Source organism: Lysinibacillus sp. BPa_S21 (assembly GCF_023337795.1).
Lineage (GTDB): Bacteria > Bacillota > Bacilli > Bacillales_A > Planococcaceae > Lysinibacillus.
The window spans coordinates 1-57,671 of record NZ_JALIRS010000018.1; the positions used below are offsets into that span (position 1 = coordinate 1).

A 57,671-nucleotide genomic window follows, 5' to 3' on the forward strand; every position below is an offset into this window, starting at 1 on the left:
GAACACGGAAGTTAAGCTCTTTAGCGCCGATGGTAGTTGGGGGCTTCCCCCTGTGAGAGTAGGACGTCGCTAGGCACAAAGCAGCCACTGAGAAATCAGTGGTTTTTTTGTTGTTTTGCAATCTATACCCTAAAAAATGTTAGAATGTAAATTGATTCAAATTAACAATATAGGGGTGAATTGAAATGGCAACAGGGTTATATAGAGAAAATATTCAAATTGAAAAAGCAAAGCTACAGGAATTTATTCAAGATAAAGGGGAATGGGCTGTACTAATACCGGGTTATTTACATCATGAATTTCCAAATGAACAAAATATGATTTGGGTATTTCAAGGCGATTTCGGAATTATTCAAAAAGCCGTAAAGGTTGAGCTTAAATGCAAGGAGTCCAGTCCTCATCAGGTTATGTTTGATTTGGTAGGTTTATCCGATCCGATAAATGGTGATGGTTATTTTGAAATTACACAAAATCAGGACGGTACATGTCAGTTAGTAGGCAATTTAACGATGAAGGCAAGTGGCTTCTTAGCAGGAATGATGAATCCAATATTAGAAAAATTTGTACCGCAATTAGTAGAACAGCTAGTACAAAGGATGGCGGTAAAGGCTAGTATTTAGTATGTGTAGAGAAAATTGCAGTTAAGTACGCTTTAAAATAGTATCTACTAAGGAAAGTAAAAGGATCATTGCTATTAGGTGCAATGGTCTTTTTATGTTTCATCACCAAAAGTTCGATATGACAATTTACTAAAATGTTAACGTCGGAACTGAGACCAACCCACATTATCTTGTGATTTTTGGTATAACTTGACAGTTCTTTTTATGAGTCTTATATTTGAGTATATACTCAAACATTAAAAAAGGTGGTGGAAAGGTTTGGCGTCAAAGAAGGATAAAATCTTGGAGGCATCATTAGAGCTTTTTACTAAAAGGGGCTTTACCGCGACGACTACTAAAGAAATAGCATTAAAAAGCGGAGTAGCAGAGGGGCTTATATTTTATTATTTTAAAGATAAAAATGGGCTTCTTAATTATCTTATTCGTGAATTTTCATTTATTGGCTCGCTACAAAATGAGATAAAAGCTCTTTCTATGATGGAGCCATATCCAGCTTTAATTAAATTTGGCCAATTATATGCCAATTTTTTATCACATAATAAAAGCTTTTTAACTTTTATTTGGTCCCCGGAAATAGTACGGAACACGGATGTTAGTAAGGATATTGTAGATTTTATAAATACAATGAATGAACAAGTCAGTTCATTTTTGATAAGAGCTTCTTTATGTAGTGTAGAAAAAAAGACAGTAGAAACGGCAGCTTCGGTGTTTCTTTCAACAATATTAACGCATGTTTTAGTTGAAGAAAGAAAAGCAGAAAAAATGCCAATTGGAAATAATGATTATATTGAAGAGGTAGCGATGTTTCTTTTAAAAGGAATGCAAATTGTATAAGTAGATTGTAGTGGAGATCGAACGTCACCAAGAAAGTGCCCAATCGAAACGAAAGTTAACACACGTTATTTGCGAGGAACTATTTTTTTGAAAAACATTTGAGTGATTACTCAATAGAATTTAAAAAGGAGGTATCATTATGGAGCAATGGATAAATATTCAAACACTTATTTGGCTATTCCCTATTATGTTCATTTTGCATGATTTTGAAGAAATCATTATGGTTGAAAAGTGGTTAAATAAGAATTCTACGATTTTGTATGAAAGACTGCCGAAGAAAATTGCTGATCGAGTTATGAAACAGTTCTCGATGTCGACAGCACAGTTTGCCGTAGCAGTAATCGTTATATTCATGTTTGTAAGTAGTTCCACTTTTTTAGCAAATCAATATGTACATCAAGGGCCATTTGGAGATATCTATTTTTTCACTATTGTTACGCTAACCTACTTTTTACATGCATTCACTCACCTTGCACAATCTGTTTTTCTTCGTGCCATTACACCAGGTGCACTTACATCTTTGATAATCGTCATTCCATACAGTTTAATTTTGTATCGTTCGTTATTAATCAATAAAGTCATAACATGGGACATTATTTTCGTTAGCTTGCCATTTTGTCTTTTATTGATCCCTGTTGCATTACTAGCACATTGGATCGGTAAAAAGGTTATCTGAATTTCACTTTATTTATAGCGATTCAGCAAATGTTTTTGTAATGTAAGTGTTATAATTAAATAAGAATATAACGGAAATGGGTGTTTTGTTTTGCAAAAGAAAAAGCCGATTGTAGAAGGGTTAGAGCGCTTTCGACAACAACAAAATATTTCCTTTCATGTCCCAGGACATAAGCATGGCGAACTGTCCCATCTTCCTCAGCCCTTTAAAGATGTCATGCGATATGATGTGACTGAATTATCAGGTCTTGATGACTTACATCACCCAGAGGAAATAATATTAGAGGCAGAAAACTTATTGGCAGATACATATGGGGCGATGAAAAGCTTTTTTTTAGTAGGTGGATCTACAGTTGGAAATCTAGCGATGATTTATGCCACATGTAAAAAGGGTGATACGATTATTGTCCAACGTAATGCACACAAGTCAATATTTCACGCAATTGAGCTTGTTGGCGCAAAGCCTGTATTTGTTTCCCCACTATGGGATGAACGTACATTAACTGCCACACATGTTTCTTATAAAGATTTAAAAGAAGCAGTTGATTTTCATCCAGAGGCTCGGGCAGTAGTTTTAACGTATCCTACTTACTATGGTATGACATCTAAAGAAATACAGCAGCAGATTGCCTATTGTCATGAGAAAGGTATTCCTGTCTTAGTGGATGAAGCACATGGAGCGCATTTTAGTGCCTGTACTTTATTTCAACCATCAGTATTGTCATTTGGGGCAGATATAGTAGTACAGTCTGCACATAAAACTTTGCCTGCTATGACAATGGCATCCTTTATGCATGTTAATTCTAACTTCATCGATGTCGACAAAATAAATCACTATTTACGTATGCTGCAATCTAGCAGCCCATCCTATCTTTTATTGGCTTCTTTAGATGATGCACGCTATTATATACAGACATATATGGAGAGTGATGGTGCATATATAATAGAGAAAAGGAATCAATGGGTAGAGGCATTACGAGCTATTGGCTCTTTGGAAGTGATTGAGGTAGACGACCCTATAAAATTATTATTACGCGTTGATGGCTATAGCGGTTTTCAATTACAAGAAGCATTAGAAGCAAAGCACGTATATGCAGAACTAGCAGATGCGAATCAAGTATTACTTGTGCTACCTTTGTTGAAACAGGGGCATACCTATCCATTTGCAGAAATACGTGTCCGAATTAAGGATGCTGTAACATTGTTATTAAGTACACCAAGGTCCGAAATAGTAACTGCTTCGCAAGCAGCCTATAATTTTGTAGCTATTACGGAACCAGCCTATACATTTGATGACATTGAAAAGGCGGAGAAAGAATGGTTACCATATATGCGAACAATGGGCCGTATCTCTGCTAGTATGATTATTCCTTATCCACCAGGCATTCCATTGCTTGTTCCGGGCGAAAAAATAACAGTAGCAAAGCTGAGTCAGCTAGAAGAGTTACTGGCTACTGGTGCAACGTTCCAAGGAAATCACCGTTTAGAAGAAAAGATGATTGAGATCATTAAATAGTTGGAGGCAATAACAGCATGAATTGCAATTTATTTATTACATTTGAAGGTCCTGAGGGTGCTGGAAAAACAACAGTTATTCAAAAAATAGCTGAGCGACTTGCAGAAGAAAATATTGATGTTTTAGCAACGAGAGAGCCTGGTGGTATTGAGATTGCTGAGAAAATTAGGAGTATTATTTTGAATCCTGAACATACAGCCATGGATGAACGTACAGAAGCGTTATTATACGCAGCGGCGAGAAGTCAGCATTATTTTGAAAAAGTACGACCTGCATTGGATGCTGGTAAAATGGTTATTTGCGATCGATTTATCGATTCTTCATTAGCATACCAAGGATATGCACGCGGTATCGGCGTAGATGAAGTATTATCCATTAATGAGTTTGCAATCGGTAAGAAGTTACCCGATATGACTATATTATTTGACCTTGCTCCAGAGGTTGGCTTGGCACGAATTCATGCTCATGGAGAGCGAGAAGTAAATCGCTTAGATGTTGAAAGTTTAGCTTTTCATAAAAAGGTTCGGGAAGGATATTTACAGCTAGTAGAGCGTTACGCTGATCGTATACATGTCATCAATGCGGACCAAAATATTGAGCGTGTTGTTGAAGATGTATGGTCATTAATATATGAAGCAATACAGTAAATGCATGAAGTTGTCTAACACAATGTGATATAATGGTAACATCTATAATTTTATCTTCATTCAACGAATGTTTTCTGTGCGCAAGCGAAAAGATTTGATGGGTATGGATATTGTTCATTTTCAGTAGATACCTAAAAACCTACTGAAATAAAGGAACTTTGGTGGATGTCACGGAACCGGAAAGGTGTTCTTTGTGCAAGCATAAAGCCTGATCCGGACACCATTATGCTGAGGCATAATTGATAATGGTAACTAAAATTTATTTAGATGAATTTTATCAAAGGGGTGAGTGCGAATGAAGTTAGTCGTAGCTGTAGTGCAAGATCAAGATAGCAGCCGTTTATCGAATGCTTTAACGAAAAACCAGTTTCGCGCAACTAAATTAGCGAGCACAGGAGGATTTTTACGCTCTGGAAATACGACGTTTCTTATTGGGACGGAAGACTCTCTTATACCCAAAGTTTTAGATATTATTCGTGATAATTGTCGAGCACGTGAACAAATGGTTGCACCTGTTTCGCCTTTAGGAGGGAATACAGATTCCTATATACCTTATCCAGTGGAGGTAGAGGTAGGAGGAGCGACAGTTTTTGTATTACCAATCGAACAGTTTCATCATTTTTAGATCATTGCCACATTAAATAGAAGTAAAACACAATATATGTATTTGATATAGAAGGCAAGTGGGGGCGAAACAGCTTGAAGATCAATCAAGATATACGTGTCGGGTTAAATACTAATCGTAAAGAGCCAATGCATAACAATAATCAAAATAACCGATTTGGAGATATGGTCGTCAAGCAAGGAAGCAAATTGCAAACTGAACAGCTTACACGACTGCTAGGAGATATTTCTACAGCAGGTGACCGTGTTGCAAGATCACGTAATTTACGAGAACTTGCTCGTTTTAAAATGCTTGTTAAACGATTCCTACAAGAAACTGTAGAGCATGGTATGGATTTAAAGCAATCGCATACATGGAATCGTTTTGGTGAAGGAAGACGCTTAAAAATTATCGAAACTATTGATACGCGTCTTGTAGAGCTTGCGCAAGATATTTTAGATGAAGAAAAGGAAGCAATTGACCTACTTGATAAAATCGGTGAGATTAAAGGCTTATTAATTAATTTGTATATGTAAAACCCGTGTCTCGTTCTCTTGTAGGCGCGGGCTTTTTTCAAATCAATTCAGCAGCTAATTTATTTGCTGAATGACACGAAACTAATCTATCTGCTCTAAAAACGCAGATGTTTCTGTACTAAAATTGAGCAATGGAAAACAATTATGCTATGAGTGTAATTGAAAATAGGAAGGAATTTATATATATGGCCAAGAATGTTGAAGAGCTATTCACACTACAACCAGTCGTAATGAAGCAGCTTCAAACGATTTTTGACAAAAATAGATTAGCGCATGCATACATTTTTGATGGCGAAAAAGGGACAGGCAAAGTTGATATTATGCAGTTTTTTGTTAAATTAATGCTATGCGAGCAACCAAATCAAAATGTTCCATGTGAAACATGTCGAAATTGCAGACGTGTTGATTCGGGTAATCATCCAAATATTCATCAAATTTATCCAGAAGGCCAATTTATAAAAATTGATCAAATACGTGAATTAATTGCAGAGATGAAGATGATGGGGGTTGAAGAAGGACGTAAGATTTATGTGCTTCACCATGCAGACCGTCTCAATATTGCCTCTGCAAACATGATTCTTAAATTTTTAGAGGAACCTGATGGTGAGGTAACTGCGATTTTGTTAACAGAGCAAATGCAGTCAATTTTACCAACGATTCGTTCTCGCTGCCAGCATATTAAATTTCAAAAAATGCCTCGACACTTATTGTTGAAGCATTTGCAAGATCACAACATTTCTTACTCGATGGCTTCTACAGTGAGCATGATGACGAACGAGCTCGAAACAGCTATGATTTTAGCAAATGATGAGCAGTTTGCACATGCTCGAAAAACAGTGTTAAAATTAGTAGAGGCAATTCGTCAGAATGTACATGAAGCAATGCTTGTTGTACATGAAGAATGGTTGCCACTGTTTAAAGAAAAAGGCGAGATGGAGCAGGCATTAGATTTACTACTATTTGCTTACCGTGATATAGTGTCAATAAAAGCTAATCCCGAAGCAGCTTGTACTTACCCAGACATGTTACAAACATTTAAAGAAGCTGCGTTACATTCGACTTATGAACGTCTATCTAGTCAAATGGAGTCTATTTTACAGGCACGTTCATCTTTACAGCGTAACATGAATAGGACGTTAATGATGGAGCAGTTAATGCTAAATCTGCAGGAGGGATATACATTTGTATAATGTAGTGGGAGTCCGTTTTAAAAAAGCGGGTAAAATATATTATTTTGATCCAGCATCATATCTACTAGAGGACAGTCAGTATGTCATTGTAGAGACAGCTCGCGGAGTGGAATATGGTAAAGTAGTTGTCCCTCAAAAGGTTGTAGGGGATAATGATGTTGTATTACCACTTAAACAGGTTCTACGACCAGCGGATGAGCGTGATCGTATCCAAGTAGAGGAAAATGCAGCTGAATCAAAGCGAGCATTTGAACTAGCAAGTACAAAAATCATTGAGCATAATTTAGAAATGAAGCTCGTTGATGTTGAATATACATTTGATCGTAATAAAATCATCTTTTATTTTACGGCTGAAGGACGAGTTGATTTTAGAGATCTTGTAAAAGATTTAGCTTCGGTTTTTAGAACACGTATTGAGCTTCGCCAAATTGGTGTACGTGATGAGGCGAAGTTGTTAGGCGGCATTGGTCCATGTGGCCGGATGCTTTGCTGCTCAACTTTTTTAGGAGATTTTGAGCCGGTTTCTATTAAAATGGCTAAAGATCAAAACTTATCTTTAAATCCATCCAAAATTTCAGGTCTTTGCGGTCGTTTAATGTGCTGCTTAAAGTATGAAAATGATGAATATGAGGAAGCAAAAGAGGGCATGCCAGACATTGGTGAAATGGCGATGACACCAGATGGCCGTGGTAAAGTTGTAGGTTTAAATGTACTGGAAAGACTTATTCAAGTATATTTACAAGAGCAGGAGCGCACAGTCGAGTATACACTAGAAGAACTGCTAGCATGCGAAAAAAATCTTATTTAAGATAGAGAATTGGACGAGGTGGCTTGGGTGAAGGACCGTAATTTCTTAGATACCGTTATGGAGTTCGAACAACAGCTCGAAGCAATGCAGGAGCAATTTGGTGCATTGAAACAATTTGTAGCGTTAATGATGGAGGAGCATAAGGCACTCGAAACAGAAAATCATCACCTTCGTACACGGCTGGAAGAACTACTTTCGAATGAAAACTCCGTACAGGCTACTGATGAGAAGAAAGAGAATTCGTTAGATATTGGCGAAGGTTATGATAACCTAGCACGTTTATACCAAGAAGGCTTCCATGTTTGTCATGTTCATTTCGGAGGTTCACGTAAAGGTGAAGACTGTCTGTTTTGTCTATCATTTTTAAATAAACAAAATGTGTAATAGAAGGCTGATTCCCACTATGGTGGTGTCAGTCTTTTGTTTTGTATAGTAGGAGGAAGAAACATGGAAAATTGGTTGAAGGGTGACGAACGGTTAGACTATTTATTGGCTGAGAATTTACGTATTATTCAAAGCCCTTCTGTCTTTTCGTTTTCATTGGATGCAGTACTACTTTCAAAATTTGTCAATGTCCCACATCATAAAGGGAAAATTGTTGATTTGTGCTCAGGAAATGGTGTAATTCCACTTTTTTTAAGCGCCAGAACAAAAGGGCATATAACAGGAGTAGAAATTCAACCACGTTTATTTGATATGGCTGAGCGAAGTATCCGTTACAATAAGTTAGAAGATCAAATTCATATGGTCCTCGGTGATGTGAAGGAAATTCCTAAGGAGCTTGGTATTGAAAAATATGATGTTGTAACGTGTAATCCGCCATATTTTTTAGCACATGAAGCAAGTGATAAAAACTTAAGTGAGCATTACGCTATAGCGCGTCATGAACTATATTTAACATTAGAGGAATCCATACAATCAGCAAGTAAATTGTTAAAACAAGGCGGAAAGGCTGCTTTTGTTCATCGTCCTGGTCGGTTATTAGATATTGTTACGGCAATGCGTGCAAATCGTTTAGAGCCTAAACGTATGCAACTTATTTACCCGAAAGAAGGTAAGGAGGCCAATACATTATTAATAGAAGGAATTAAAGATGGTAAGCCTGATCTAAAAATATTACCGCCCCTGTATGTTTATAACGCGAATAATGAATATACAGCAGAAGTGAGAGAAATCCTTTATGGAAAAGAACAATAGCCATTATTTTTATGTATTAGAATGTGCCGATCAATCCTTTTACGCAGGCTACACGAATAATGTAGACAAGCGTGTCGGTGTACATAATGCTGGTAAAGGTGCAAAATATACGAGAGCGCGAGGACCAGTAGAATGTATTTATGTAGAGGAGTTCGATACGAAACAAGAAGCGATGCGAGCAGAATATGCTTTTAAACAGTTAACACGAAAGCAAAAGATGAAATATATAGGGAGGGATGACGCATGAAATCTCAGAAAAGTACAATGCACGGTCATACAGGTTGTTTATATTTAGTGGCAACGCCTATTGGTAACCTAGAGGATATGAGTGTACGTGCGCTACGTATTTTAAAGGAAGCAGATATTATTGCAGCAGAGGATACACGTAATACAAAGAAACTATGCAATTACTTTGATATAGAAACACCACTGATAAGCTATCATGAACATAATTTAGAGGTGGGTGGGGAGAAGCTATTAGCCTTCTTACATGAGGGAAAAACAGTTGCATTAGTTAGTGATGCAGGTCTGCCTTGTATTTCCGACCCTGGTGCAGATATAGTCGAAAAAGCAATCGAACAAGACTTTCCCGTTGTACCGGTGCCAGGCCCTAATGCTGCAATATCAGCATTAATTGCTTCTGGACTAACGCCACAGCCATTTTTCTTTTATGGATTTTTAAATCGAGGGAAAAAGGAGCGACGACAGCAATTAGAGCAACTAAAAAAACGTCAGGAAACTATCCTGTTTTATGAGGCACCTCATCGTATCAAGGACACTTTGAAAGATATGGAAACTATTCTCGGTAATCGACGGATTGTGTTAGCTCGCGAGTTGACTAAAAAATTCGAAGAGTTTTTACGTGGTACGTTGGTTGAAGCAGTGGAATGGTCACAAACAGAGGAAATTCGAGGAGAATTTTGTATTGTCCTTGAAGGAAACGACAATGCTGAGGAAGAAAGTAATGAAGAAGCCTATTGGGTTACAATGTCTATCATTGAACATGTCGATTATATTATTAATCATACAGGTGTAACATCAAAGGAAGCTATAAAGGAAGTTGCAAAACTACGTCAAGTAGCGAAGCGAGAAATCTATAATGAATACCATAGTTAATGTAAAGAAAGAGGTAGCCTTAATAGGGCACCTCTTTTTTGTATAGCTAATCAATTAGGTTGTTGATCCCAAGGAAAGCACCCTGTCGGAACGGAAATCAACCCCACGTTATGGTAAGGAGCATAAACTATTTAATATGATAAAAAATACAACCTTAATCTTGAAAGGTCTGACATGGACATTATAAGGCACTTAAGAATTGGTTATATTATATTTATCTTTGATTGATAAAAACAAAACACCCAAATCACTGTGTTTGATTTAGGTGTGTAGATCAAATTATTTTTTTAAGTTAGATTGAATTTCTTTCACTAACATTTCTGCGCCTTCTGGGCTTAAAATTAATTTGCCTCCAACTAAACGGAAGTTATCATCAGATACTTCACCAGTTACAGCACATGTCATGTTAGGCATATATTTTTTTAAGATGATTTTGTCATCATCCACATAGATTTCTAAAGCATCTTTTTCTGCAATACCTAATGTACGGCGAAGTTCGATTGGAATTACTACACGTCCTAATTCATCGACTTTACGAACGATTCCTGTTGATTTCATAATTATTTTTCCTCCTAATGTTAAAAGTTATATCGGTATTTCGTCAAATTTCGACATAAATTCTTTGTCTGATAGTTATCATACCAAGTAATGCCATAAACGTCAATTAATTAATACACTAATATTATTGTTTCAAAAAAATTTTTTGAGGAGAAAACAGATATTTTGGTTTTTTTAAAAGGTTTTTATTATATATTTTGATTTATAGTAAAAAAGATTCTCGTTTAATACATTAAATGGATTGATTATATCATTCGACATTTTTCGCGCGGGATATATTATCAATCAACTATGCCGAGGCATCATGGCGTCCAAAAACGGCTTTAAACTTAGCCTGCGTGAGGGTCGACATGATGTCGGTCATTTCGGTAATGTCACAGGACGTAGCGTTTTTACCGATGCAGGTTAGTTAGCCAAATCATCGCATGGATGCGATGATTTGGCTAACTTCCTATATAAGAGTTCCTTTTCCGATTCCATGACACCGCTGAAAGAAGTTGAAACGAATTTCGTACTTAGTTAGAATAGATAGTATACTGTGAAACAATGGAGGCAGTTCTTGTGAGCGAACAAAACAAAACATTCTATATAACAACCCCTATTTATTACCCAAGTGGGAAATTCCATATTGGTACAGCGTATACAACTGTAGCATCAGATACAATGGCACGTTATAAACGTTTACGTGGTTATGATGTACGTTTTTTAACTGGAATGGATGAGCATGGACAAAAAATTCAAGAAAAAGCTGCAGAAGCGGGCAAACATCCTCAAGAATACGTGAATGAAATTGCAGATGCTGCAAAAAAACTTTGGGCATTAATGGACATTTCATACGATGACTTTATTCAAACAACGCAAGAGCGTCATACGAAAACTGTCGAAAAGATTTTCCAAAAGTTTTTAGATAATGGTGATATTTATAAAGGTGAGTATGAAGGTTGGTACTGTACACCATGTGAATCATTTTTTACGGAGACACAATTAGTAGATGGTAATTGTCCAGACTGTGGTCGTCCAGTACACAAAGTGAAAGAGGAATCTTACTTCTTTAATATGAAGAAATACGCAGATCGTCTTTTAGCTTATTATGAAGAAAACCTTGGATTCATTGAGCCTGAATCTCGGAAAAATGAAATGATTAATAACTTCATTAAACCAGGGTTAGAAGATTTATCTGTTTCAAGAACATCATTTGATTGGGGCATTAAAGTTCCGGGAGACCCTAAACATGTTATTTATGTATGGGTAGATGCCTTAACTAACTATATTACATCACTAGGTTATCTGTCTGAGGATGAAACATTATTCAATAAATATTGGCCGGCAGATGTACATGTAGTTGGTAAAGATATCGTTCGATTCCATACTATTTATTGGCCAATTTTCTTAATGGCATTAGATTTACCACTTCCGAAGAAAATATTTGCTCATGGTTTTATCATGATGAAAGACGGTAAGATGTCTAAATCAAAGGGCAATGTTATTTATCCGGAAATGTTAATAGAACGTTATGGCTTAGATGCGACACGATATTTCCTATTGCGTGAGTTACCATTCGGGTCTGATGGTGTATTTTCACCAGAATCTTTTGTTGAACGGACAAACTTCGACTTAGCAAACGATTTAGGTAATTTATTGAATCGTACTATTTCAATGATTAATAAATATTTCGACGGCATTATTCCAACTGAAAATCTTCAATCGACAGAATTTGATGCGGCTTTACAAGACCAGGCTGAATCGGTACGTATTAAATATGAAGAAAGTATGGAAAAAATGCAGTTTAGTGTCGTTTTAGCAGACGTATGGACGCTTGTTTCGAGAACGAATAAATATATAGATGAAACGCAACCGTGGGTGCTAGCAAAAGAAGAATCAGACAAGCCAAAATTAGGCGCCGTAATGCGAAATTTGGCAGAGAGCTTACACCAAATTGCTGTCATGTTACAACCATTTATGACATCTACTCCCAAACGAATCATCGAACAATTAGGCTTGGATGACAAATTCTTAGCATGGGAAACAATTGAAACATTCGGCAATACTATTCCGGCAAACATTAAAGTGGTAGAAAAAGGTATTCCAATTTTCCCTCGTTTAGAGAGTGAAGTTGAAATTGAGTATATCCGTGAAGAAATGCGTGGTTCAGTGAAAACGCCGCAAGTGGAAGAATCAAAAGTTGAGCAAAAACCTGCGGATATTCCAGAAATTCCTGAAATTACTATTGATGATTTTATGAAAGTTGATTTACGCGTAGCTACAGTAATAGCATGTGAAACTATTCCGAAAGCAGACAAATTATTAAAGCTTCAAGTGGATCTTGGATATGAGCAACGCCAAGTGGTTTCAGGTATTGCAAAGTTTTATTCGCCAGATGAATTGATTGGTCAAAAAGTGATTGTGGTCACTAACCTAAAGCCAGTTAAATTACGCGGTGAATTATCTCAAGGAATGATTTTAGCCGGTGAGAAAGATGGAATTTTAAAATTAGCATCGGTTGATCAAAAACTAGAAAACGGTGCAAAAGTAAAGTAAAAAATTTTTGGAAGGCCTGCTGAATGGAAAAAGTTCAGCAGGCTTTTAAAATCCGCTTTGAAAATAAGTAGTTTGTTATCTTAAAATAATTTATACACATTATTCATTCGGGTTTTTTAGGTATATAGTAATAAGCGTGATGTCTGTGGAATGCGAAATGTTATAATACTAAATCGTTTGTAACAAATTTGTAACACTGACGAAAAATATGAAATAATAATTTTTAATAAAATCTATGTTAGGAGAATGACGATGTTTATTGATACACATGTACACTTAAATGCTGATCAGTATGAAGAAGACTTACAAGAGGTTATAGATCGAGCTCTCGAAGCTAAAGTAGAAACGATGGTTGTTGTTGGTTTTGATCGCAAAACCATTGAAAAAACAATGCAACTGATTGAACAATATGATTTTGTTTACGGCGTCATTGGTTGGCACCCAGTTGATGCTATTGATTGCACACAAGAAGATTTAAATTGGATTGAGGGATTAGCAGCACATCCGAAAGTAGTGGGTATTGGTGAAACTGGATTGGACTACTATTGGGATAAATCCCCGAAAGATGTTCAACAAGCACTTTTCCGCAAGCAAATTCATTTAGCGCAAAAGCTAAATTTACCAATCATTATTCATAACAGGGATGCTACTGGAGATGTTGTCCAAATTTTACGTGAAGAAAACGCTGCTTCCGTGGGAGGTGTCATGCATTGTTATAGTGGCAGTGTGGAAACCGCGCATGAATGTATTGCTATGAATTTTATGATTAGTCTTGGTGGACCGGTGACATTTAAAAATGCACGAATGCCGAAGGAAGTGGCGACAGAAATAGCATTAGAGCATTTGATGATCGAAACAGATGCTCCGTATTTAGCGCCTCATCCATATCGAGGAAAACGTAATGAGCCAGCTTTAGTGCCTTTAGTTGCAGAAGAAATTGCTCGTTTAAAAGGATTAACGATTGAGGAAATTGCACAGGCAACGACAGCCAATGCGAAAAAATTTTTTAGGATTGACAATTAATTAGCTGAGATGCCTCCAATACTGAGTTTGTAGTTGGCTAAAAAGATATTGTCAATTTTCTTTGAAGTACATTCGGGTTGACAGTGCCAAATCTAGTACGTATAATCCAACTTTGTATTAAGGAGGCGTTTTTTCATGTCAAATAATTCCATGAAAAACTTGTTCTTAGGATCATTGAGGAGTAAGCAAACAGTGATAAGCATTATTTCACTTGTCCTGTTTGTATCTGTAATTTCATTTGTACTTTATCAAGGTACTAAAAAAACCGTAACGCTTGAGGCGAACGGAGAAACAGTCGAAGTAACAACACATGCCAAAACCGTAGAACAATTATTACAAGATCAAAATATAGACGTAGCAGAGCATGACAAAATATCACCCTCTCTGAACACCAAAATTGCTAATGGGTTAGCAATTTCATGGGAACAGGCAAAAGAAGTAACAATTTCAGTTGATGGAAATCAGTCAAAAGTTTGGACAACTGAAACACAAGTGAAAGACATTTTGAAAGAAGCGAATATTGACGTATCAGAGCATGACTCATTAGCACAAGGTCTAGATACAGAAATAGGAGCAGACAACAAGATCGATATTCAAAAAGCGTTTCAAGTATCGCTTGTCGATGGCGTAAACGAGAGACAAGTATGGTCCACTTCGACTACGGTCGCTAACTTTTTAAAACAACAAGGAATTCAACTAAATGAATTCGATCGTGTCGAGAATAACCTGAAGGACGTAATATCTCCGCAGAGTAAAATCACAGTAGTTCGCGTAGAAAAGGTTATCGATGTAGTGGAAGAATCTTTAGATTTCGCAATTGAAAAGAAGCAGGATGCTTCATTGGAAAAGGGAAAACAAAAAGTTGTAGCAGCAGGCCATAAAGGATTAATGACTAAAACTTATGAAGTTGTTAAAGAGAATGGTCAAGTTGTAGCTAAAAATCAACAATCTAAAAAAGTTGTAAAAGAACCGCAAACGCAAGTGGTTGCAGTAGGTACTAAAACTGTAGTAGCGAGTGCAGCGACTGTATCACGTGGTTCATCAGAGCCAGCTAGTGGTAAAGAATTTTATGTAACGGCAACGGCTTATACACCTAATTGTAATGGCTGCTCGGGGATATCTGCGACTGGCATTAATTTGAAATCAGGCTCTGGTTTGAAAGTAATTGCTGTAGACCCTTCTGTTATTAAGCTTGGCTCAAAAGTTTGGGTTGAAGGTTATGGAACAGCTATTGCAGGGGATACTGGCGGTGCAATTAAGGGTAATCGGATCGACATACTTGTACAATCTGAATCCCAGGCTAGTAATTGGGGAGTAAGGAAAGTGCGTATTAAAGTATTAAATTAAAAAAATTGTAAAATTAAAACAATAAATAAATTAAAACAAAATGTTTTTCACTATTAGTAGCTTTCCTGTTTTGACTGGCGGGAAAGCTTTTTTATCTTTTTTTAATAAATAGTTCTAAAGGATAAAGCATAGTAATATCTACATAAAGTAGGCTGTAACGATCACTATACAGTCTGCTAGAAGGCGAATAGCCGTGTATTTCTGTACAAATCATAGAGTGCAGTTGTAAAATGGTCTGAAGATAAGGTAGAAAAGAGGAGCCTTTTTGCAAATAAAAGAAATCATTGTTGTAGAAGGAAAAGATGATACAACAGCTATTAAGCGAGCTGTACAAGCAGATACTATAGAAACAAATGGATCGGCTATTTCAGAGGAAACACTGAAGCGAATTCAACATGCACAGGATAAAAGGGGCGTTATTATTTTCACTGATCCAGATTATCCAGGACGTCGAATTCGTGCCATTATCGAGGAACGTGTAAAAGGTGTAAAACATGCTTTTTTACCGAAGGCTAAAACAATTGCGAAAAACGGTAAAGGATTAGGCATTGAGCATGCAGCAGATGAAGATATACGTGAGGCGTTGCAACATGTCTATACTCCTATAGAGTTTGAGCCAACTACAGATGATATTACTCTCGAAGATTTAATGACGGCCCATTTAATTGGCCATCCACAGGCGAAAATTCGCCGTGATCGTCTTGGGGAGATTTTGAATATCGGTGCGACAAACGGTAAACAACTTCATAAAAGATTAAAAATGTTTCAAATCACAGAAAAGCAATTTGGTGCGGCAATCGCACAGTTAGATCAGGAGGAAAACGATGCATAAGGATATTGCAACACCAATTAGAACGCAGGAAATTTTAAAGAAATATGGATTTTCATTCAAAAAAAGCTTAGGTCAAAATTTCTTAATAGATCCGAACATTTTACGAAATATTGTTAGTCATGCAAATTTAACTGAAAATAGTGGTGCAATTGAGGTTGGTCCTGGCATTGGAGCATTAACAGAGCATCTAGCAAGAAGTGCAAAAAAAGTGGTATCTTTTGAAATTGATCAGCGGCTATTACCGGTATTAGAAGACACACTTAGCCCATATAATAATGTATCTATTGTACATTCAGATATTTTAAAGGCAGATGTCGCTAAGGTAATTCAGGAAGAGATGCCAGGTATTGACGATATCATGGTTGTAGCGAATTTACCTTATTATGTGACGACGCCGATTTTAATGAAATTACTCAATGATCGTTTGCCAATTCGCGGTTTTGTAGTCATGATGCAAAAGGAGGTTGCAGATCGTATTTCGGCTAAACCTGGTACGAAGGAGTACGGTTCTTTATCAATTGCGATTCAATATTATGTTAAGGCTGATATTGCCATGACGGTTCCGAAAACTGTATTTATGCCGCAGCCAAATGTAGATTCTGCAGTGCTCCGTCTTATTAAACATGATGAACCCCCTGTAAAAGTCATTGATGAGGACTTTTTATTTGTCGTGACTCGTGCGTCGTTTGTACAACGACGAAAAACAATCTTCAATAATTTACAATCAGGTTTACCAAATGGTAAGGTTCACAAAGAAAAAATTATGGATGCTTTGAAAGCAGTAAATATTGAACCAACACGTCGAGGAGAGACCCTTACGATTCAAGAGTTTGGAAAATTAGCCGATGCACTATACCCTACATTTGTAAAGTAAAAAATTTTTGTTAACTTTTTTGAGTATACGTAAAAAAACATGTTTTTTTTATGAAAAATAAGTTGACAATATTTATTAGAGGCTGATAAAATATTATATTTTGTTGACATTTTTGGGCGAATCGCTTATACTGTTTATTAGTGAGGTGTAAGCGAAAATGCCAAAAACTTTAGCGGACATTAAAAAGTCGTTGGATTGTCATTTGGGTAAACGTTTGCAGTTAAGAGCAAACGGAGGTCGCAAGAAAACGGTCGAGTGTGCAGGGGTATTGCGTGAGACATATCGCGCTATCTTTGTAGTTGAACTTGATCAAGAAGACAATACGTGCAAGCGCGTATCGTATAGTTACACAGATATTTTAACTGAAGCAGTAGAGATTACATTTTTAGACGAAGCAAAAGCTGCTATCGCAAAATAGTTTCTAGTACTTATTTCTATATTTCGAAACACTCATGTATGTTAAAAACTACATGAGTGTTTTGCGTTTTCTGGGACATACTAAAATCGTCAGTTGTTAAAGGAGGAGTTTATATGCCTAGAAAAGGTATCATGTCACCTCGTTTAAAAGAAGAGATCGCTAAAGAGCTTGGATTTTATGATGTTGTGCAACGAGAAGGCTGGGGCGGCATTAAAGCTCGAGACGCCGGTAATATGGTCAAACGTGCCATTGAAATGGCAGAAAGAGCAAATAGTGAGCAAGAGCATAATAAGTAGCCTCTTTGTGAAAAAAGACCACTTATTATTTTGAATCTTTATCTGCAGGGATGAAAACTTCCTGTAAACACAACAAGGCAACTGACGAGAGAGAACCGTTACACCAAATGGGGTATACGGTTCTTTTTTTCCATTTTCGCTTTCCCATTATGGTAAAATAAAATGAATAATCTTGTGAAAGATAAACGACAGGTTTATCTTCATTCAGAAAATGTTTTATATAGCGAAGTGAACGCCAGCTACTGATGTTTTGTAACAGTTACAGAAGACTCTTACATTAGAGATTCAGTGATTAAAGTGTCAGCCAACATGCAAACCTAAATTGAAATGGGAGCATTGTATATCTGTGCGAAGGCGAAGCATCAGCCAATTGCGTGAATGCGTAATGGATAAGTGTAGCTATAAGGAGGAAGAAAGATGCTTTATGTAAAGGCGCCTGCAAAAATAAATTTAACATTAGATGTACTTTATAAAAGACCAGATAATTATCATGAAGTAGAGATGGTCATGACAACAGTGGATTTAGCTGATCGTATTTGTTTAGAATCTAGAGAAGATGGCGTAATTGAAATAATTTCGACTGATAATTTCGTACCAAATGATCACCGAAATTTTGCTTATCAGGCAGCGCGTCTAGTTAAAGATACATACGGCATTGGACAAGGTGTATCCATTACTATAGAAAAGGAAATACCAATCGCAGCAGGATTAGCGGGTGGTAGTAGCGATGCGGCTGCTACACTGAAGGGTTTAAACGAGCTGTGGAATTTAGGGTTATCTATAGATGAGTTAGCTGAATTAGGTGCGAAAATTGGCTCAGATGTTTCATTTTGTGTCTATGGTGGCACAGCATTAGCAACTGGACGTGGAGAAAAAATTCAGGAATTGCCTGCACCTCCAAACTGTTGGGTAGTATTAGCTAAGCCTAAAATAGGTGTATCTACTGCTGAAGTATATGGAGGATTAAAGGTTGACGGGTTAGAGCATCCAAATACGAAGCAAATGATTCATGCTATTGAAAAGGAAAATTATGAACTACTGTGTGCATCATTAGGAAATGTTTTAGAAACTGTAACATTTAAGCTACATCCAGAAGTAGTAATGTTAAAAGAACAGATGAAGCGCTTTGGAGCAGATGCAACATTAATGAGTGGAAGCGGTCCGACCGTGTTTGGTTTGGTGGATAGTGAAGCTCGAGTAAGTCGCATATATAACGGTTTACGTGGTTTTTGTGAAGAAGTATATGCTGTTCGGATTTTAGGTGAGCGAAATACGCTTGCTTAAAACCGCAAGTTTATGTTAATTTTACCTATAAATATTCGTGTTTAGGAGAGGGTCGCATGAAATGGAAGCGTAGTGAACGACTAGTTGATATGACGTACTATTTACTAGAACATCCACATCAGCTGATCCCGCTAACTTATTTTTCTGAACTATATCAATCTGCAAAGTCTTCCATAAGTGAAGATTTGACGATTGTAAAAGAAACTTTCGAAGAAAAAGGAATCGGGTTATTGATGACAGTACCGGGCGCTGCAGGGGGAGTTAAGTATATTCCTAAAATGTCCGAGGCTGAGGTCCGTTTAGTTATTGATGATTTAAAGGCGGAGCTTGAGCATTCAGATCGTTTGTTACCAGGCGGTTATTTATTTATGACGGACTTACTCGGCAATCCAGATTTAATTAATCGAGTTGGAAAGGTATTTGCATCCGCATTTGCCGATCAACAAATTGACGTCATAATGACTGTCGCAACAAAAGGGATTTCTATTGCCCACGCCATAGCAAGACATTTAAATGTACCAGTTGTTGTTGTCCGAAGAGATAGTAAGGTAACTGAAGGCTCTACAGTCAGCATCAACTATGTATCTGGCTCTTCCAGAAGAATTCAGACAATGGTATTATCAAAAAGAAGCATGAAGAGTGGACAACGCGTGCTTATTACCGACGACTTTATGAAGGTCGGTGGTACAATGAATGGCATGAAAAATCTATTAGAGGAATTTGACTGTCAGCTTGCTGGGATTGCAGTACTTGTAGAGGCTGAACATGCAGATGAAACTTTAGTAGATGATTATTACTCATTAGTGAAGCTTCATGAGGTCAATGAAAAGGACCGTACAATTGCATTAAGTGAAGGTAACTATTTTTCTAAAAGGGGAAATGACAAATGAAAGTAGTAGCAACAACAAATGCACCAGCAGCAATTGGACCGTATTCACAAGGAATTATTGTAAATGGCATGTTTTATAGCTCAGGTCAGATTCCATTAACAGCAACAGGCGAATTAGTGGAAGGTGATATCACTGTTCAAACAAATCAAGTGTTTGCTAATTTAAAAGCAGTTTTAGCAGCTGCGGGCTCTTCTTTGGACAATGTTATTAAAACAACTGTTTTTATGAAGGATATGAACGACTTTGTTGCAATGAATGAAGTATATGCTAGCCACTTTGGCGATCATAAACCAGCTCGTTCAGCAGTAGAGGTTGCGCGTCTCCCAAAAGATGTAAAAGTAGAAATTGAAGTTATTGCCATCGTTAAATAATTTTTTAAGCTCACTAGAAGAGAAGGTTAGCTCTTTTAGTGGGTTTTTTTATCTTTATTTAAGAAATTCTTTTTTGTGCAAAAAGCGAAGCGGCAGCAAAAAAGGTTTTCAGATCAAGGCAACAAAACTGTCTAAATATGTTGTCATACCATCTGAAAGGGTAACATTGTAAGGGCAACAGACAAACAATTGTCAAAATTTACGTAAATTAAAGGAAATATTATACTGATGAGTATTCAAATTTTTTAGAAAATTTGATAGACTATAAAAAGGAAAATATTCGGTAATTAGAATATTATTTTTCATTAAGGCATCTAAGAAGAGAGGTGGTGAGAAAATGGAAGTCACTGATGTAAGGTTACGTCGTGTACAGACTGATGGTCGCATGCGTGCGATTGCTTCCATTACACTCGACAATGAATTCGTAGTTCACGATATTCGCGTGATCGATGGCAATACAGGTTTGTTTGTTGCTATGCCAAGTAAACGAACTCCAGACGGTGAATTTAGAGATATTGCGCATCCTATTAATTCTACTACTCGTAATAAAATTCAGGAGATTATTTTAAACGAGTATCATAATTCAAGCGAAGCGGAAGTAACGGAAAAGGCAGAAGAATTAGAAGGAATTGGCGTATAGTTATTAAGAGCTCTTCTTAATTGAAGAGTTCTTTTTATTTTGAGAATAAGAGAAAATGAGCAGTTTTAGGACATACATATTAACATTCGAGCATAAGGTGCATTTGATTTGGAAATTCATCTTTTTGTCAAGTCGACATGCCTTGAAAATCGATGGATTTTGCTATATAGTCATAAGAGAAAATGAGCGTATTGGAGGACTTACAGATGAGCAACATTTTTGCTGTCATTTTGGCTGCAGGTCAAGGTACACGTATGAAGTCCAAATTATATAAAGTGCTCCATCCAGTATGTGGGAAGCCAATGGTACAACATGTGGTGGATCATATTCAAACGTTAGATGTGAATCGCATCGTAACGATTGTAGGACATGGTGCTGAAAAGGTGAAACAACAGCTTGGCAATAAAAGCGAGTATGTTTTACAGGCTGAACAGTTAGGGACAGCTCATGCTGTACAACAGGCTGAAGCAATTTTAGGTAGCGAAGAAGGGACAACATTAGTTGTCTGTGGTGATACACCACTTATCCGCCCTGAAACGATGCAAGCTTTGTTCGAACATCATCAAGCAAAGAAAGCTAAGGCAACTATTTTAACAGCTATTGCTGAAAATCCAACAGGCTATGGTCGTATTTTACGTGGCGACAATGGACAAGTGGAGCAAATTGTTGAGCAAAAGGATGCTTCAGCAGAGCAGCAACTAGTGAAAGAGATTAATACTGGCACATACTGCTTCGATAATAAAGCGTTATTTGAGACATTAAAACTTGTGAAAAATGACAATGCACAGGGTGAGTATTATTTACCTGATGTCATTGAAATTTTACAAAAACAAGGCGATGTCGTTGAAGCATATGTAACGGAAGATTTTGAAGAAACATTAGGTGTTAATGATCGTGTCGCTCTGTCACAAGCAGAGGCGCTAATGCGTACAAGAATTAATGAAAAGCATATGCGTAACGGTGTCACAATTATTAACCCAGAAGCAACTTATATCAGCGCAGATGCAATAATTGGTCCTGATACTGTCATCCAGCCAGGTTCTATGATTGAAGGTGCAACTGTTATTGGTGAAGAATGTATAGTTGGGCCTAACACACAAATCATAGATAGCCGTATCGGTGATCGAACTACTGTGCATTCTTCTGTTGTCCGTGAAAGCGTTATAGCAGAAGAAACAGCAATTGGACCTTTTGCAAATATTCGACCACTTTCTGATATTGGTAGCCATGTGAAGATTGGTAACTTTGTAGAAGTGAAGAAAAGTAAGCTAGATAATGGCACGAAAGTATCGCACTTAAGCTATATTGGTGATGCTGAGATCGGAAGTAATGTCAATATTGGCTGTGGTTCCATTACAGTAAACTATGATGGGAAAAACAAGTTCCAAACAATTATTGAAGATGATGTATTTGTAGGATGTAATACTAACTTAGTAGCGCCAGTGAAGGTTGGAAAAGGTTCATTTATTGCAGCAGGATCTACAATTACAAAAGAAGTTCCTGAAGATGCACTTGCAATTGCTCGTGCAAGACAAGAAAACAAGCCGAATTATGTAAGCAAATTAAATTCAAAATAATTATCAACTAAACAGGAGGCCATCATGCCGTATCATTATGCAAACTCACAATTAAAAATATTTTCGCTTAACTCTAACAATCCTCTTGCTCAAGAAATTGCGCAAGAAATGGGTGTTGAATTAGGTAAATCTTCTGTTAAGCACTTCAGCGATGGAGAGGTTCAAATTAGCATTGAAGAAAGTATTCGTGGTTGTGATGTGTTTATCGTGCAATCTACTTCTGCACCTGTAAACGAACATTTAATGGAGCTTTTAATCATGGTAGATGCTGTAAAACGTGCATCTGCTCGTACAGTAAACGTTGTAATGCCTTATTATGGCTATGCTCGTCAAGACCGCAAAGCAAAAGCGCGTGAGCCAATTACAGCTAAATTAGTAGCAAACTTACTTGAAACAGCTGGTGCAACACGTGTAATCGTTTTAGATTTACATGCACCTCAAATTCAAGGTTTCTTCGATATTTTAATCGACCACTTGATGGCAGTGCCTTTATTATCTGATCACTTCAAATCAAAAGGTATCCCAGAAGATGAAATCGTTGTTGTTTCTCCAGACCATGGTGGTGTAACACGTGCTCGTAAAATGGCAGAACGTTTAAAAGCACCTATTGCAATTATTGACAAGCGCCGTCCAAAACCAAACGTTGCAGAAGTAATGAACATTGTTGGTAATGTTGACGGTAAAGTGGCCATCTTGATTGATGATATTATTGATACTGCAGGTACGATTACAATTGGCGCGGATGCATTACGTGCAGCTGGCGCGAAAGAAGTTTATGCTTGCTGTTCTCACCCTGTATTATCAGGTCCAGCGATCGAGCGTATCGAAAACTCTTCAATTAAAGAGTTAGTTGTAACAAATACAATCCAGCTTCCTGAAGAGAAAAAATCTCCAAAAATCACAGAGCTTTCAGTAGCTAAATTGATGGCAGATGCAATCTCTCGTGTATATGAAAACAAATCTGTAAGTACTCTATTTGATTAATATATAAATAAAGAAATTTCAATATGTGACTTATTAAGGACAAATCTACGTTTGTAAGTAGATTTGTCCTTTTTCTGGGTCCTTTTGTTTGAATTTTCTTTTAAAAGGTTATATGGTAATTGTGACTTAATAATATTTATACTATTTTATGAAAAATAGTTTAACACCTAAGGTTGGGATATATTTTGTTAAAACGTAAATCACCCCCACGTTTGGGTGATAAGCTAAAATGTAGGTAAATATTATTATAGCCTTAACAAATGTCATTGAAAGCAGTGACATTTAATAAGGCGTAAATAATTTTTCTTGGAAGGGGAATATAGATATGAGTACAGTATTAAGTGTTAATAAGCGTAAAACTGGGCATCGTTCGACATTAACCCAACTTAGAAAAGGGGGAGCCATTCCTGCAGTTATTTACGGCTATAATTTAGAATCGACCCCAATTTCTATTTCAGAGAAGGAATTCAGAAAATCTATTCAAAAGAATGGACAAAATGGTGTGTTTTCAATGGAGTTAGATGGGAGAAAAGTGAATGTTGTTGTCTCAGAGATTCAACAATGCTCTATGAAAGATGCAGTAAATCATATCGACTTTTTAGCAATTAATATGTCCGAAGCGATAGAAGCGGAAGTGCCTATTAAACTTGTTGGGGAGTCGGTTGGTATCGGTAAAGGCGGCATATTAATGCAACCTAATCTTGATATAAAAATTAAAGTAAAGCCAGCAGACATACCGGAAGCTATTGAAATTGACATTACTAAGCTTCAAATTGGTGAATCCATTACGGTAGCAGATATTCGAGATATGATTAATTTTGATATTATCAGTGAAAGTGATCATACATTGGTAACCATTATGGCTCCAACTGCAGTCGTTGAAGATACGGCAGATAGTACGCAGGAACAAGCGTAAAAAATATATGTGAAGGAAAGGCTACTAAGGAGGCAAACTTCTTTAGTAGCCTTTTGTATTTATAAAATTCAACAATGGAGGACATTTAATTAAACGTCCTCGTGCTTTAGCTTCTTTAATTAATGACACGTGTTATTTCACCGATATTAAGATCGAGCCGTTATGGAACTTTTACTTTCAAAAACTATACAAACTGCTTTCTTCGTGTATGATATGGTAAAATAATGACTATTAGATTTGAAAGAAGAGGGGTACTTATGAAAATTATCGTTGGTTTAGGAAATCCAGGTAAGCCTTATGAGCATACCAGACATAATATTGGCTTCGATGTTATTGATGCATTAGCTGAAAAATGGGGTACACCTTTAACTAATTCAAAGTTTAATGGTATGTATGCAACTGTACATCGTCCTGAAGGAAAGGTTCTACTTGTTAAACCTTTAACATATATGAATTTATCGGGGGAATGTGTTGGGCCCCTTATGAACTATTTTGATATTGATGTGGAAGATTTAATTGTTATTTATGACGATTTAGATTTAGAAACAGGGAAATTACGCCTGCGTCAAAAAGGTAGTGCAGGAGGACACAATGGTATTAAATCATTAATTCAGCATCTGGGCACACAAGAATTTAATCGCATACGTGTTGGGGTTAATCGCCCACCAGCTGGCATGAAGGTAGCAGATTACGTGTTATCGAAATTTTCAAAAGAAGATCAAGCTATCGTTGGCGAAGCTATTGAAAAGTGTGTGAATGCTGTAGAAGGATCTCTTTCAAAGCCATTTCTTGATGTGATGAATCACTTTAACGGATAACAATTTAAGTTAAAGTGTAATGTGGATATTAAAGTTGTCTAAGACGAACTTCTTTCAGCAAATGTTTTTGGTAGCGAAAGCGAAGCGCCAGCTGCAGATGTTTTGGTAGCGAAAGCAAAGCGCCAGCTATAGATGTTTTAGTAGCGAAAGCAAAGCGTCAGCTATAGCTAATTAAATATACAGTATAGTCTTAAACACAATGCGAAAATTATTCTCTATATTTAAGGACGCCAAGGCAAACTTGGAAGTGCATAATCTGTTTTAGAAATGTCTATACTTTAAGTAGTAAGTTGCTTAAAGGAGGATGATTTGGAGATGTCAGTACGCTATCGATGTCGGCATTGTGAAGTAGAAATAGGAACACTACCATTTGATGCAGATGATACAATTCGAAAACTTCATATTTTCGAATTGGGTGAAGCGGATGATTATGTTGAGAAAGATCAACATGGACAAACGACAGTTCACTGCATTTGTGAGCAATGTGAGGATTCGCTGAAACAATATCCAGATTATCACGCACTCAATAAATGGATTCAATAATTGGAGGGATGCTTTGGCGCACATCACGTGCGTTCAAAGCTTTTTCCATTTGACTTGTCACGGAATCGGGAAGGAGCTCTTATATAGGAGGTTAACCTAAAACCATCGCATCCATGCGATAATGGCTAACTGACTGCATCGGTAAAAACGCCACATCCTGTGGCATTACCGAAATGGCCGACATCATGTCGGCCCTCACGCAGGTCTATGCATAAAGCCGATTCCGGACGCAATTTTAAAATACTAATAAAGATGCGTATGTATAGTACTAGATTACTAGTAATGGCGAATAGAATTATGCGCTGAAAGGAGCTTTTGACAGTGGAAGTTTTACGACAGCTTGTGGGGCAGGACAAACATATCACATCATTTTTACAGGAGATTCAGAGTGGCCATTCTGCAACACAGCTTATTACAGGATTAACTGGAAGCGCGCGCCCTGTAATGGTCGATGCGTTATTCGAATATGTAAAAAAACCGATTTATATTGTATCTCCTAATCTATTGCAAGCACAAAAAATGGTTGACGAGCTGGCGGGACTTTTAGGTGAGGAGCATGTTCATTATTATCCTGCCGATGAGTTTATTGCTGCAGATTTGTCAGTTGCCTCTCCAGAGTTACGTGCTGAGCGAATCGCAACACTTGATTGCCTGGCTAGAGGTGAAAAAGCTGTTTATGTGATACCGGTTGCGGGCTTACGCAAAATGATGCAGCCTAAAGAACATTGGCTACAGTATTTTTTGCAAACAGCAGTAGGTGAAGATATTCAGATAGATGAATGGTTGCAAACATTAGTAGAGATGGGGTACGTACGCAATTCGATGGTGACAACACCTGGAGAGTTTGCATTGCGTGGAGGCATATTAGATATTTATCCACCATATTTAGAGTCGCCAATTCGCATAGAATTATTTGATACGGAAGTGGACTCGATTCGAACATTTTCTGCGGATGATCAACGTTCCATTGATAAATTACCGGAGGTTCGTATCCTGCCTGCGTCAGAAGTTATTTTGACAAAGGAAGAAAGAATGGCTTTGGCAGGTCGTTTAGAAGCGGCATTAGCAACAAGCTTAAAGAAAGTTAAAAAGCAGGAGACTAAGGAGTTACTGTATCAGCATATTCAATACGATATTGAATTGTTACAACAAGGTAATTTACCAGACTACGTCAATAAATATGGTTCGTTATTGTATGAGAAAACAGCCTGTTTAGGAGATTATTTTGTACATGATGGCATTGTGCTGTTTGATGAACTTGGGCGTATTCAGGAGGTTATGGATGCCTGGGAACGTGAAGAAGATGAATGGTTTTTATCATTAATCGAAGAAGGGAGAATGGTGCATGATGTAAAGCCAGCATTCTCTTTGAAAGAAATTCTAGCAATGCTGTCTCAGCAGAAACTATATTTCTCATTATTTTCACGAACATTTGCGGGTGTATCTTTTACTAAGACGACGAACTTTTCTTGCAAGCCAATGCAGCAATTCCATGGACAAATGTCATTATTACAAAGTGAGGTTGAACGCTGGCTACTTGGAAAGTTTACAGTACTGATTGTTGCGAGAGATAAAGATCGTGTTAAGCGTGTACAGCAAATGCTAGAGGAATATGATATTCATGCGACAATTGGTAACCCGACAGAAGCGGGTATTTATATTGTGGATGGCTCATTATCTAGCGGCTTTGAATTACCGCTACAACGCTTGGTAATTGTCACAGAGGATGAGCTATTTAAACAACAGGCAAAGAAAAAAGCACGTCCTCAAAAAATGACAAACGCAGAACGTATTAAAAGCTATACAGAAATTAAACCGGGTGACTATGTCGTTCATGTACATCACGGTATTGGGAAATATATAGGTTTAGAAACATTAGAGGTAAATGGTACACATAAGGATTATTTACACATTCGATACCGTGCAGACGATAAGTTATATGTTCCAGTAGAGCAAATCGATTTAATTCAAAAATATGTAGCATCTGAAGACCGAGAACCGAAGCTACATAAATTAGGTGGAGCAGAGTGGAAAAAAGCAAAAGCGAAAGTATCCTCTGCTGTACAAGATATTGCGGATGATTTAATTAAGCTGTATGCGAAACGTGAAGCAGAGAAAGGTCATGCATTCGCGATTGACAACGACGATCAGCGCAGTTTTGAGGCTTCATTCCCCTATGATGAAACCGAGGATCAGTTACGTTCAATTATCGAAGTGAAACGCGATATGGAGCGTGAGCGTCCGATGGATCGTCTTGTTTGCGGAGACGTAGGGTATGGTAAAACAGAGGTAGCGATTCGTGCGGCATTTAAAGCAATCCAAGACGGCAAGCAGGTAGCTTTTCTTGTGCCGACAACGATTTTAGCGCAGCAACATTATGAAACGATTCGTGAGAGATTCCAAGACTTTGCTATCAATGTCGGTCTCTTGTCTCGTTTCCGCTCAAAAAAAGAGCAAACGGCGACGTTAAAGGGTTTAAAAGAAGGTCAAGTTGATATTGTCGTGGGAACGCATCGAATTTTATCTAAAGATTTATCGTTTCAAGACCTTGGACTGTTGATTGTTGATGAGGAGCAACGTTTTGGTGTTACGCATAAAGAAAAAATTAAACAACTAAAGACGAATGTCGATGTATTAACGCTAACGGCAACGCCTATCCCAAGAACACTTCATATGTCGATGGTAGGTGTTCGTGATTTATCGGTAATTGAAACGCCACCAGCAAACCGTTTCCCTGTGCAAACCTATGTAATGGAGCATAGTGGTGCATTAGTACGGGAAGCAATTGAGAGAGAAATGGCGCGTGGTGGGCAAGTATTCTACCTATACAATCGCGTAGAAGATATGGCACGTAAGGTTGATGAAATTCAAATGCTTGTCCCAGAGGCGCGTATTGGGCATGCACATGGCAAAATGACGGAATCAGAATTAGAATCTGTCATATTAGCCTTTTTAGAAGGTGACTACGATGTGCTCGTAACGACAACTATTATTGAGACGGGTGTAGATATACCAAACGTTAACACATTGATTGTTCATGATGCTGATCGAATGGGCTTAGCGCAGCTTTATCAATTGCGTGGGCGTGTTGGACGTTCTAATAGGGTGGCGTATGCTTACTTTATGTATCAGCGTGATAAAGTTCTAACAGATGTAGCTGAACAAAGATTACAAGCGATTAAAGAATTCACAGAGTTAGGTTCCGGATTTAAAATTGCTATGCGTGACTTATCTATTCGTGGGGCTGGAAACTTACTTGGAGCGCAGCAACATGGCTTTATTGACTCCGTCGGTTTTGACTTGTATTCACAAATGCTGGAAGAGGCGATTGCTGAGCGTCAAACAGGTGTGAAGAAAGAAGAGAAGCCTGATATCGAAATTTTATTGAGTGTTGATGCGTATATCCCGGATGTATACATTCCTGATGGCTATCAAAAAATTCAAATGTATAAACGTATTAAAGCGATGGATCAAGTGGATGAGTATAGTGAAATCATGGAGGAATTACAGGATCGTTTCGGTGATCTTCCAATTGAAACAGAGCGTTTACTGCGAATTGCACGTATGAAGGTATGGGGCTTAAATACAGGTGTATTATCTGTAAAAGAAAAACAAAAAATCATCACAATATTGTTGTCTGAAGAAGGTACAGGACAAGTTGATGGCGGTAAAATTGTGGAAGAATCCATGAAATTTGAACGTGCTGTCGGTTTTGGTATGGATGGTATGCAATTGAAATTAACGATTGATGAACGAAAGTGTGGGAAATATCAACCCTTTGATATTTTAGAAGAAATGATGCATATTATCGCAAACGCAAAAAAACAATAATTGAAGAAAAGCTGATCTTATCTCAATATGGATAATGATCAGCTTTTATTGTCAACAAAATGCCAAGGAAATCTTTGAGAATGTTATGTAGCTTTATCTTCATTGATCGTTTTGAACTATAGACTTTGTGACACTTTAGAGGGTAACATTGCGAATTGAGACTCAAGAGCTAGATAGCAGGGAAAATAAGGGTAAAAGTATCACTTTGTATGAAATTTCATTTGTAATAAACATTCTTTTGGCATATTGACGATATGGTAAAGATTGAATTAATATTATTTCCTGGTAATTTTTTTTTATTATAATTTTATTTATAAAAATTTGTTTTTGTGGCTAATCTAAGGTAAGTTGATTGAAAAAATTCTACATGTTAAAGTATTTGCTTAGGTTTTTAAGGACTTTTTGAAAATATTGTTGGATGTGAAATCCTTTTTCTTCAGTTTTTGCATAGATTGCTTCATAAAAAACCATACTAAAATTGAAAAAAATTTCATTGTAGCGAAAGCGAGGATTAAGAATGAAGGCAACAGGAATTGTTCGTCGTATTGATGATTTAGGGCGTGTGGTTATTCCAAAAGAAATTCGTAGGACGCTACGTATTCGTGAGGGTGACCCGCTAGAAATTTATACAGACCGTGAAGGCGAAGTCATTTTAAAGAAATATTCTCCAATTAATGATTTGGGAGAATTTGCAAGAGAATATGTAGAAACATTATATGAAACGTTAGGTACTCCAGCATTTGTAACCGACCGAGATGAAGTAATTGCTGTCTCAGGAATCGGCAAGAAAGAGTATATTAATCGTCGCATTACATCTTTTGCGGAAAGTTTTATGGACGAGCGTTCAACAAAAATAGAAAAAATGGAAACAACTATCGAGATTGTTCCTGGGCAATATGAACAAGTAAAGTCTTATTGCGCAACACCTATTATGGTAAACGGCGATCCAATCGGCTGTATTATCGTGTTGTCTAAGGTACATTTTGTTGGTGAAGTTGAAGTGAAAGTTGTAGAAACAGCTGCTAACTTCTTAGCTAAACAAATGAATAGTTAATCAGAATTGAAAGTTATTGCGCTGACCTTTTAGGCTGAACAATAACTTTTTTTTGTACATAGTTTTATGGTAGTCCTATCAAGCGCGTCAAACTTTGGAGATATGCTATACTATTGGCATTGTTAAAGAAGGAAAGAGGGCAATTTATGTCGGAACGTTTTGGCATGAAAAGCTACATGAAAGGCGCGGCTTTACTTACAATTGCTGCTCTTATTGTGAAGGTTTTTAGCGCAATTTATCGTGTGCCTTTTCAAAATCTTGTTGGGGATGAAGGATTTTATATTTATCAGCAGGTGTATCCAGTTATATCTATTTTTGTTGTATGGACATCTAGTGGCTTTGCAGTAGCGATATCTAAAATGCTTGCAGATAATGATTGTATTTTAGATCCACTAGAGCGAAATCAAAAACGAAACGGTATAATGCGTATTGTTTTTCGCTTTTTAACAGTACTCTCGTTATTGTTTTTTGTTGTTTTATTTAGTGGTGCTGAAATAATTGCGCAGCTTATGGGCGATACTCAGCTTGCACCTTTAATACGGACGGGTTCATTTATAGTGCTTGTCATGCCGGCTCATGCTATTTTAAAAGGCGGCTTCCAATCGAGAGGCATTATGGAGCCAATTGCTTATGCGCAAGTCCTAGAACAGGCTGTGAGAGTATCTGTCATTTTAGCAGGAACATATATCATTATGAAGACGACAGAATCACTATATAGTGCTGGACAAATGGCCATAATAGGTACAGTTATTGGTGAAATTGTAGGCTTTTTATTACTGGCGTGGATCTTTAAAAAACGTTTTGGTCTAGTTAAAAATAAGAAACAACAGCCACGTATTGAGAGTTTTCCAATTATTAAAGAAGTTACATTGCTAAGTTTAAGTGTAAGTATGAGTGGCTTGTTGTTGCTTGGCTATCAGTTAGTTGATTCCTTTACAATTTATTCACTATTAATCGAAGGTGGAATGGATCAGACGGTAGCAAAGGCAACAAAAGGCGTTTATGATCGTGGGCAGCCGTTGGTACAGCTCGGAGTTGTTATTGCTTCTTCACTTTCACTCGCTATTGTGCCACTTGTCGCGCATATGTCAAAAAAACAGGAAGGCCGTAATGCCATTCCGTTTATACAATTAACGTATAAAGCGTCAGTGTTATTTGGGTGGGCAGCCTCTTTAGGTTTAGTACTTGTTATGCCTTACATTAATGCCATGCTCTTTAAAACAGATTCACTGTCAGGAGTCCTTATGGTATATGTATTACAAGTTGTGCCTTTGTCGATTATTTTGACATTTACAGCTATTTTGCAAGGCTATGGGAAATTAAAAAAGCCGGCCTTATTTTTGGTTGTTGGTTTTATACTAAAAATAATATTGAATGTGCTGACAATTAGTTTATTTGGTGTAGTAGGTGCGGCTATTGCTAATAATGTGGGTCTTTTGTTTACTGCCCTCATGCTTATTTTCTATTTAAAAAAAATTACTGCCATTCAATTAGCGCCAGTCAACTTTTATAAAAAAGTGGGGATCGCATCACTTAGTATGGCAGCTGTAGTGCTAATTTGGCTGCAGTTTATACCATCGTTGCTAAACCAATTTTTATCGCCTCGATCTGTCGCGGTGGTAGCAGGTTTTACAGCAGTATGTTTAGGTGCATTTGTAATGGTCACAATAATTGCTAAGTTACGAGTGCTTGCCGAAAAAGAGTGGTACTTACTACCGTTTGGGCGGAAAATGGCAGTTTATCAATTATGGTTAAATCAGAAGAAGTAGGTGGATTAATTGAATACTTTAACAGTTATTGGTCTAGGTGCGGGTGATTTTAATCAGCTGCAAATGGGTGTCTATAAAAAATTAAAAGCGGCTAAAAAATTATATGTTCGCACAGTAGATCATCCTGTATTAGAGGAATTATCGGCTGAGGGCTTACAATTTGAAAGTTTTGACGCAGTCTATGAAAAACATAATTCATTCCAGCCGGTATATGAAGAAATTGCAGAAAAACTTGTAGCTGCTGCAGCAATCGAAGATGTCATGTATGCTGTCCCAGGACATCCACTGGTTGCTGAGCAGACTGTACAATTGCTTATTGATGCTGCAGATGAGGGGAAAGTAAAGCTAGTTATAGAAGGTGGACAAAGCTTCTTAGATCCAATATTCGGCGCGTTAAAAATCGACCCGATTGAGGGCTTTCAACTGCTGGATGGCACTAGCTTTTCTATGCACGACATTAACATGCGTCAACATATTTTAATAGCTCAAGTATATGACACATTCAGCGCATCGGAAGTAAAGCTAACGTTAATGGAGAAATACGATGACGAATACCCTGTCACAGTCGTTACAGCAGCCGGCTCGTCACAGGAAAAATTAGTGACGGTACCACTTTATGAGCTTGACCAAAGTGTTGAGGTGAATAATTTAACAACCGTATACGTGCCACCTGTGAAATCACAAGAGGACGCTTTACGAGACTGGACAACCTTCCGTCAAATTATTGCTGTTTTACGAGGTCCGAATGGCTGTCCGTGGGATCAAAAGCAAACACATGAATCATTGAAAAAATATTTACTAGAAGAAGCACATGAATATTTAGCTGCAGTAGATGCGGAGGATGACTTTGCAATGATTGAGGAGCTTGGAGATGTACTATTACAAGTATTCCTTCATGCGCAAATCGGAGAAGATCAAGGTTACTTTACATTGGAAGATGTATTGGCTTCAATAAGTGAAAAAATGATTCGTCGACACCCACATGTATTTGGAGATGTATCGGTGGAAGATGCTGAGGCCGTTGTAGCAAATTGGGAAGTTATAAAAGCAGAAGAAAAAGGTATAAGTGAAAAACCGCTATTAAAAGAGGAGTACCGGGCGTCCTCTGCCCTACAAACAGCCTATAATTATCAAAAAAGAGCTGCGAAAGTAGGGTTTGATTGGCCTGATGTAGATGGCGCGTGGGACAAGTTTGCAGAGGAGTGGCAGGAATTTCGCCATGAGGTGACGAAAGGTACAAATGCGTCACGTCTAGATGAATTTGGAGATGTCTTGTTCACACTTGTGAATATAGCGCGTTTTTACAAGTTATCTCCGGAAGAGGCTATGTTACATGCGAATGAGAAGTTTGCGAGCCGCTTTGGTTACGTGGAAGCAAAGGTAAAGGAAAGTGGAAAGTCATTTTCTGAATATACATTAGAACAATTAGATGCTTTTTGGAATGAAGCAAAGCAGCTAGAAAAGGAGTAAAAGTATGCGATTGGATAAATTTCTAAAGGTATCACGTTTAATTAAACGTCGTACATTAGCGAAGGAAGTAGCAGATCAAGGCCGTATTACGATTAATGGTAAGATCGCGAAAGCTAGTAGTGCTGTTAAAGCTGGCGATGAGCTAGCTATTCGTTTTGGACAAAAGATTGTGACAGCACGTGTAGAGGAATTGCGTGATACTGTGAAAAAAGAAGACGCCGCAAAAATGTTTACGATTTTGAAGGAAGAGCGTCTTGAAAAAATTGAACCTGAATTTATTGATGATGAGGATTAATTAAATTTAACTGCATCTCGTTAACAATAGTGTTGGAGTCTTCTGAAGTTGTCGTTGGCTTTTCCATAGATAAAAGTGTAGCAACTTAAATAAAGTTGTCATGCTTTGAAGGTTGTCCGCATAAAGTGAACAGAAGCTAGGACGACTAAAGGAGGAAGAAAATGACGCTACATCAAGAAAGTAACCGTTACACAATTCCATCTGGAGAGCATATTTTAACGATTCGTAATCGTAAAAGAATGGACATGACTTCTGTAAAATCAATTGAACGCTTTGATCAGGAAGAGTTTTTTATTAAGACGTCCCAAGGGCATTTGTTAATCCGTGGAGAAGAACTGCATATCGTTCATCTAGATGTTGACAAAGGGTTATTGACACTCGAAGGAACTGTAAAAACCTTGCAGTACGACGAAGAGGAAAGTGGCTTCTCGAAAGGTTTCCTTCATAAGTTGTTTGGATGATTGTTAGTGAACAATTTGTTCAGCTGTTAGTCATGGTTTTGAGCGGTATAGCAGTCGGATTCATTATTGATAGTGTAAGGCTCATTGTTTTTTCAACTCCAAAAAGGTCAAGCCTTCGAAGATGGATGATGGTATTTGAATTACTTACCTGGATTCTGCTCGGAGGTCTGACATACTATTTATTATTTTGGCTTAAAGATGGCGCTTGGCGGGCTTATGACCCGCTAGCGCAAATAGCCGGAATTTTTTTGTATCAAACGTTTTTTCAAACTTTTTTACGTTTCGTAGCAAGGATTTTAGTGAATATAACATGGAGACCCCTATGGTTCATCATACGATTAATAAGTACTATCATTCGACAAATTTTTAATTTCTTAATAAATATTGTAGCATTTGTTATAAGACCTTTTGTCAAAATTTATTCGTATTTGTCCAACACTTTTTTTAAAAAAATTCGATTTATCAAGTATAATAAAAGACAACAATAATTTTCGGAGGTGCGGGCATGACTATCCGTCGTTCATCAAAAGATGGCCAACAAAACTATACTAAACTTGATAATGACTATGTCCGTAACACGGATAAAGCTATAAATCGTAAAATTCAAGTGCGGAAACGGAAAATGCGCCGTATTGCTTTTTTTGCGATTGTACCAGTCGTTATTATTGCCTTTCTCTTAAATGTACTTTTCAATCAAAATGAAACGTTAGCTGCAAAAGAGCAGAAAAAGATTGAAGCGAAGGAACATCTTTCTGAATTGAAAGATGAGCGAGATTCGCTAAATCTTAAAATTAAACAGCTAGAGAGTGATGAGTATATTGCAAAGCTATTACGCAAAGATTATTTTCTATCCGAAAAAGGTGAAATAATTTTCATTATACCGGACGAAAAAGATAAAAAAGGCAATATACCGGAGAAAAAAGATAAAAAGGACAGTGTATCAGAAAAGAAAGGTAAAAAAGAAGACTGAAAAGCTATGTATTGTTGACACACTTTTATTGTTATATATAATGAAAAGAGAAGCTTATTGCAGTAAAAAGTTTGATTAAATTGATTACATGACTCAAATGAGTCGCTTAATTTTTAAGGAGGAGCATTTTTTTTATGTCAATTGAAGTAGGCAGCAAGGTACAAGGTAAAGTAACAGGAATCACAAATTTTGGAGCATTCGTTGAGCTGCCAGACGGCAAAACAGGCTTAGTACACATCAGTGAAGTTGCTGACAATTATGTAAAAGATATCAATGAGCATCTAAAAGTTGGAGATGAAGTTGAAGTAAAAGTGATGAATGTTGAAGCGGACGGAAAGATCGGTCTTTCAATCCGTAAAGCAAAGCCTCAAGCAGAGAGACCAGAGCGTCCAGCACGTCCACGTCGCGATAATCGTTCTAATGATCGCAACGATCGTCATCAGCCAAAAGAGAATTTTGAGCAAAAAATGGCACGTTTCTTAAAAGATAGTGACGAACGTCTAGCAACGCTTAAACGTGCTACAGAATCAAAACGCGGTGGTCGTGGAGCTAGAAGAGGGTAGTTTGCTGACTGTTTTAATCGTAGAAAAAGTGTATTAAATAGAGTAGGGATTAGCTTGTTATAGAGCTAATCCCTTTTTCGATGCTTAAATTTAAGGTTTCAATAATTAAACACTCCGTGAAAAATAGACACTACATAAATCTATCTAGTAATAAGCTTTAAAACGCCTAGAACGTGGATGTCGGTCTTTTTTTCTTTTTAGGAGCTGATGGGGGTGCCTGTTCCGTAAGTTTGTCTGAAGACTTTTCGGCAGGATGGACAACCATTTTGACAAGTAAGAATACACCGTAAACACTAACAACTAATCCGGTGAGGAGTAAAACTATTTGAACAACAAATGGTAAATTAATAAGAATGGATACGAGAATAATCATAGAGCCGCTTCCGCAAATTAAAGCGGCTTTAGTTAATGGACCCAAAGGAAATAAACCTCCTAGTTAACACGTTCTTTTCATTATTAGTATGCCATATTTTTAAGTTCATCACCATAACTTGGATGGATTCCTATATACTTTGCGCTTTCCAAGGACCTGCTGGAAACAACAGTATTTTGTTTGTGCGAAAGCGACAACAAAAAATGGGGAATTGCTCACGAAACCACCAGTTTGCAAAAAAAATAGGCGTCTCAGAAATTATTCTGAGACGCCTATTTGAGATGACCCCTACGGGATTCGAACCCGTGTTACCGCCGTGAAAGGGCGGTGTCTTAACCACTTGACCAAGGGGCCTACTATGGTGGCGGCCGAGGGGATCGAACCCCCGACCTTACGGGTATGAACCGTACGCTCTAGCCAGCTGAGCTAGGCCGCCATTAAGATTATGGAGCGGAAGACGAGGTTCGAACTCGCGACCCCCACCTTGGCAAGGTGGTGTTCTACCACTGAACTACTTCCGCGTTTTGTTTTAAGCAACAAAATAAATAATACATGCCTTTGTTACTAACGTCAAGTAGTTTTTATAAAAAAATTAATAAAAATATGCTTTTATTATTTTTTAAAAGATTTGCTACTAAAAGTATTTTCTTTAAGTAGTTTCATATGCGCTTTCCTAGGGACGAGGGGAACAAATGCTTTCTGTGCGAAAGCGAAGGTTTAGCTAACGTCCTTTATGCTATTACCCTCGCGTGGGGTTTACTAAATGTCATCCGCAACTTTTAGTGATGAGCTCTTTTTGAGGAATTTATCAAACTTTTTGTTCTTAAGTAGAAAACTATTGGCGTAATTGCTGACTGTCGCATTTTTGACGAAAAAGGGAGCCCCAATCAATGAAAAAGTGAGGATAAACATGTAAAAGCCTTCACTTGACATAAATGTAGAAACGTATTTTATGAACGACAGTGGCGTTTAGTTGTGTGATTTTTCTTAATTTTAAAACAAATATCGTGGTGAAAGATGTTTCTAATTTTTTTAGCTTCTCGTTTTTGTAGAAATTGTTGCCATATCCCGTATTTATGCATATGTATTAGTCGAAATGTTTATATTTTTATCTGTCACCGTCAGACAATCTTTCCATTCATAATTTCTTATAATAGCTCCAAAAGTGCGGAAAGGGGATAGTAAATTGACGAGTATTGAATGGTATAACACGGCAAATGTAGACGAACAGAAGTTAGGAATTAAAAAAAGGCAAATAATAATAGGCTCTTTATTTTTTTTAACATCCTTCTTTTTAGCTCAGTCTGTTGTATTTGAAGCGGCAGTACCTTTCTCGGTTCCTTTTTGGGCAATTATTCGAACGAAGTATAGGGAGTATGCCAAATATGTTTTGCTTGGTAGTTTGACAGGATGTTTTTTCCTTGGTCTTGGACAAGTATTCATTTTAGCATTACAGATTGTCATGTATGAATGTATAATGCGCTTCCGTTATTGGCAGCTACCGCAAAGTATAGCAGTATCGTTAGCGGTACTCCTTGTGCAGATAATGTGGCAGGGAGTTATGTATCAAGGTTTACCTCCGGTGCTTGTGCAATTTTATGTAGGCTGCGAAGCCGCGCTAGCGCTTATTATGACGCTATTTATGCAAGTGTTGTTTATCAATTCACATGAATGGTTTACGAGTCACTGGACTTATGAAAAGCTGGGCTCTGGATTAGTTGTATTTGCTGCTATGCTTACAGGGATGCAAGCGGTTGTCATTAGTTATTTTTCACTCCCTATTTTTTTATTACAATTATTCATTTGTTTTGGTGCGTTGGTTGGAAGTGTACCATTAGCGACGGTTATCGGAGCCGTACTCGGCACTCTTATCGGTGTTGCGAAACTTTCATTTACGGGGATGCTGTCTGTAGCCACCTTAACAGGATTGTGTGCCGGGATGGGGGCCCGTGTTGGAAGGTTTGGTGTGGCAATTGGCAGTATTTTGCCAAGTGTGTTTTTTTTATTTTATGATGCAACATTGCCGTTAGATAGCGTTTATTTTACATCGATTGCTGCTGGGAGTATCGTTTTTCTAACTATCCCAAATAAATATTCTGAAAAGGTACGGGACAAGCTGTTTCCTCAGCGTGAGGAGGTCTTACTCGCCCGCCAAAATTGGTTAACAGAGCATGTTACATTTAAATTAGAGCATTTTCAGCATTTCGTACAGTTTATGAAGGAGCTTGTGTTTGAACGTTTTATGACGGCTCCGATAGAAGAAGCGAAGGAAGTATCACCGATGAATACATGCTTAAGTTGTTTCCGCTATGATCGCTGTTGGGGTGCGCAAACTAATGGAATGGACAAACTTATGACAGACTGGTTTCATATGAAAGGCCTTGGAAAGGATTCTGGTATTCATCGTGTCGAGGAACAAATACGCTATAAATGTGTGAAATCAACGAAAATTTTCGAGGAGTTGGAAACAGAGCTGTACAGAGAGCGCATTAATGGTCAGTATTTTCATGGTAAGAAAATGATTGCGCTTCAGCTACGTGATATGAGCAATCATCTAAATCAGTTAATAGCGGAGATGAAAGAAGAGACTATTTCATTCGTTAGTGTAGAAAAGGACATTACACAGCGATTAAAAGAAGCACATATTGAATGTTTTCAGCTTGATGTGCTTAGTAATAAGCCAGGAGCACGAAAAATTGTTTGTGCCTTAGCACCAGCACGAGTCAATTGGGAGGAAGACACAACTGTAGCTGAACGGATGATATTGCCGATTTTATATGATATTTTTGAAGAACCATTTGAAATTGAAAAAGTAGTAGCGAGTGATATACCATTTCGTCACATTCAAGTAAGCTTTAGATCAGCTATTAGCTTTGAAGTAGAGTATGATATATATAGCATGTCTAAAGATGCGACACTATATTCTGGTGATTCCCATGCATTATTTCAATTACATCCAGGGTTATTTGCAATTCTATTATCAGATGGTATGGGGCAGAGTAAAGAAGCACAACATGAGAGTAGAAAGTTAATACATTTAATGCGAGAATGTTTAAATTACAATATGAACCCAGAGACTGCGATGCATACGTTGCATTATGTCATGTCCTTAAAGCAGCAGGATGATATGTATGCAACGCTTGATTTTGCACTTGTCGATTTACAACACGGTGATTTGTGGTCTTGGAAAGCTGGAGGAATGTCCACGTACATTTTACGTGGGAAAGAGGTGCTGAAGGTTGAAAGCAATGCAGCGCCTGTAGGTTTTTTATCCATTTCAGCAGTCGAGGCTGAAAAAAGAAAGCTTAAAGCCGGCGATGTGATTTTGATGCACTCTGATGGATTATTTTCAAGTGTTGATGATTGGGACGAGCAAGAAGAGGTATTTTTAGCTTATGCACAGCAAGTAGCAGGCACTACTAAAACCATCCAGGAAAAACTAACAACAATTATGCAATCCTTCCAATCTTACTATGACATTGAAGACGATTGCACGGTATTGATGCTAGAGGTTACACATGTTGTACCTACATGGGCTGTGTTTAGGCCAGTTCAACACTCTATGAGCAATTCATCATAAAAGAGAACGAAAAGGGGAGGAGAAGCGTTTGTCATTTGAATTAAAGGTCAAAAAATTTATCGAAGAAGAGCAATTATTACAGCAAGACGACCATCTTCTCATCGCCGTTTCGGGTGGAGTGGATTCAATGGCTTTGCTCCATTATTTTGTGAAAACAAAAGAGCAATGGGGCATTACAGTGGAAGCTGTACATGTTGATCATATGCTAAGAGGTAAAGCATCTGCTGAGGACAGAGCTTTTGTCCAGAAATATTGTGATGAGTATGATGTCAACTTATATGCAAAGGCAATTCCGATACCAGAAATTATGGCTTTAGAAAATGGAAATACGCAGCTTATATGTCGTAGAGAGCGGTATCAATATTTTAAAGAGGTCATGAAAAAAAACGATGCTAGTAAGCTTGTAACTGCACATCATGCGGACGACCAACTGGAGTCAGTATTAATGGCCTTAACAAAAAATGCAACGATAAATAGTATGCAAGGTATACGTTCACAACGTATTTTTGAAGGAAAAACATTAATTCGTCCGTTTTTAACGGTTACAAAATCAGAAATAAGGGAATATTTACTTAAGCAAGGTTTAGATTATCGGGAAGATGCTAGCAATGCTAAGGACACATATGTACGCAATCGTTTTAGACATCATGTGGTGCCTTTGTTGGAGGCAGAAAACCCTAGAGTAACAGAGCAGATAGTCCATTTTACAAAACAATTGCAAGAAGACGATGCCTATTTAATGACGTTAGCAGAAGATGTATTTTCTAGAACAGTAAAAAGAATAGACGGAAATACATATAGCATGGAAATTAAGGCTCTTCAATTGGTACCACTTGCTTTACAAAGGAGGCTCATTTTAATACTATTAAACTATCTTTACAAAGATTCAAATACGATACAAAGTTATGCTTTATTGACTTCAATTTCAAAGCTTTGTGATACAACAGCAGGGTATGCTGAAGTTCACTTACCAGAAGATTTTATAGCAGTTCGCCGTTATGGAAAATTAACGATTCAGAAGAAAGAGCCATTAGAAGGTCAAGCTTCTCCTGAGAAAAAGATTATTTCGACTGCTAGTGGGTGGACGACGCTGACAAATGGTGAACGTTTATGCGTAGTCGAGGTGCCTGATTTATCGTCTGAAATGCTGACGGATACTGCACAACTTTTTTATTTTAACGCTAGCAAACTTAAACTTCCGCTTCATGTTAGAACACGTAAGGAAGGGGATAGAATGCTGTTAAAAGGAATGGATCAGCCAAAACGCTTATCTCGCCTTTTTATAGATGAAAAGATTCCTTTAAATGAGCGAAATAGCTGGCCGTTACTGATTTCTCAATCTGATGAGGTCGTAGCGGTAATTGGTGTGCGTATGGGAATGTTTTTTTCAACTTCTCCGCAACCAAACGATGATACAGTGCTCATCGTAGACTAAGGTCTTTGTAAGATCTCACCGCAAATGGTTGAACATTTTTTTAAACACTCGAGGAGGAATCAATATGTTACAAAATGACATCGAAAAAGTTATGATTACAGAAGAACAATTGCAAGAAAGAATCGCTGAGTTAGGAGCACAATTGACAGAGGAATACAAAGATGCATTCCCGCTAGCAGTTGGTGTTTTAAAAGGGGCAATGCCATTTATGACAGACTTGATGAAACGTTTCGATTCTTTCATTGAGCTTGATTTTATGGATGTTTCTAGCTATGGCAATGCTACAGTTTCATCAGGGGAAGTTAAAATTTTAAAGGATTTAAATACAAGCGTTGAGGGACGTGACGTATTAATCATTGAGGATATTATTGATAGCGGCTTAACATTAAGCTATTTAGTAGATTTATTTAAATACCGCAAAGCAAAATCCATCAAAATTGTTACATTGTTAGACAAACCATCAGGTCGTAAAGTAAACTTAGCTGCTGATTATGTTGGTTTTGAAGTACCAGACGGTTTTGTTGTAGGGTATGGTTTAGACTACGCTGAAAAATACCGTAATTTACCGTATATCGGTATTTTAAAGCCAGCAGTTTATTCTTTCTAACGAGTAAGAAGTTAACGTAAGAACAACAGCTATGAAAAGTAAGAGCCTCCAGCGAAGGTTATAGATTTTTAGTTTTTTTAACCATAAATCAACTACGCTGGAGCATACTTGATAAATAATATTTTTTGATTTCGACAAAAATCGTACGAATCTTTTTTTATGTAGGGCTTTTCGTTGTATGATGAAATCAGGATATGTTAAGATTTTACTTATAATTTTTCTGTTGTAATGAGGAGGCTGGAGATGAATCGAATATTTCGATATACCATATTCTATTTACTGATTTTCTTAGTGATTATCGGTATTTTTGGTACTTTCAATGGTGGGAAATCACCAACGAAAGAGTTATCTTATACTGAGTTTCAAGAAGCTCTAGATAAGAATGAAATAACAAGTGCTACAATTCAACCTGATAAATCAGTATACATCGTTGAAGGTTCAATGAAGGGGTATGAAAAAGGGGAAAGTTTTACTACAAACATCCCTCGTGAAAACCAATCTTTAATGGACCGTATCGATAAGGCTGCTAAGGATAAGAATAGTAATATTACATTTTTAACAGCGCCAGAAACAAGTGGATGGATTCAGTTCTTTACAGGGATTATTCCTTTCATCATTATCATTTTCTTATTCTTCTTCCTAATGAGTCAATCTCAAGGTGGCGGTAATAAAGTAATGAGCTTTGGTAAAAGTAAAGCCAAGCTTTATGACGACCAGAAGAAAAAAGTTCGTTTTACAGATGTAGCGGGTGCAGATGAAGAGAAAGCAGAGCTTGTAGAGGTTGTTGATTTCTTAAAAGATCACCGTAAATTTACTGAAATAGGTGCTCGAATTCCAAAGGGTATCTTACTTGTAGGTCCTCCTGGTACAGGTAAAACATTACTTGCACGAGCAGTAGCAGGTGAAGCAGGCGTACCATTCTTCTCGATTTCAGGTTCTGACTTCGTAGAAATGTTTGTCGGTGTCGGTGCATCACGTGTTCGTGACTTATTTGAAAATGCAAAGAAAAACGCACCATGTATCATCTTTATCGATGAAATTGATGCGGTAGGTCGTCAACGTGGCGCAGGTCTTGGTGGTGGCCATGACGAGCGTGAACAAACACTGAACCAATTGTTAGTTGAAATGGATGGTTTCGGGGCAAACGAAGGTATTATTATTATCGCTGCAACAAACCGCCCAGATATTTTAGATAAAGCGTTATTACGTCCTGGTCGATTTGACCGTCAAATTACAGTAGGACATCCTGATGTAAAAGGTCGTGAAGCAATTCTAAAAGTACATGCGCGCAACAAGCCTTTATCAGATACTGTGGATTTAGCAGCTGTTGCTCAACGTACACCAGGTTTCTCGGGTGCGGACTTAGAGAACTTGTTAAATGAAGCTGCACTTGTAGCTGCTCGTAAAAGCAAACGTACAATCAATATGGCTGATATCGATGAGGCATCAGACCGAGTAATTGCAGGTCCGGCAAAAGCTAGCCGCGTTTACTCAGCGAAAGAGAAGAAACTTGTATCGTTCCATGAAGCCGGCCACGTAGTTGTTGGTTTAGAGCTAGATGAAGCAGATACAGTACACAAAGTAACAATTGTTCCTCGTGGCCAAGCTGGAGGTTACGCAATTATGTTACCGAAGGAAGAACGTTTCTTCACAACAAAACAAGAACTACTAGACCGTATTGCTGGACTACTTGGTGGTCGTGTGGCAGAGGAAATCGTACTTGGTGAAGTATCTACTGGGGCACATAATGACTTCCAAAAGGTAACGAGTATTGCACGTGCCATGGTCACTGAATATGGTATGAGTGAAAATCTTGGTGCAATGCAGTTTGGTTCAAGTCAGGGTGGGAATGTATTCCTTGGTCGTGACTTTAATTCAGATCAAAACTATTCTGATTCAATCGCTTATGAAATTGATAAGGAAATGCAAAAAATTATCGATTCACAATATGAGCGTACTAAACGAATCCTAACTGAGAAACGTGCATTACTTGATTTAATTGCTAACACATTAATGCAAAAAGAAACATTGAATGCGCAAGAAATTGAGCATTTACGCGATCACGGTGTCTTACCTGAACCAGAGGTAGAAAAGGTTGTAGAAAAAGCTCCTGAAGCTGAGACTCAGCCAATATTAGATGTTGTTGGTGAACCAGTTGTTAAGAAAGAATTACTTAACAATGAACCAAATCCTACAACAGCTGATTTACCTAAAGAGGACAGAGGGCTGAATGATACATCAAAAGGTATCGATGAAAAGCGTGATTAATGTAGAGAAGACTGTTTACGATGTAAGCAGTCTTTTTCTTTGCCTTTTTTCGGTATTAGGTATTACGATAGAACCTACATTGCGCAACTGCGTAATATAGGTTCTTAAGTGTTTTGGGGCCAAAATAGATAGGAGTGTTGAAACGTGAGAAATGTAACATTGAATAATGGTTTAGAAATGCCGTTAATCGGCTATGGTGTTTTTCGAGTACCTGAAGGTGATGACTTGGCTGAGGCTGTAAAAACAGCTATTGCAAAAGGTTACCGTAGCATTGATACAGCTCAAGTATATCGTAATGAAGAAAGTGTTGGACGGGGAATTCGTGCAGCGATTGACGAGGGCTTAGTAACACGTGAAGAACTATTCGTAACATCAAAAGTTTGGAATGATGGACTCTCCTATGAAGAAACACTTGCAGCTTATGATCGTAGTTTGGAGAAATTAGGATTAAATTATTTAGATTTATATTTGGTTCACTGGCCAGGTATAAATACAAATTATGTTGATGTTTATAAAGCACTTGAAAAGATCTATCAGGATGGACGTGTACGCTCAATCGGTGTGAGTAATTTCCATGTCCACCATTTAGAAAATTTATTAAAGGAAACGTCGGTTGTTCCTGTTATAAATCAAATTGAATTTCATCCGCACTTAACGCAAGAGGAAGTACGTGCCTATTGTAAGGAAAAAGGAATACAGGTAGAAGCATGGTCACCACTTATGAATGGTTCTTTGTTAGAAGAATCAATGATTCAGCAGCTAGCTTCTAAATATGGCAAAACACCAGCACAAATCGTGTTACGCTATGATGTACAGCATGGTGTAGTCACTATTCCAAAAACAATGACTCCTGCACGAATGACTGAAAATCTAATGGTCTTTGACTTTGCATTAACAGAGGATGAAATGGCTCAGTTAGATGCACTAAACGATGGATTACGTTGCGGACCAGACCCAGAAAAATTTAATTTTAAATAATTTTCATACTAAAAAAGTAATTTGATTTCCGTTCCAGGCTACCCACTTTCCCACGGGAGTCGAGTAGCCTTCCACTCCAATTTGTGCAATTTAAGAATGAACGCTATAAATAAAGGGATTCACGCACAGTTTTGTGTGTGAATCCTTTTTGCTCTTCGGAAGGTGGATGTCGATAAAAATTAGAAGTTAGGTGATAAAACGTGAAAGTTGGTCGATAAAATTCAGAAGTTGGTAGATAAAACGTAAAAGTTGGTCGATAAAATTTAAAAGTTGGTCAATAACTCCTGAAAAGGTTCCGCTCAAACTAAAAAGTTGGATGTCATTTTGTTTAAAACGTATGTCATGCGGATAAGTTGATTGAAGTGGAGGCTGGGTGACTCCTTGGGGATCAGCAATAGAGGAACGAAGGCTAAAATCATCACATCCTGTGATAACGCCTTCGTGACCAACATCGGTGCTGTTGCTGTCGCTACGCTTTCGCACAAACAAAACCCTCTGCTGCCGCTACGTTGCACTACGCTTTCGCGCAAAAGACATCTGTTGGCCCGAGACCCTGGAGCGAGCAACGCGAGTGAAGCGGCTCATCGGACGCCCCCAGGAAGCTCTGCTCTGCGCGAAAGCGAAGCGTCAGCGGCAATGTTTTATCTGTGCGAAAGCGAAGCGACAGCAACAAAGCACCCAGCCGGAACGGAAATCAACCCCACGTTTTGGTGATAGGAAATAAATTATTGAAAGGAGATACCCATGATGAGGGTGACTCCATTTTGTAGTGAGATGAATGCTATTTCGTAGGAATAAAAGTGTGGTATCATTTTCTAAAGTGTTTTAACTTTACATTTTGTGCATGAGTATGCATTGTTTTAGTTGTATCAATTGCATAGTGACAGGTACAATTACGATGAGGGGCAATAAATAGGAGGCATCGACCATGATTTTAGTTTTAGATGCAGGAAATTCGAATATCGTATTAGGTGTCTATGATGACAACGATCAATTGGCTTTCCATTGGCGTATGGTGACAGACCTTCATAAAACAGAAGATGAATACGCAATGCAAGTATTATCTTTCTTTAATCATGCAGGCATTTCATTTGAACAGATTACAGGCATTATTATATCCTCTGTTGTACCACCGATAATGTTTTCGTTAGAAGCGATGTGTCAAAAGTATTTTCGCAAAAAACCACTCGTTGTAGGACCAGGTGTGAAAACAGGATTAAATATTAAATATGAAAACCCACGTGAAGTTGGGTCAGACCGCATAGTGAACGCTATTGCAGCGCTTGATGTTTATAAAGGACCACTGATTATCGTTGATTTTGGTACTGCTACAACATACTGTTATTTAAACGAAAAAGGCGATTATATGGGCGGTGCTATCGCTCCGGGTATTTCGATTTCAACAGAGGCGCTCTATACACAGGCAGCTAGATTGCCGCGTATTGAAATATTGCGTTCTACACATATTGTTGGAAAGACAACCGTATCTGCTATGCAGGCCGGAATTTTTTATGGCTTTGTTGGACAAGTTGAGGGAATTGTTAATCGCATGAAAGCACAAAGTAAGGAAGAACCTTTAGTAATTGCTACTGGAGGATTAGCGAATTTAATTGCTGGGGAGACACAAGTTATTGATGTAGTCGACCCGTTTTTAACATTAAAAGGCTTATATAAGCTATATAAACGTAATCAATAAGAAATGAGGGACTTTTCATTTATGAAAGACTATTTAGTACGAGGTTTAGGGTTTAACGGACAGGTTCGCGTTTTTGCAGCTTGTACAACAGCAACTGTAGGAGAAGCGCAACGTCGTCATAATACATGGCCTGTTGTATCGGCTGCCCTAGGCCGTTCTATGACTGCTACGGTGATGATGGGCGCTATGTTAAAGGGTGAGGAAAAAATCACCGTTAAAATTGAGGGGAACGGTCCAATCGGTCCAATGGTAATTGACAGTAACGCGCATGGTGAAGTTCGTGGCTTTGTAACAAATCCTCACGTTCATTTCGATTTAAATGAGCACGGCAAGCTTGATGTTCGAGCAGGTGTTGGAACTGAGGGTGCATTAACAATCGTAAAAGATCTAGGCTTAAGAGATATGTTCTCTGGACAAACACCGATTGTATCAGGTGAAATTGCTGAGGACTTTACTTACTATTTTGCTACGTCAGAGCAGGTACCTTCGTCAGTTGGATTAGGCGTTTTAGTAAACCCTGATAACACAATTCTGGCAGCTGGTGGCTTTATCCTTCAATTAATGCCAGGTTGTGAGGAAGAAACAATCAATGAAATTGAGCAGCATCTTTCTACAATAGAGCCTGTTTCAAAAATGATTGAAAAAGGTTTTACACCTGAACAAATTTTAGAAGCTGTATTAGGAAAAGGTCATCTACAAATTTTAGATTCCATGCCGGTAGAATTTAAATGTCAATGTTCAAAAGAGCGATTTGGTGCAGCGATTTTAGGGTTAGGGACACAGGAAATTAGAGAAATGATTGAAGAAGATGGTGAAGCAGAAGCAGAATGTCACTTCTGTTTAGAAAAATACTACTTCTCAAAAGAAGAGTTAGAAGGATTTATCGATGAGCTCAACGCGTAATCGACGACCTGTAACCACTACAACACCCAACCAAACGCCCTTATTGCAACGCCGTCTTAAGACAAAACCGGCTTTAACAGTTATTGCAATCTTATTATTAGGAAACATTTTATGGTTCATTACTTGGTTAATTCCTAATAAAGACCAGGAAATAGGTAGCGACGAGCAAGTCGCTACCGTTGACGGGGATAGTATTACACGTCAACAGTGGATGGTTGCCATGGAAGAACGCTATGGTAAAGAGACGTTACAAAATTTAGTGAATGAATCGGTAATGGAGAAGGCAGCTAAAAAGTTTAAAATACAAGTAACGGATAAGGAGATTGATTTAGAATTAGCCTTAATGCGTTCTGCTCAAGATAAATTTGATACTGCGATGCAAAACCTTTCTTCAGAGCAGCTGCGACAAAAAATCCGCTCACAGCTTATTTTGGATAAGGTACTGACAAAAGATGTGGTTATAAAAAAAGGTAGTATTAAAAAATATTATGAGGAAAATCAGGCACTGTACAATACGAAGACAAGCTATCGTACGAATCTTATAGAAGTGAATTCAAAAAAAGCTGCTGAGGAAGCATTAAGTGAAATAAAAGATCCCGCTGATTTTTCGGTGCTAGCACGTGAAATTTCAGTAGATAGTGCGTCAGCTAGCTTAGGTGGAGATATTGGTTTCCTTACAGAAAATCAAGAAAATGTCGATCCTGCCATTTTAAAAGCAGTAAAGGCTTTAAAAGCAAATGAGGTTAGTAAAGCATTTAAGCTTGCTAATGGTCATTACGGAATTGTACAAGTTCAAGAGATAACAGAAGGACAATCCTTTACATATGACGATGTGAAAGAACATATTGAACGTGAGCTCGCGTTAGAGCAATTGCCACAACATGTTACACCGGAAACGTTTTGGTCTGAATTTAATGCAACTTGGTATTATGGTGAATCGAAAAAAGGTAAATAACAGATTGCTCTGAAATGAGTATCAATTATGGCATAACATAATTGTAGCCTGCAGATCGAAGGCTTTAACTTCTTTCAGTTCACCATCTTTAGAGGTGGGAGGCTTCTGTATCTGTCACTAAGCTCTTTCGTTACAAAAAAACATCTACTGAAAGAAGTTAAAGAATCTGCAAGATATCTGCGGGGAAAGTGAGTCAGGGGAACCCCTGCAGACGTTTAGCGTCAATGGAGTAACGTCACCCCTAGGATATTGAGCAGATTTTTATTTCCCTTCATTCGCATATGTCGGTTAAAAATCTTATGAAGAATTTCGACAAGATGAAAAGGTTTATGGAACGATGTCAATAAATATTCTGAAAATATAAGTTATATTTATTGACAATCGAATGGAAAAATTGATAAAATCAAAATTAAGTAAAACCTATAAAAATAGTAGGGATTAGGAGTGGATTGATATATGAGTAGATTAGCAAACTCAGTAGCTGAATTAGTTGGTAAAACACCAATTGTTAAGTTAAATCATGCAACAGGTGAAAACGAAGGTACTGTTTATGTAAAATTAGAATATTTTAACCCGGGAAGCTCAGTGAAAGACCGTTTAGCTTTAGCGATGATTGAAGCGGCTGAAAAAGACGGTACATTAAAGCCAGGTGGTACAATTATCGAACCTACTTCTGGTAACACGGGTATTGGTCTTGCGATGATTGCTGCCGCTAAAGGTTATAAAGCGATTTTAGTAATGCCAGAAACAATGAGCTTAGAGCGTCGTAACTTATTACGTGCATATGGTGCAGAGCTTGTATTAACACCTGGGCCAGCAGGTATGAAAGGGGCAATTGCAAAAGCAGAAGAATTATCTGTTGAACAAGGCTACTTCTTACCACAGCAATTCACGAACCCAGCTAATGCTGTTGTTCACCGTTTAACAACTGGTCCGGAAATTGTAGAAGCATTTGATGGTTTAAAATTAGATGCATTTGTTGCTGGTGTCGGTACTGGTGGTACAATTACGGGTGCGGGGGCAGTGCTAAAAGAGAAATATCGGGATATTGAGATTATTGCGGTTGAGCCAAAAGATTCACCAGTGCTTTCAGGTGGGCAACCAGGGCCTCATAAAATTCAAGGTATTGGAGCTGGCTTCGTACCAGAAGTGTTAGATACAGATGTCTATTCTTCTGTAGCCCCGGTTGAAAATGAGATTGCTTTCGAGGTAGCTCGTAAAGTAGCGCGTGAAGAAGGCATTTTATGCGGTATTTCATCAGGTGCAGCTATTCATGTTGCGATTGAAGCGGCAAAACGTTTAGGGAAGGGCTCGAATGTTCTTGCAATCGTACCTTCTAACGGAGAACGTTATTTATCTACACCTTTATATCAATTTGAAGACTAATCTATTTGTTCGTAAGGCTCCTTTAAGAGGAGTCTTTTTTTGTTGTTATTTATATCTTTCCGAATGTAGAAACATACAGTGCTTAAATTGAAAAATATTCGCTTCCAGGCAATATTCACGTTAAGATGGAATCACATCATATGACTTAAAGGGGAATAGCAACTTGAAGACAATACTGACGAAAACAATATCGATGGATGCAGACTCGTTTTTTTATAGTTATAAGAAGCAAACAGAAGCAGAACAAGCACATGTATTTTTAGAAAGTGGACGCGGAGGGAATTTTACAATAGCTGCTTGGAATCCGCTAGCTACAGCACAATCGATCGAGAATGGTTTGCTTGTAAATTGGCGAAATGGTGAGATGGAAAATTTAATCGGTGAGCCTCTTGCTTTGTTAGAGAAATTAGTGGAGAACTATCACATTTTATATAATGCGGAGCTTCCTGTTTTTCAAGGTGGAGCTATCGGATTTGTTGCATACGATTATGCTCGTAAAATTGAAATGTTACCTAATAATGCTGTAGATGATCTACATATACCAGATATTTATTTTTATATTTTTGATTGCTGGGCAGTACACGATGCGAAAACAAATAAAGTAACGCTTATGAAGCTAACAGACTGTAATGTGAATTTGGAAGAATGGGCTAATGAGTGGCAAGTGGCCGCACAAGAAGGACTGCTTAGACGTAAATTTGAAAAAACAAGCGCTGTAGAAATAGTAAATGACGAAAGTGAATTATTAGTATCATTTGCTGGAACTGCCTTTGAGGAAGCGGTAAGTAAAATCCAAACATACATAGCGCAAGGTGATGTATTTCAAGTGAATTTGTCAGTACGTCAATCTAAAAAGTTAAAGGCGACTGCTATGGATGTATATGAAGCATTACGTGCATTTAATCCTTCACCGTACATGGCTTATATAGAAGCTCCGGATTTTGCTGTTGTTTCTGGTTCTCCTGAGCTTTTGGTGAAGCGTCACGGTAATGAGTTGTCTACTCGACCAATCGCTGGTACACGACCTAGAGGAAGATCCGAGGAAGAGGATTTAGCATTAGCGCAGGAATTGATTGATAACGATAAGGAACGTGCTGAACATGTAATGCTTGTTGATTTAGAGCGTAATGATTTAGGGAGAGTATCTACATACGGGACGGTTGAAGTAGATGAGTTCATGGTAATTGAACGCTACTCACATGTGATGCACATTGTCTCCAATGTACGAGGAGAAATAGCTGAAGGGAAAACCAATGCAGACGTTATCCGTGCTATGTTCCCGGGTGGGACAATAACGGGTGCACCGAAAATTCGTACGATGGAGATTATTGAAGAATTAGAACCTGTAAGACGAGGATTATATACGGGTTCAATTGGCTGGCTAGGCTTTACTGGTGATATGGAATTTAATATCGTTATTCGTACAGCATTTGTTAAAGATGGAGTAGCGCATATTCAGGCTGGAGCAGGGATTGTTATTGATTCTGTTCCGGAAAGAGAATACCAAGAATCTTTGAATAAAGCGAAAGCAATGTGGCAAGCAAAGGCAATGGCAGAGGAGCGAGCAAAATGATTTTAATGATTGATAACTACGATTCTTTTACGTATAACCTTGCACAATATTTCGGGGAGTTTGGCCATGAATTAGTGGTCAAGAGAAACGATGTATTGACAGTGAAAGATATAGAGCGGCTTGCTCCAGATATGATTGTTATTTCGCCAGGCCCATGTAGCCCGAATGAAGCGGGTGAAAGTCTGAACATTATTAAGTATTTCGCGGGAAATATTCCGATTTTAGGCGTTTGTCTTGGCCATCAGGCTATTGCTCAAGTATTCGGAGGGAATGTTATACGGGCTGAGCGTTTGATGCATGGTAAAACATCACCGGTGTTACATGATGAAATAGGTTTGCATAAAGGGATGCCAAATCCATTTGCCGCAACACGCTATCATTCGTTAATAGTAGAAAAAGAAACATTACCGGCGTGTTTTGAAGTGACGGCATGGACAGAAGAAGGCGAAATTATGGGTATACGTCATAAGGACTATCCAATTGAGGGAGTGCAATATCATCCTGAATCGATTATGACGGAGCAAGGTAAAAAACTTCTACGCCAATTTGTAGATTTGTATGTTGGGGGAGCAAAGTAGATGCTGTGCTGGATGAATGGAGACTACATGGCGGCGCAGGATTTGCGCATTTCACCATTTGATCATGGATTTTTATACGGGTTAGGCTTTTTTGAAACGTTTCGAACGTATAAGGGAAAGGTGTTTTGCTGGGAAGCGCATATGGAAAGGTTGCAAAACGCGCTTTCTCAATATCGTATTCATATGCCGTATGCTGAAGAGGATTTGTTAAAGGTTGTTCAACAATTAAATGAACAGGCCAATGGACAGGATGGATATTTCCGTATAAATGTCTCAGCTGGAGAGCATAGTATAGGTTTACAACCTACTGAATATAGAAATCCGAATATTATTGTTTTTCGCAAAGAATTACATGATACACCTCGAGGTATGGAAAAAAACGCACAATGGCTTGTAACACCGCGTAACACACCTGAAAAAGGGCTCCGAGTAAAGTCGCACCATTATGGCAATAACGTTCTTGGACGTTTTGAGATGCCATCTTTAGCGCAACAAGAGGGCTTCTTTTTAACGGAAGAGGGCTTTGTTGCTGAAGGGATAACATCAAATATCTTTTGGGTGAAAGATGATATACTATATACGCCTTCTTTAGAGACTGGTATTTTACCTGGAATTATCCGAGCGTGGGTAATTGAGCGAGCACAATCTCTGGGGATTAAGGTGAAAGAAGGTTTCTTTACTAGAGAGGATATAGAGCAAAGCTCAGAGTGCTTTATTACTAACTCTATACAAGAGCTTGTTCCAATCCTTACATTAGAGAGCCAGCAATTATTAGGCAATAAAGGACCTGTTTATTCGCGTTTACATGAAGCATTTGTCAATGAAGTGGGACAAGAATAGAAGGAGAGTTAACATGCTAGAAAAATATAAAACACCATTAACAATTAACGGTATCACGTTAGACTATACAGCAGAAACTTTTGTGATGGGTATTTTAAATGTCACACCGGATTCATTTTCAGACGGAGGAAAGTACAATAAGGTTGAAGCTGCAGTTGTACAAGCGAAAAAAATGGTAGCAGAGGGTGCTAAAATTATTGATGTTGGCGGGGAATCAACACGGCCAGGTTATGAGCGTATTTCCGATGAAGATGAAATTGCGCGAATTGTACCAGTTATTCAAGCATTAGTAGCCGAAGTGCCAGCAATTATATCTGTTGATACGTATAAAGCGAACGTAGCTCGTGCAGCCATTAAAGCTGGTGCGCATATTATTAACGATATTTGGGGAGCGCAAGCTGAACCTGATATTGCACAGGTTGCTGCAGATTTAAATGTACCTATTATTTTAATGCATAATCGAGATAACACTGATTATGGTGCTGATTTCTGGATGACTGCAAAGGCAGACTTAGAGAAAAGTATTGCTATTGCCCGAAATGCAGGTATACCAGACAATCATATTATTTTAGATCCGGGTATAGGCTTTGCGAAAACTACCGCTCAAAATATAAAAATGATGCAGCATTTAGAGGATTTAGTAGCAATGGGTTATCCTGTTTTACTAGCGACTTCACGCAAATCGATGATTGGTAATGTCTTAAAGCTGCCTGTTGAGGAGCGTATTGAAGGTACAGGTGCAACAGTTGTTTACGGTATTGAAAAAGGATGTCATATGATTCGTGTGCATGATGTAAAGGAAATGGCACGAGCTACACATATGGCTGATATTTTAGTTGGTAAACGTATTTACAAGGAGGAAGCGTGATGGACTATATTCATTTAAAAGATATGCAGTTTTATGGGTATCATGGTGTTTTGGCAGCAGAAACAACACTCGGTCAACGCTTCCGTGCTAATGTTTCACTTGCTGTAGATATGACAAAGGCTGGAGAGACTGATGACTTGGATTACACGGTGAATTATGCAGAGGTTTATGCATTATGCCGTGATATCGTAGAAGGCGAGCCATTCAAGCTTATTGAAGCACTTGTATCGAAAATAGCAAATTGTATTTTAGAAACGTACCCAGAAAAGGTTAAGGGTGTTCGCGTGGAGCTTATTAAACCAGACCCACCAATCCATGGCTATTATAAAGAAGTATCGGTAGAGGTAACGAGAGGTGATTACTAATGAATGATGTGTATTTATCGATTGGTACAAATATGGGAGATCGATTGGACAATTTACAACATGCTGTTAGCCTTTTAAAAGGCAAAGAGGAAATTGAAGTTGTACACATTTCATCTGTTTATGAAACAGCTGCCGTAGGCTACACCGACCAAGCAGACTTTTTAAATATTGCTGTTCATATTAAAACGAGTTATTCATCTTCCGAAATGCTAAAAACTTGCCAGTGGGTTGAAAGTGAACTAGGACGTGTTCGTGAATTTCGATGGGGTCCTCGGATCATAGACCTTGACATTTTGCTCTTCAATCACGAAAATATTGAAACAGAAAGCTTAATTGTTCCGCATCCAAGAATGTATGAGCGAGCTTTCGTGTTAGTACCATTGATAGAAATTACGCCTGTACCAGTTGGAAAACAACTGCAAAGGGCACATGATATAATGGAACAGTTGGACTGTGAAGAGGAAGGCGTTACTTTATGGCAAGCAACAGCAGAGCTGAAAATGATGCAGTCCGTTCATTAAGTTGCTAATCCAGTGGTCAAGGATTATTGGTGTATTACCTATAATTGCATAGCATTAACGATAGATATATATAGAAATAGGTGAAAACCTATAGAAGGAGGACAACATTGAGTCAGACAACGGAGAAGCCGTTTCAAATTGGCGATATAGTCATGGACAACCGTGTCGTATTAGCGCCAATGGCAGGGATTTGTAACTCTGCTTTCCGTTTAACTGTTAAGGAGTTCGGAGCAGGGCTAGTATATGCAGAAATGATTAGTGATAAAGGAATTGTCCAAAAGAACGAGAAAACATTAGGTATGCTATATATTGATGAGCGTGAAAATCCACTTTCGTTGCAAATTTTTGGTGGGGATAAGACGACGCTAGTGGAAGCGGCTAAGTATGTAGATGAAAATACAACTGCTGACATTATCGATATTAATATGGGCTGTCCAGTGAATAAAATTATTAAATGTGAAGCGGGCGCTCGTTTACTTTTAGACCCGGATAAATTATATGAAATGGTAGCGGCTGTTGTCGATGCGGTTAAAAAACCTGTCAGCGTAAAAATGCGTATTGGTTGGGATGACGAGCATATCTTTGCAGTTGAGAACGCACAAGCTGCCGAACGCGCTGGTGCTTCAGCGATAGCTGTTCATGGACGTACTCGTGTGCAAATGTACGAAGGAAAAGCGAATTGGGATATCATTCGTCAAGTAAAGGAAAATGTAAAGATTCCTGTGCTCGGTAATGGTGATGTAGAAACGCCCCAAGATGCAAAACGTATGCTTGATACTACTGGGGTAGATGCAGTCATGATTGGACGCGCTGCTTTAGGGAATCCGTGGATGATTTATCGTACAGTTCAATACCTTGAAACTGGTGAGCTAAAGGAAGAGCCAAGTGTACGTGAAAAAATTGATGTATGCTTGCTTCACTTTGAACGCCTTATGCAATTAAAGGGAGAATCTGTGGCCGTACGTGAAATGCGTAAACATGCTTCGTGGTATTTAAAAGGTATTCGCGGTAACGGTAAAGCGCGAAAAGAGATTAACCAAACAGAAACTGCGGCAGAGCTTCGTGTATTATTAAATGGACTTGTACAAGACTATGAAGAGCTTGAATCTAAATTAATAGTACCAGGAACGAAAGAATTAATTATATAACTTCTTTCATCTGATTTCATACGCAATTATGCCAAGGTATAAAGATTAAATGAAAGAGGCGTCTCACTGTTCGTTTTGAGACGTCTATTTTTCTGTCAACATTAGTTTTTAGAATTATTAATTATTTCTTCTGTTATGGAAATTAAACCGAAACAGATGATTACAACAATAAAATTGTGTACAATAGAAATATTATGGACGTAAACGCAACACGGACAATTTAATAAGGAGTGAAACAAGTGTCAAACATAGAAGAATTAAATGATCAGCTTTTGGTGAGACGCCAAAAAATGACGGCTATTCGAGATAATGGTCAAGATCCATTTGGTAGTCGTTTTGAACGTACGCATTTATCAACTGAAGTGCGTGAACAATTTGCAGATCAAACAAAAGAGCAGCTGGAAGAAAACCTACAAGAGGTAATTATTGCGGGTCGTATTATGACAAAACGCGGTAAAGGGAAAGCGGGCTTTGCACATATTCAAGATTTAGGTGGCCAAATTCAAATTTACGTTCGTCAAGATCATGTTGGCGAAGAAGCATATGAATTATTTAAACAAGCTGACCTAGGCGATATCGTAGGGATTCGTGGTAATGTATTCCGAACACAAGTAGGGGAGCTTTCAGTAAAAGCTGAAGAATTTACATTCCTATCAAAAGCTTTACGTCCTATGCCAGAAAAATTCCACGGCTTACAAGACGTTGAGCAACGTTACCGTCAACGTTATTTAGATTTAATGACGAATGAGGATAGTAAAACAACATTCATTACACGTTCTAAAATTATCCGTGCTATTCGCAATTATTTAGATAACGCAGGGTATTTAGAAGTTGAAACACCAATGCTTCATACAATAGCTGGTGGTGCAGCGGCTCGTCCGTTTATTACACACCATAATGCACTTGATATGGAATTATATATGCGTATTGCAATCGAACTGCATTTGAAACGTCTTATTGTTGGTGGACTAGAGAAAGTGTACGAAATTGGTCGTGTTTTCCGAAATGAAGGGATTTCAACACGTCACAATCCTGAATTCACAATGATAGAGCTGTATGAAGCTTATGCGGATTACAAAGATATTATGTCTCTAACTGAAAACCTTATTGCTCATGTAGCTAAAGAGGTTCTAGGTACTACTACAGTTCAATACGGTGAAGATGAGATTAATCTTGCTGTAGGCTGGAAACGAGTTCATATGGTAGATGCAGTAAAAGAAGCTACTGGTGTAGACTTCTGGCAACCTATGACGAAGGAACAAGCACAAGCGCTTGCTAAAGAGCATGGAGTAGAAGTTAAGGAAACACATGAGGTAGGGCATATTATTAATGAGTTCTTCGAGCAAAAGATTGAGGAGACGCTTGTTCAGCCTACATTTGTTTACGGTCACCCAGTAGAAATCTCACCTCTAGCAAAGAAAAATCCAGAGGACGAGCGTTTCACAGACCGTTTCGAACTATTTATCGTTCGACGTGAGCATGCAAATGCCTTTACAGAACTAAATGATCCTATAGACCAACGTGAACGTTTT

General features: G+C 38.0%; 58 protein-coding genes, 3 tRNA genes and 1 rRNA gene (1 of these 62 running past the window's edge). 56 read left to right on the plus strand and 6 right to left on the minus strand.

The genetic code is table 11. From position 1 onward, the window contains the following. The 14 genes from rrf to rsmI form a co-directional block, all read left to right on the plus strand. Window positions 1-75, plus strand: a 5S ribosomal RNA gene (gene rrf, locus MOK21_RS24070); the annotation flags it as partial. 110 nt (window positions 76-185) lie between these two features. Next, on the plus strand, window positions 186-620 hold the full coding sequence (locus tag MOK21_RS21640; RefSeq protein ID WP_249076030.1) for an SRPBCC family protein: 435 nt from the start codon (window positions 186-188) through the stop codon (window positions 618-620). Window positions 621-878: 258 nt separating this feature from the next. Further along, on the plus strand, window positions 879-1,454 hold the full coding sequence (locus tag MOK21_RS21645) for a TetR/AcrR family transcriptional regulator (RefSeq protein WP_249076031.1): 576 nt from the start codon (window positions 879-881) through the stop codon (window positions 1,452-1,454). Between the two features lie 139 nt (window positions 1,455-1,593). Beyond that, a complete protein-coding gene (locus MOK21_RS21650) occupies window positions 1,594-2,130 on the plus strand; it encodes an HXXEE domain-containing protein (protein ID WP_249076032.1) in 537 nt (178 codons plus the stop codon). 90 nt (window positions 2,131-2,220) lie between these two features. Next, window positions 2,221-3,645, plus strand: a complete 1,425-nt coding sequence (locus MOK21_RS21655; RefSeq protein WP_249076033.1) for an aminotransferase class I/II-fold pyridoxal phosphate-dependent enzyme — start codon at window positions 2,221-2,223, stop codon at window positions 3,643-3,645. Window positions 3,646-3,662: 17 nt separating this feature from the next. Beyond that, a complete protein-coding gene (gene tmk, locus MOK21_RS21660; RefSeq protein WP_249076034.1) occupies window positions 3,663-4,292 on the plus strand; it encodes a dTMP kinase in 630 nt (209 codons plus the stop codon). A 295-nt stretch (window positions 4,293-4,587) separates the two neighbouring features. Next, the gene (locus MOK21_RS21665) at window positions 4,588-4,917 is read left to right on the plus strand and encodes a cyclic-di-AMP receptor (RefSeq protein ID WP_049667342.1); all 330 of its coding nucleotides are present in this window, start codon (window positions 4,588-4,590) and stop codon (window positions 4,915-4,917) included. A 74-nt stretch (window positions 4,918-4,991) separates the two neighbouring features. Then, window positions 4,992-5,432 (plus strand): YaaR family protein, encoded by a 441-nt coding sequence (locus MOK21_RS21670; protein WP_249076035.1) that lies wholly within the window; start codon window positions 4,992-4,994, stop codon window positions 5,430-5,432. A 185-nt stretch (window positions 5,433-5,617) separates the two neighbouring features. Then, on the plus strand, window positions 5,618-6,622 hold the full coding sequence (gene holB / locus MOK21_RS21675; protein ID WP_249076036.1) for a DNA polymerase III subunit delta': 1,005 nt from the start codon (window positions 5,618-5,620) through the stop codon (window positions 6,620-6,622). Next, window positions 6,615-7,430, plus strand: coding sequence for a PSP1 domain-containing protein (locus tag MOK21_RS21680; RefSeq protein WP_249076037.1), 816 nt, complete (start codon window positions 6,615-6,617; stop codon window positions 7,428-7,430). The genes holB and MOK21_RS21680 overlap by 8 nt, the downstream gene beginning before the upstream one ends. A gap of 27 nt (window positions 7,431-7,457) precedes the next feature. Then, on the plus strand, window positions 7,458-7,814 hold the full coding sequence (gene yabA / locus MOK21_RS21685) for a DNA replication initiation control protein YabA (RefSeq protein ID WP_308221951.1): 357 nt from the start codon (window positions 7,458-7,460) through the stop codon (window positions 7,812-7,814). A gap of 63 nt (window positions 7,815-7,877) precedes the next feature. Then, window positions 7,878-8,627 (plus strand): tRNA1(Val) (adenine(37)-N6)-methyltransferase, encoded by a 750-nt coding sequence (locus MOK21_RS21690; protein WP_249076038.1) that lies wholly within the window; start codon window positions 7,878-7,880, stop codon window positions 8,625-8,627. Next, on the plus strand, window positions 8,611-8,874 hold the full coding sequence (locus tag MOK21_RS21695; RefSeq protein WP_249076039.1) for a GIY-YIG nuclease family protein: 264 nt from the start codon (window positions 8,611-8,613) through the stop codon (window positions 8,872-8,874). Before MOK21_RS21690 ends, MOK21_RS21695 begins: the two co-directional genes overlap by 17 nt. Continuing rightward, entirely contained in the window at window positions 8,871-9,743 is an 873-nt protein-coding gene (gene rsmI, locus MOK21_RS21700) for a 16S rRNA (cytidine(1402)-2'-O)-methyltransferase (RefSeq protein WP_249076040.1), read from the plus strand. Before MOK21_RS21695 ends, rsmI begins: the two co-directional genes overlap by 4 nt. Before the next feature lie 279 nt (window positions 9,744-10,022). On the opposite strand, the gene MOK21_RS21705 is transcribed toward rsmI, so the two are convergent. Next, window positions 10,023-10,301 carry a transition state genes transcriptional regulator AbrB gene (locus tag MOK21_RS21705; RefSeq protein WP_004229214.1) on the minus strand — a complete coding sequence of 93 codons (279 nt, stop codon included), beginning with the start codon at window positions 10,299-10,301 and terminating at the stop codon, window positions 10,023-10,025. A 561-nt stretch (window positions 10,302-10,862) separates the two neighbouring features. Between MOK21_RS21705 and metG the strand changes: the two genes are divergently transcribed. The 25 genes from metG to MOK21_RS21830 all read left to right on the plus strand — a co-directional run bounded on the left by metG (window position 10,863) and on the right by MOK21_RS21830 (window position 36,065). Beyond that, entirely contained in the window at window positions 10,863-12,839 is a 1,977-nt protein-coding gene (gene metG, locus MOK21_RS21710) for a methionine--tRNA ligase (protein ID WP_249076041.1), read from the plus strand. A gap of 252 nt (window positions 12,840-13,091) precedes the next feature. Next, entirely contained in the window at window positions 13,092-13,862 is a 771-nt protein-coding gene (locus MOK21_RS21715) for a TatD family hydrolase (protein WP_249076042.1), read from the plus strand. A 135-nt stretch (window positions 13,863-13,997) separates the two neighbouring features. Then, window positions 13,998-15,209 carry a resuscitation-promoting factor gene (locus tag MOK21_RS21720; protein WP_249076043.1) on the plus strand — a complete coding sequence of 404 codons (1,212 nt, stop codon included), beginning with the start codon at window positions 13,998-14,000 and terminating at the stop codon, window positions 15,207-15,209. Between the two features lie 265 nt (window positions 15,210-15,474). After that, complete coding sequence (gene rnmV / locus MOK21_RS21725; protein WP_249076044.1) at window positions 15,475-16,041, plus strand: ribonuclease M5; 567 nt, start codon at window positions 15,475-15,477, stop codon at window positions 16,039-16,041. Further along, window positions 16,034-16,915 carry a 16S rRNA (adenine(1518)-N(6)/adenine(1519)-N(6))-dimethyltransferase RsmA gene (gene rsmA, locus MOK21_RS21730; RefSeq protein ID WP_249076045.1) on the plus strand — a complete coding sequence of 294 codons (882 nt, stop codon included), beginning with the start codon at window positions 16,034-16,036 and terminating at the stop codon, window positions 16,913-16,915. The genes rnmV and rsmA overlap by 8 nt, the downstream gene beginning before the upstream one ends. Before the next feature lie 157 nt (window positions 16,916-17,072). After that, the gene (veg, locus tag MOK21_RS21735) at window positions 17,073-17,333 is read left to right on the plus strand and encodes a biofilm formation stimulator Veg (protein WP_049667356.1); all 261 of its coding nucleotides are present in this window, start codon (window positions 17,073-17,075) and stop codon (window positions 17,331-17,333) included. A 113-nt stretch (window positions 17,334-17,446) separates the two neighbouring features. After that, on the plus strand, window positions 17,447-17,629 hold the full coding sequence (locus MOK21_RS21740; RefSeq protein WP_049667357.1) for a small, acid-soluble spore protein, alpha/beta type: 183 nt from the start codon (window positions 17,447-17,449) through the stop codon (window positions 17,627-17,629). 417 nt (window positions 17,630-18,046) lie between these two features. Continuing rightward, window positions 18,047-18,913 carry a 4-(cytidine 5'-diphospho)-2-C-methyl-D-erythritol kinase gene (gene ispE, locus MOK21_RS21745; protein ID WP_249076046.1) on the plus strand — a complete coding sequence of 289 codons (867 nt, stop codon included), beginning with the start codon at window positions 18,047-18,049 and terminating at the stop codon, window positions 18,911-18,913. 56 nt (window positions 18,914-18,969) lie between these two features. Beyond that, a complete protein-coding gene (purR, locus tag MOK21_RS21750) occupies window positions 18,970-19,803 on the plus strand; it encodes a pur operon repressor (protein WP_132364310.1) in 834 nt (277 codons plus the stop codon). Beyond that, a complete protein-coding gene (locus MOK21_RS21755) occupies window positions 19,800-20,174 on the plus strand; it encodes a RidA family protein (RefSeq protein ID WP_249076047.1) in 375 nt (124 codons plus the stop codon). The genes purR and MOK21_RS21755 overlap by 4 nt, the downstream gene beginning before the upstream one ends. Window positions 20,175-20,511: 337 nt before the next feature. After that, the gene (gene spoVG, locus MOK21_RS21760) at window positions 20,512-20,814 is read left to right on the plus strand and encodes a septation regulator SpoVG (RefSeq protein WP_249076048.1); all 303 of its coding nucleotides are present in this window, start codon (window positions 20,512-20,514) and stop codon (window positions 20,812-20,814) included. 206 nt (window positions 20,815-21,020) lie between these two features. Next, window positions 21,021-22,391: a bifunctional UDP-N-acetylglucosamine diphosphorylase/glucosamine-1-phosphate N-acetyltransferase GlmU gene (gene glmU, locus MOK21_RS21765; RefSeq protein ID WP_249076049.1), complete on the plus strand. Its 1,371-nt coding sequence runs from the start codon at window positions 21,021-21,023 to the stop codon at window positions 22,389-22,391. Between the two features lie 24 nt (window positions 22,392-22,415). Continuing rightward, window positions 22,416-23,375 (plus strand): ribose-phosphate diphosphokinase, encoded by a 960-nt coding sequence (locus tag MOK21_RS21770; protein WP_079563685.1) that lies wholly within the window; start codon window positions 22,416-22,418, stop codon window positions 23,373-23,375. A gap of 325 nt (window positions 23,376-23,700) precedes the next feature. Continuing rightward, window positions 23,701-24,291 (plus strand): 50S ribosomal protein L25/general stress protein Ctc, encoded by a 591-nt coding sequence (locus tag MOK21_RS21775; RefSeq protein ID WP_249076050.1) that lies wholly within the window; start codon window positions 23,701-23,703, stop codon window positions 24,289-24,291. Between the two features lie 257 nt (window positions 24,292-24,548). After that, the gene (gene pth, locus MOK21_RS21780) at window positions 24,549-25,109 is read left to right on the plus strand and encodes an aminoacyl-tRNA hydrolase (protein ID WP_249076051.1); all 561 of its coding nucleotides are present in this window, start codon (window positions 24,549-24,551) and stop codon (window positions 25,107-25,109) included. Window positions 25,110-25,424: 315 nt separating this feature from the next. Then, window positions 25,425-25,652, plus strand: a complete 228-nt coding sequence (locus MOK21_RS21785) for an anti-sigma-F factor Fin (protein ID WP_004229176.1) — start codon at window positions 25,425-25,427, stop codon at window positions 25,650-25,652. Between the two features lie 321 nt (window positions 25,653-25,973). Beyond that, the gene (mfd, locus tag MOK21_RS21790) at window positions 25,974-29,483 is read left to right on the plus strand and encodes a transcription-repair coupling factor (RefSeq protein ID WP_249076052.1); all 3,510 of its coding nucleotides are present in this window, start codon (window positions 25,974-25,976) and stop codon (window positions 29,481-29,483) included. A 517-nt stretch (window positions 29,484-30,000) separates the two neighbouring features. After that, window positions 30,001-30,537 carry a stage V sporulation protein T gene (gene spoVT / locus MOK21_RS21795; RefSeq protein ID WP_249076053.1) on the plus strand — a complete coding sequence of 179 codons (537 nt, stop codon included), beginning with the start codon at window positions 30,001-30,003 and terminating at the stop codon, window positions 30,535-30,537. Between the two features lie 146 nt (window positions 30,538-30,683). Beyond that, on the plus strand, window positions 30,684-32,306 hold the full coding sequence (locus MOK21_RS21800) for a putative polysaccharide biosynthesis protein (RefSeq protein ID WP_249076054.1): 1,623 nt from the start codon (window positions 30,684-30,686) through the stop codon (window positions 32,304-32,306). 9 nt (window positions 32,307-32,315) lie between these two features. Beyond that, window positions 32,316-33,776: a bifunctional methyltransferase/pyrophosphohydrolase YabN gene (gene yabN, locus MOK21_RS21805; RefSeq protein WP_249076055.1), complete on the plus strand. Its 1,461-nt coding sequence runs from the start codon at window positions 32,316-32,318 to the stop codon at window positions 33,774-33,776. Window positions 33,777-33,780: 4 nt separating this feature from the next. After that, on the plus strand, window positions 33,781-34,071 hold the full coding sequence (locus MOK21_RS21810; protein WP_049667371.1) for an RNA-binding S4 domain-containing protein: 291 nt from the start codon (window positions 33,781-33,783) through the stop codon (window positions 34,069-34,071). A gap of 161 nt (window positions 34,072-34,232) precedes the next feature. Beyond that, on the plus strand, window positions 34,233-34,532 hold the full coding sequence (gene yabP / locus MOK21_RS21815) for a sporulation protein YabP (protein ID WP_004229167.1): 300 nt from the start codon (window positions 34,233-34,235) through the stop codon (window positions 34,530-34,532). Beyond that, entirely contained in the window at window positions 34,529-35,020 is a 492-nt protein-coding gene (yabQ, locus tag MOK21_RS21820; protein ID WP_349294169.1) for a spore cortex biosynthesis protein YabQ, read from the plus strand. Before yabP ends, yabQ begins: the two co-directional genes overlap by 4 nt. 17 nt (window positions 35,021-35,037) lie before the next feature. Then, entirely contained in the window at window positions 35,038-35,502 is a 465-nt protein-coding gene (locus tag MOK21_RS21825; RefSeq protein ID WP_249076056.1) for an FtsB family cell division protein, read from the plus strand. Window positions 35,503-35,636: 134 nt separating this feature from the next. Further along, complete coding sequence (locus MOK21_RS21830; RefSeq protein WP_036215142.1) at window positions 35,637-36,065, plus strand: S1 domain-containing RNA-binding protein; 429 nt, start codon at window positions 35,637-35,639, stop codon at window positions 36,063-36,065. A 166-nt stretch (window positions 36,066-36,231) separates the two neighbouring features. Here the strand turns inward: MOK21_RS21830 and MOK21_RS21835 are convergent, their stop codons facing one another. From MOK21_RS21835 to MOK21_RS21850, 4 genes are all read right to left on the minus strand, one after another. Further along, window positions 36,232-36,483 (minus strand): hypothetical protein, encoded by a 252-nt coding sequence (locus MOK21_RS21835; RefSeq protein WP_249076057.1) that lies wholly within the window; start codon window positions 36,481-36,483, stop codon window positions 36,232-36,234. A gap of 237 nt (window positions 36,484-36,720) precedes the next feature. Continuing rightward, window positions 36,721-36,792 (minus strand) — tRNA-Glu (locus tag MOK21_RS21840). Between the two features lie 5 nt (window positions 36,793-36,797). Beyond that, window positions 36,798-36,874: transfer RNA gene (locus tag MOK21_RS21845), tRNA-Met, on the minus strand. Window positions 36,875-36,884: 10 nt separating this feature from the next. After that, window positions 36,885-36,959: transfer RNA gene (locus tag MOK21_RS21850), tRNA-Gly, on the minus strand. A 665-nt stretch (window positions 36,960-37,624) separates the two neighbouring features. Between MOK21_RS21850 and MOK21_RS21855 the strand changes: the two genes are divergently transcribed. The 5 genes from MOK21_RS21855 (at window position 37,625) to MOK21_RS21875 (ending at window position 45,306) form a co-directional block, all read left to right on the plus strand. After that, the gene (locus tag MOK21_RS21855; RefSeq protein ID WP_249076058.1) at window positions 37,625-40,018 is read left to right on the plus strand and encodes a SpoIIE family protein phosphatase; all 2,394 of its coding nucleotides are present in this window, start codon (window positions 37,625-37,627) and stop codon (window positions 40,016-40,018) included. Between the two features lie 28 nt (window positions 40,019-40,046). Next, window positions 40,047-41,453, plus strand: coding sequence for a tRNA lysidine(34) synthetase TilS (gene tilS / locus MOK21_RS21860; RefSeq protein WP_249076059.1), 1,407 nt, complete (start codon window positions 40,047-40,049; stop codon window positions 41,451-41,453). A gap of 64 nt (window positions 41,454-41,517) precedes the next feature. Continuing rightward, entirely contained in the window at window positions 41,518-42,060 is a 543-nt protein-coding gene (gene hpt / locus MOK21_RS21865) for a hypoxanthine phosphoribosyltransferase (protein ID WP_249076060.1), read from the plus strand. Window positions 42,061-42,303: 243 nt separating this feature from the next. Further along, entirely contained in the window at window positions 42,304-44,328 is a 2,025-nt protein-coding gene (gene ftsH / locus MOK21_RS21870; protein WP_249076061.1) for an ATP-dependent zinc metalloprotease FtsH, read from the plus strand. 144 nt (window positions 44,329-44,472) lie between these two features. Beyond that, window positions 44,473-45,306: an aldo/keto reductase gene (locus MOK21_RS21875; protein WP_308221952.1), complete on the plus strand. Its 834-nt coding sequence runs from the start codon at window positions 44,473-44,475 to the stop codon at window positions 45,304-45,306. Between the two features lie 186 nt (window positions 45,307-45,492). On the opposite strand, the gene MOK21_RS21880 is transcribed toward MOK21_RS21875, so the two are convergent. Beyond that, window positions 45,493-45,789 carry a hypothetical protein gene (locus tag MOK21_RS21880; protein ID WP_249076062.1) on the minus strand — a complete coding sequence of 99 codons (297 nt, stop codon included), beginning with the start codon at window positions 45,787-45,789 and terminating at the stop codon, window positions 45,493-45,495. A 445-nt stretch (window positions 45,790-46,234) separates the two neighbouring features. Here MOK21_RS21880 and MOK21_RS21885 point away from each other — a divergent pair, with 445 nt between their 5' ends. The 12 genes from MOK21_RS21885 to lysS all read left to right on the plus strand — a co-directional run. Beyond that, entirely contained in the window at window positions 46,235-47,002 is a 768-nt protein-coding gene (locus MOK21_RS21885) for a type III pantothenate kinase (RefSeq protein WP_249076063.1), read from the plus strand. 21 nt (window positions 47,003-47,023) lie between these two features. Further along, the gene (gene hslO / locus MOK21_RS21890; protein ID WP_249076064.1) at window positions 47,024-47,905 is read left to right on the plus strand and encodes an Hsp33 family molecular chaperone HslO; all 882 of its coding nucleotides are present in this window, start codon (window positions 47,024-47,026) and stop codon (window positions 47,903-47,905) included. Then, window positions 47,889-48,860, plus strand: a complete 972-nt coding sequence (locus MOK21_RS21895; RefSeq protein WP_249076065.1) for a peptidyl-prolyl cis-trans isomerase — start codon at window positions 47,889-47,891, stop codon at window positions 48,858-48,860. Before hslO ends, MOK21_RS21895 begins: the two co-directional genes overlap by 17 nt. Before the next feature lie 456 nt (window positions 48,861-49,316). Next, window positions 49,317-50,246, plus strand: a complete 930-nt coding sequence (gene cysK, locus MOK21_RS21900; RefSeq protein ID WP_249076066.1) for a cysteine synthase A — start codon at window positions 49,317-49,319, stop codon at window positions 50,244-50,246. Window positions 50,247-50,409: 163 nt separating this feature from the next. Continuing rightward, window positions 50,410-51,819, plus strand: a complete 1,410-nt coding sequence (locus tag MOK21_RS21905) for an anthranilate synthase component I family protein (RefSeq protein WP_374110275.1) — start codon at window positions 50,410-50,412, stop codon at window positions 51,817-51,819. Next, window positions 51,816-52,397, plus strand: coding sequence for an aminodeoxychorismate/anthranilate synthase component II (pabA, locus tag MOK21_RS21910; RefSeq protein ID WP_249076067.1), 582 nt, complete (start codon window positions 51,816-51,818; stop codon window positions 52,395-52,397). The genes MOK21_RS21905 and pabA overlap by 4 nt, the downstream gene beginning before the upstream one ends. Further along, window positions 52,398-53,237, plus strand: coding sequence for an aminodeoxychorismate lyase (gene pabC / locus MOK21_RS21915; protein ID WP_249076068.1), 840 nt, complete (start codon window positions 52,398-52,400; stop codon window positions 53,235-53,237). It abuts the gene before it with no gap. Window positions 53,238-53,250: 13 nt separating this feature from the next. Next, the gene (folP, locus tag MOK21_RS21920) at window positions 53,251-54,105 is read left to right on the plus strand and encodes a dihydropteroate synthase (RefSeq protein WP_249076069.1); all 855 of its coding nucleotides are present in this window, start codon (window positions 53,251-53,253) and stop codon (window positions 54,103-54,105) included. Next, complete coding sequence (gene folB, locus MOK21_RS21925) at window positions 54,105-54,470, plus strand: dihydroneopterin aldolase (protein WP_249076070.1); 366 nt, start codon at window positions 54,105-54,107, stop codon at window positions 54,468-54,470. The genes folP and folB overlap by 1 nt, the downstream gene beginning before the upstream one ends. Then, window positions 54,470-54,991 carry a 2-amino-4-hydroxy-6-hydroxymethyldihydropteridine diphosphokinase gene (gene folK, locus MOK21_RS21930; RefSeq protein ID WP_249076071.1) on the plus strand — a complete coding sequence of 174 codons (522 nt, stop codon included), beginning with the start codon at window positions 54,470-54,472 and terminating at the stop codon, window positions 54,989-54,991. The genes folB and folK overlap by 1 nt, the downstream gene beginning before the upstream one ends. Before the next feature lie 107 nt (window positions 54,992-55,098). After that, a complete protein-coding gene (gene dusB, locus MOK21_RS21935; protein ID WP_249076072.1) occupies window positions 55,099-56,139 on the plus strand; it encodes a tRNA dihydrouridine synthase DusB in 1,041 nt (346 codons plus the stop codon). Window positions 56,140-56,369: 230 nt separating this feature from the next. Continuing rightward, on the plus strand, window positions 56,370-57,671 hold the 5' portion of the coding sequence (gene lysS / locus MOK21_RS21940; RefSeq protein ID WP_308221953.1) for a lysine--tRNA ligase. 201 nt of this gene lie beyond the right edge of the window; only the first 1,302 of its 1,503 coding nucleotides appear in the window; its start codon is at window positions 56,370-56,372; its stop codon lies off the right edge, out of view.

Bases quoted from the DNA above. Each gene is read 5' to 3' on its own strand.
- pabA (WP_249076067.1), top strand. From the start codon at position 51,816: ATGATTTTAATGATTGATAACTACGATTCTTTTACGTATAACCTTGCA.
- MOK21_RS21650 (WP_249076032.1), top strand. From the start codon at position 1,594: ATGGAGCAATGGATAAATATTCAAACACTTATTTGGCTATTCCCTATT.
- MOK21_RS21690 (WP_249076038.1), top strand. From the start codon at position 7,878: ATGGAAAATTGGTTGAAGGGTGACGAACGGTTAGACTATTTATTGGCT.
- MOK21_RS21715 (WP_249076042.1), top strand. From the start codon at position 13,092: ATGTTTATTGATACACATGTACACTTAAATGCTGATCAGTATGAAGAA.
- ispE (WP_249076046.1), top strand. From the start codon at position 18,047: ATGCTTTATGTAAAGGCGCCTGCAAAAATAAATTTAACATTAGATGTA.
- pth (WP_249076051.1), top strand. From the start codon at position 24,549: ATGAAAATTATCGTTGGTTTAGGAAATCCAGGTAAGCCTTATGAGCAT.
- folP (WP_249076069.1), top strand. From the start codon at position 53,251: ATGCTAGAAAAATATAAAACACCATTAACAATTAACGGTATCACGTTA.
- yabQ (WP_349294169.1), top strand. From the start codon at position 34,529: ATGATTGTTAGTGAACAATTTGTTCAGCTGTTAGTCATGGTTTTGAGC.
- MOK21_RS21800 (WP_249076054.1), top strand. From the start codon at position 30,684: ATGTCGGAACGTTTTGGCATGAAAAGCTACATGAAAGGCGCGGCTTTA.
- spoVT (WP_249076053.1), top strand. From the start codon at position 30,001: ATGAAGGCAACAGGAATTGTTCGTCGTATTGATGATTTAGGGCGTGTG.
- MOK21_RS21770 (WP_079563685.1), top strand. From the start codon at position 22,416: ATGCCGTATCATTATGCAAACTCACAATTAAAAATATTTTCGCTTAAC.
- cysK (WP_249076066.1), top strand. From the start codon at position 49,317: ATGAGTAGATTAGCAAACTCAGTAGCTGAATTAGTTGGTAAAACACCA.
- folK (WP_249076071.1), top strand. From the start codon at position 54,470: ATGAATGATGTGTATTTATCGATTGGTACAAATATGGGAGATCGATTG.
- hpt (WP_249076060.1), top strand. From the start codon at position 41,518: ATGTTACAAAATGACATCGAAAAAGTTATGATTACAGAAGAACAATTG.
- MOK21_RS21640 (WP_249076030.1), top strand. From the start codon at position 186: ATGGCAACAGGGTTATATAGAGAAAATATTCAAATTGAAAAAGCAAAG.
- folB (WP_249076070.1), top strand. From the start codon at position 54,105: ATGGACTATATTCATTTAAAAGATATGCAGTTTTATGGGTATCATGGT.
- yabP (WP_004229167.1), top strand. From the start codon at position 34,233: ATGACGCTACATCAAGAAAGTAACCGTTACACAATTCCATCTGGAGAG.
- MOK21_RS21705 (WP_004229214.1), bottom strand. From the start codon at position 10,301: ATGAAATCAACAGGAATCGTTCGTAAAGTCGATGAATTAGGACGTGTA.
- MOK21_RS21665 (WP_049667342.1), top strand. From the start codon at position 4,588: ATGAAGTTAGTCGTAGCTGTAGTGCAAGATCAAGATAGCAGCCGTTTA.
- MOK21_RS21810 (WP_049667371.1), top strand. From the start codon at position 33,781: ATGCGATTGGATAAATTTCTAAAGGTATCACGTTTAATTAAACGTCGT.
- purR (WP_132364310.1), top strand. From the start codon at position 18,970: ATGAAATGGAAGCGTAGTGAACGACTAGTTGATATGACGTACTATTTA.
- glmU (WP_249076049.1), top strand. From the start codon at position 21,021: ATGAGCAACATTTTTGCTGTCATTTTGGCTGCAGGTCAAGGTACACGT.
- MOK21_RS21695 (WP_249076039.1), top strand. From the start codon at position 8,611: ATGGAAAAGAACAATAGCCATTATTTTTATGTATTAGAATGTGCCGAT.
- hslO (WP_249076064.1), top strand. From the start codon at position 47,024: ATGAAAGACTATTTAGTACGAGGTTTAGGGTTTAACGGACAGGTTCGC.
- ftsH (WP_249076061.1), top strand. From the start codon at position 42,304: ATGAATCGAATATTTCGATATACCATATTCTATTTACTGATTTTCTTA.
- MOK21_RS21775 (WP_249076050.1), top strand. From the start codon at position 23,701: ATGAGTACAGTATTAAGTGTTAATAAGCGTAAAACTGGGCATCGTTCG.
- spoVG (WP_249076048.1), top strand. From the start codon at position 20,512: ATGGAAGTCACTGATGTAAGGTTACGTCGTGTACAGACTGATGGTCGC.
- MOK21_RS21785 (WP_004229176.1), top strand. From the start codon at position 25,425: ATGTCAGTACGCTATCGATGTCGGCATTGTGAAGTAGAAATAGGAACA.
- MOK21_RS21720 (WP_249076043.1), top strand. From the start codon at position 13,998: ATGTCAAATAATTCCATGAAAAACTTGTTCTTAGGATCATTGAGGAGT.
- MOK21_RS21895 (WP_249076065.1), top strand. From the start codon at position 47,889: ATGAGCTCAACGCGTAATCGACGACCTGTAACCACTACAACACCCAAC.
- MOK21_RS21740 (WP_049667357.1), top strand. From the start codon at position 17,447: ATGCCTAGAAAAGGTATCATGTCACCTCGTTTAAAAGAAGAGATCGCT.
- MOK21_RS21825 (WP_249076056.1), top strand. From the start codon at position 35,038: ATGACTATCCGTCGTTCATCAAAAGATGGCCAACAAAACTATACTAAA.
- MOK21_RS21885 (WP_249076063.1), top strand. From the start codon at position 46,235: ATGATTTTAGTTTTAGATGCAGGAAATTCGAATATCGTATTAGGTGTC.
- MOK21_RS21830 (WP_036215142.1), top strand. From the start codon at position 35,637: ATGTCAATTGAAGTAGGCAGCAAGGTACAAGGTAAAGTAACAGGAATC.
- MOK21_RS21755 (WP_249076047.1), top strand. From the start codon at position 19,800: ATGAAAGTAGTAGCAACAACAAATGCACCAGCAGCAATTGGACCGTAT.
- rsmI (WP_249076040.1), top strand. From the start codon at position 8,871: ATGAAATCTCAGAAAAGTACAATGCACGGTCATACAGGTTGTTTATAT.
- rsmA (WP_249076045.1), top strand. From the start codon at position 16,034: ATGCATAAGGATATTGCAACACCAATTAGAACGCAGGAAATTTTAAAG.
- pabC (WP_249076068.1), top strand. From the start codon at position 52,398: ATGCTGTGCTGGATGAATGGAGACTACATGGCGGCGCAGGATTTGCGC.
- veg (WP_049667356.1), top strand. From the start codon at position 17,073: ATGCCAAAAACTTTAGCGGACATTAAAAAGTCGTTGGATTGTCATTTG.
- tmk (WP_249076034.1), top strand. From the start codon at position 3,663: ATGAATTGCAATTTATTTATTACATTTGAAGGTCCTGAGGGTGCTGGA.
- holB (WP_249076036.1), top strand. From the start codon at position 5,618: ATGGCCAAGAATGTTGAAGAGCTATTCACACTACAACCAGTCGTAATG.